Origin of the sequence: Limnohabitans sp. 2KL-17 (assembly GCF_003063415.1) — a bacterium.
GTDB lineage: Bacteria > Pseudomonadota > Gammaproteobacteria > Burkholderiales > Burkholderiaceae_C > Limnohabitans_A.
Map to the genome: position 1 here is coordinate 57,003 of NZ_NESK01000004.1, position 57,671 is coordinate 114,673.

At 56.2% G+C, this 57,671-nt stretch carries 40 protein-coding genes (2 of these 40 cut by a window edge); 18 read left to right on the forward strand and 22 right to left on the reverse strand.

The genetic code is table 11. The annotated features are described in order from the left end of the window. The 3 genes in view from B9Z45_RS02785 to B9Z45_RS02795 are tightly spaced (at most 26 nt apart) and all read left to right on the forward strand, a layout consistent with a single transcriptional unit that may run on beyond the window. Window positions 1–124: the 3' portion of a Crp/Fnr family transcriptional regulator gene (locus B9Z45_RS02785; RefSeq protein ID WP_233252045.1), read on the forward strand. The gene continues 560 nt to the left of window position 1, outside the view; only the last 124 of its 684 coding nucleotides appear in the window; the start codon falls outside the window, past its left edge; the stop codon is at window positions 122–124. Between the two features lie 26 nt (window positions 125–150). Then, window positions 151–1,347: an ABC transporter substrate-binding protein gene (locus tag B9Z45_RS02790; protein ID WP_233252046.1), complete on the forward strand. Its 1,197-nt coding sequence runs from the start codon at window positions 151–153 to the stop codon at window positions 1,345–1,347. Between the two features lies 1 nt (window position 1,348). Next, on the forward strand, window positions 1,349–3,976 hold the full coding sequence (locus B9Z45_RS02795) for a bifunctional diguanylate cyclase/phosphodiesterase (protein WP_108405714.1): 2,628 nt from the start codon (window positions 1,349–1,351) through the stop codon (window positions 3,974–3,976). A gap of 124 nt (window positions 3,977–4,100) precedes the next feature. Here B9Z45_RS02795 and B9Z45_RS02800 read toward each other — a convergent pair whose 3' ends face one another. Together B9Z45_RS02800 and paaZ are read right to left on the reverse strand one after the other, a co-directional pair. Then, window positions 4,101–4,505: a YkgJ family cysteine cluster protein gene (locus tag B9Z45_RS02800; RefSeq protein ID WP_108405715.1), complete on the reverse strand. Its 405-nt coding sequence runs from the start codon at window positions 4,503–4,505 to the stop codon at window positions 4,101–4,103. 26 nt (window positions 4,506–4,531) lie between these two features. Beyond that, the gene (gene paaZ / locus B9Z45_RS02805) at window positions 4,532–6,577 is read right to left on the reverse strand and encodes a phenylacetic acid degradation bifunctional protein PaaZ (RefSeq protein WP_108405716.1); all 2,046 of its coding nucleotides are present in this window, start codon (window positions 6,575–6,577) and stop codon (window positions 4,532–4,534) included. Between the two features lie 177 nt (window positions 6,578–6,754). On the opposite strand from paaZ, the gene B9Z45_RS02810 reads away from it, so the two are divergent. The 4 genes from B9Z45_RS02810 (at window position 6,755) to maiA (ending at window position 10,467) form a co-directional block, all read left to right on the forward strand. Then, complete coding sequence (locus B9Z45_RS02810; RefSeq protein WP_108405717.1) at window positions 6,755–7,966, forward strand: 3-hydroxybenzoate 6-monooxygenase; 1,212 nt, start codon at window positions 6,755–6,757, stop codon at window positions 7,964–7,966. A gap of 18 nt (window positions 7,967–7,984) precedes the next feature. Then, window positions 7,985–9,022 (forward strand): cupin domain-containing protein, encoded by a 1,038-nt coding sequence (locus tag B9Z45_RS02815; RefSeq protein ID WP_108405718.1) that lies wholly within the window; start codon window positions 7,985–7,987, stop codon window positions 9,020–9,022. 20 nt (window positions 9,023–9,042) lie between these two features. Next, window positions 9,043–9,744, forward strand: a complete 702-nt coding sequence (locus B9Z45_RS02820; protein WP_108405719.1) for a fumarylacetoacetate hydrolase family protein — start codon at window positions 9,043–9,045, stop codon at window positions 9,742–9,744. 87 nt (window positions 9,745–9,831) lie between these two features. Next, window positions 9,832–10,467: a maleylacetoacetate isomerase gene (gene maiA, locus B9Z45_RS02825; RefSeq protein ID WP_108405720.1), complete on the forward strand. Its 636-nt coding sequence runs from the start codon at window positions 9,832–9,834 to the stop codon at window positions 10,465–10,467. A 40-nt stretch (window positions 10,468–10,507) separates the two neighbouring features. On the opposite strand, the gene B9Z45_RS02830 is transcribed toward maiA, so the two are convergent. From B9Z45_RS02830 to B9Z45_RS02845, 4 genes are all read right to left on the reverse strand, one after another. Further along, a complete protein-coding gene (locus B9Z45_RS02830; RefSeq protein WP_108405721.1) occupies window positions 10,508–11,512 on the reverse strand; it encodes an aldo/keto reductase in 1,005 nt (334 codons plus the stop codon). A 74-nt stretch (window positions 11,513–11,586) separates the two neighbouring features. Continuing rightward, window positions 11,587–15,177 (reverse strand): DUF748 domain-containing protein, encoded by a 3,591-nt coding sequence (locus B9Z45_RS02835; RefSeq protein WP_108405722.1) that lies wholly within the window; start codon window positions 15,175–15,177, stop codon window positions 11,587–11,589. Between the two features lie 125 nt (window positions 15,178–15,302). After that, window positions 15,303–16,622 carry a helix-turn-helix domain-containing protein gene (locus B9Z45_RS02840; RefSeq protein ID WP_233252047.1) on the reverse strand — a complete coding sequence of 440 codons (1,320 nt, stop codon included), beginning with the start codon at window positions 16,620–16,622 and terminating at the stop codon, window positions 15,303–15,305. 102 nt (window positions 16,623–16,724) lie between these two features. Continuing rightward, window positions 16,725–17,015 carry a hypothetical protein gene (locus B9Z45_RS02845; RefSeq protein ID WP_108405724.1) on the reverse strand — a complete coding sequence of 97 codons (291 nt, stop codon included), beginning with the start codon at window positions 17,013–17,015 and terminating at the stop codon, window positions 16,725–16,727. 446 nt (window positions 17,016–17,461) lie between these two features. Between B9Z45_RS02845 and B9Z45_RS02850 the strand changes: the two genes are divergently transcribed. The 8 genes from B9Z45_RS02850 (at window position 17,462) to B9Z45_RS17570 (ending at window position 38,017) form a co-directional block, all read left to right on the forward strand. Then, the gene (locus B9Z45_RS02850; RefSeq protein ID WP_158270364.1) at window positions 17,462–21,505 is read left to right on the forward strand and encodes a hypothetical protein; all 4,044 of its coding nucleotides are present in this window, start codon (window positions 17,462–17,464) and stop codon (window positions 21,503–21,505) included. A 331-nt stretch (window positions 21,506–21,836) separates the two neighbouring features. Further along, on the forward strand, window positions 21,837–29,261 hold the full coding sequence (locus B9Z45_RS02855; RefSeq protein WP_158270365.1) for a DUF11 domain-containing protein: 7,425 nt from the start codon (window positions 21,837–21,839) through the stop codon (window positions 29,259–29,261). Window positions 29,262–29,496: 235 nt separating this feature from the next. Beyond that, complete coding sequence (locus B9Z45_RS02860) at window positions 29,497–30,897, forward strand: TolC family protein (protein WP_108405727.1); 1,401 nt, start codon at window positions 29,497–29,499, stop codon at window positions 30,895–30,897. A gap of 5 nt (window positions 30,898–30,902) precedes the next feature. After that, window positions 30,903–33,182 carry a type I secretion system permease/ATPase gene (locus tag B9Z45_RS02865; protein ID WP_146180866.1) on the forward strand — a complete coding sequence of 760 codons (2,280 nt, stop codon included), beginning with the start codon at window positions 30,903–30,905 and terminating at the stop codon, window positions 33,180–33,182. A gap of 17 nt (window positions 33,183–33,199) precedes the next feature. Then, window positions 33,200–34,426 carry an HlyD family efflux transporter periplasmic adaptor subunit gene (locus tag B9Z45_RS02870; RefSeq protein WP_108405729.1) on the forward strand — a complete coding sequence of 409 codons (1,227 nt, stop codon included), beginning with the start codon at window positions 33,200–33,202 and terminating at the stop codon, window positions 34,424–34,426. A 20-nt stretch (window positions 34,427–34,446) separates the two neighbouring features. Next, the gene (locus B9Z45_RS02875) at window positions 34,447–35,196 is read left to right on the forward strand and encodes a hypothetical protein (protein WP_108405730.1); all 750 of its coding nucleotides are present in this window, start codon (window positions 34,447–34,449) and stop codon (window positions 35,194–35,196) included. A gap of 231 nt (window positions 35,197–35,427) precedes the next feature. Further along, window positions 35,428–35,970: a hypothetical protein gene (locus B9Z45_RS16860; protein WP_146180867.1), complete on the forward strand. Its 543-nt coding sequence runs from the start codon at window positions 35,428–35,430 to the stop codon at window positions 35,968–35,970. Window positions 35,971–36,058: 88 nt separating this feature from the next. Continuing rightward, a complete protein-coding gene (locus tag B9Z45_RS17570) occupies window positions 36,059–38,017 on the forward strand; it encodes a calcium-binding protein (protein ID WP_158270366.1) in 1,959 nt (652 codons plus the stop codon). A gap of 120 nt (window positions 38,018–38,137) precedes the next feature. Here B9Z45_RS17570 and B9Z45_RS02895 read toward each other — a convergent pair whose 3' ends face one another. The 10 genes from B9Z45_RS02895 to B9Z45_RS02940 form a co-directional block, all read right to left on the reverse strand. After that, window positions 38,138–38,977, reverse strand: a complete 840-nt coding sequence (locus tag B9Z45_RS02895) for a type II secretion system F family protein (protein ID WP_158270367.1) — start codon at window positions 38,975–38,977, stop codon at window positions 38,138–38,140. A gap of 117 nt (window positions 38,978–39,094) precedes the next feature. After that, window positions 39,095–40,069, reverse strand: coding sequence for a type II secretion system F family protein (locus B9Z45_RS02900; protein WP_158270368.1), 975 nt, complete (start codon window positions 40,067–40,069; stop codon window positions 39,095–39,097). After that, complete coding sequence (locus B9Z45_RS02905) at window positions 40,069–41,427, reverse strand: CpaF family protein (RefSeq protein ID WP_370445799.1); 1,359 nt, start codon at window positions 41,425–41,427, stop codon at window positions 40,069–40,071. The genes B9Z45_RS02900 and B9Z45_RS02905 overlap by 1 nt, the downstream gene beginning before the upstream one ends. 35 nt (window positions 41,428–41,462) lie before the next feature. Continuing rightward, entirely contained in the window at window positions 41,463–42,650 is a 1,188-nt protein-coding gene (locus tag B9Z45_RS02910) for an AAA family ATPase (protein WP_158270369.1), read from the reverse strand. Between the two features lie 10 nt (window positions 42,651–42,660). Further along, window positions 42,661–42,969 carry a hypothetical protein gene (locus tag B9Z45_RS02915; protein WP_108405737.1) on the reverse strand — a complete coding sequence of 103 codons (309 nt, stop codon included), beginning with the start codon at window positions 42,967–42,969 and terminating at the stop codon, window positions 42,661–42,663. 16 nt (window positions 42,970–42,985) lie between these two features. Further along, complete coding sequence (locus B9Z45_RS02920; protein WP_108405738.1) at window positions 42,986–44,431, reverse strand: type II and III secretion system protein family protein; 1,446 nt, start codon at window positions 44,429–44,431, stop codon at window positions 42,986–42,988. 29 nt (window positions 44,432–44,460) lie between these two features. After that, window positions 44,461–45,321: a Flp pilus assembly protein CpaB gene (cpaB, locus tag B9Z45_RS02925; protein WP_233252048.1), complete on the reverse strand. Its 861-nt coding sequence runs from the start codon at window positions 45,319–45,321 to the stop codon at window positions 44,461–44,463. Window positions 45,322–45,357: 36 nt separating this feature from the next. Then, the gene (locus B9Z45_RS02930) at window positions 45,358–45,891 is read right to left on the reverse strand and encodes a prepilin peptidase (protein WP_108405739.1); all 534 of its coding nucleotides are present in this window, start codon (window positions 45,889–45,891) and stop codon (window positions 45,358–45,360) included. A 31-nt stretch (window positions 45,892–45,922) separates the two neighbouring features. Beyond that, on the reverse strand, window positions 45,923–46,099 hold the full coding sequence (locus B9Z45_RS02935) for a Flp family type IVb pilin (RefSeq protein WP_108405740.1): 177 nt from the start codon (window positions 46,097–46,099) through the stop codon (window positions 45,923–45,925). A gap of 80 nt (window positions 46,100–46,179) precedes the next feature. Then, a complete protein-coding gene (locus B9Z45_RS02940; protein WP_146180868.1) occupies window positions 46,180–46,419 on the reverse strand; it encodes a hypothetical protein in 240 nt (79 codons plus the stop codon). 526 nt (window positions 46,420–46,945) lie between these two features. Between B9Z45_RS02940 and B9Z45_RS02945 the strand changes: the two genes are divergently transcribed. Further along, the gene (locus B9Z45_RS02945) at window positions 46,946–47,332 is read left to right on the forward strand and encodes a TadE/TadG family type IV pilus assembly protein (protein WP_233252049.1); all 387 of its coding nucleotides are present in this window, start codon (window positions 46,946–46,948) and stop codon (window positions 47,330–47,332) included. A gap of 95 nt (window positions 47,333–47,427) precedes the next feature. After that, complete coding sequence (locus B9Z45_RS02950; RefSeq protein ID WP_158270370.1) at window positions 47,428–48,441, forward strand: TadG family pilus assembly protein; 1,014 nt, start codon at window positions 47,428–47,430, stop codon at window positions 48,439–48,441. Window positions 48,442–48,497: 56 nt separating this feature from the next. Here the strand turns inward: B9Z45_RS02950 and aroQ are convergent, their stop codons facing one another. After that, window positions 48,498–48,938, reverse strand: a complete 441-nt coding sequence (aroQ, locus tag B9Z45_RS02955) for a type II 3-dehydroquinate dehydratase (protein WP_108405743.1) — start codon at window positions 48,936–48,938, stop codon at window positions 48,498–48,500. Window positions 48,939–49,081: 143 nt separating this feature from the next. Beyond that, the gene (locus B9Z45_RS02960) at window positions 49,082–49,957 is read right to left on the reverse strand and encodes a tripartite tricarboxylate transporter substrate binding protein (RefSeq protein ID WP_233252050.1); all 876 of its coding nucleotides are present in this window, start codon (window positions 49,955–49,957) and stop codon (window positions 49,082–49,084) included. Between B9Z45_RS02960 and B9Z45_RS02965 the strand changes: the two genes are divergently transcribed. Then, window positions 49,931–50,899 (forward strand): NAD(P)-dependent oxidoreductase, encoded by a 969-nt coding sequence (locus tag B9Z45_RS02965; protein ID WP_255561980.1) that lies wholly within the window; start codon window positions 49,931–49,933, stop codon window positions 50,897–50,899. The genes B9Z45_RS02960 and B9Z45_RS02965 overlap by 27 nt on opposite strands. 34 nt (window positions 50,900–50,933) lie before the next feature. Here the strand turns inward: B9Z45_RS02965 and B9Z45_RS02970 are convergent, their stop codons facing one another. The 4 genes in view from B9Z45_RS02970 to B9Z45_RS02985 are tightly spaced (at most 8 nt apart) and all read right to left on the reverse strand, a layout consistent with a single transcriptional unit that may run on beyond the window. Then, window positions 50,934–53,711, reverse strand: coding sequence for a DEAD/DEAH box helicase family protein (locus tag B9Z45_RS02970; protein WP_108405746.1), 2,778 nt, complete (start codon window positions 53,709–53,711; stop codon window positions 50,934–50,936). Next, window positions 53,708–54,772, reverse strand: coding sequence for a virulence RhuM family protein (locus B9Z45_RS02975; RefSeq protein WP_108405747.1), 1,065 nt, complete (start codon window positions 54,770–54,772; stop codon window positions 53,708–53,710). Before B9Z45_RS02975 ends, B9Z45_RS02970 begins: the two co-directional genes overlap by 4 nt. Continuing rightward, the gene (locus B9Z45_RS02980) at window positions 54,772–56,499 is read right to left on the reverse strand and encodes a site-specific DNA-methyltransferase (RefSeq protein WP_108405777.1); all 1,728 of its coding nucleotides are present in this window, start codon (window positions 56,497–56,499) and stop codon (window positions 54,772–54,774) included. Before B9Z45_RS02980 ends, B9Z45_RS02975 begins: the two co-directional genes overlap by 1 nt. Before the next feature lie 8 nt (window positions 56,500–56,507). Continuing rightward, window positions 56,508–57,671, reverse strand: partial view of an SIR2 family protein gene (locus tag B9Z45_RS02985; protein ID WP_108405748.1) — the 3' portion only. The gene runs 627 nt beyond the window's last position; the window shows 1,164 of its 1,791 coding nt (coding positions 628–1,791); the start codon falls outside the window, past its right edge — the gene reads right to left on this strand; the stop codon is at window positions 56,508–56,510.

Consider the following 57,671-nt stretch of genomic DNA (forward strand, 5'->3'; position numbering starts at 1 on the left):
CAAATTGAGCCATGAGGGCTTGATCGAAATCTCACGAGGCCAACTGCATGTCCTGGATCGGCCCCAACTGGAAGCCCGAGCCTGCGAGTGCTACAAGGCCATGAACCCAGTGGCCATGCAATGAGATCCATCGTGGGTTTTGTCAACTCCTTGAAACATGCAAATCGTGCCCTGGGCCTGGCGCTGCTCGCCAGCACATGCTCATGCTACACCCACGCAAAAACCCCGGCCAACCTGCTCAACCCGCCGGTATGGATTGGCTTTGACGACGCCTACGGGCTAAAGACCAATACCTCGGCACAGGCCATCGAATGGGGCATCCAGGCGGCCATGGAAGAGATCAATACCGCAGGGGGCGTACTGAATGGCCGCCCCCTGAAACTGATCACCACCGACAACCAGGGCATCTCGGCAAGGGGCAAAGACAACTTTATTCAACTGGCTGGCACCAAGGACCTGGTTGCCGTGCTGACCGGAAAATACAGCCCGATCAGCGTCGCGATACTGCCTGAGGCCCATCGACTGAACGTGCCCCTAATCAGTGTGTGGGGCTCAGCCGACCCCATCACGGACCACGCTTACAAACCCTCCTATTCTTTTCGCGTCTCGCTCAAGGACGATTGGGGGATCGAAGCGATGATGAAGCGCCTGTCGGCCAAATACAGCGTCAGGCAAGCCTGCGCCATCTTGCCCAACAACGCATGGGGGCGATCTGCAGTCAACGTCATTCGAACAAAGTCATCCCAAAACTCGGTCCGTTTTCCGATGATTCGTTGGTACAACTGGGGCGACACCTCGTTCAAGGACCACTACCAGGCCTGCATGGATTCTCGAACCCAAGGGCTGCTTTTTGTGGGCAATGAAAAAGAAGGCGCCATCTTGATCAAGGAAATTGCCGCGCAACCCCACACCCTGCGACTGCCCGTGGTCTCGCACTGGGGTGCTGTGGGGGGCACCTTACACGAGCTGGCCAAAGATGAGTTGCCCAGGGTCAGGGTGGACTTCATTCAGACCTTCACCTTCATCAACAACAAGCGGCCCCGCGCGGTTTATTTGGCCAATTGGATTCAGAAAAAAAATGACCTCAAAAGCCCAAACGACATTCCAAGCCCCATGGGTGCAGCCCATGCCTATGACACCGTGCACCTGATCGCAAGTGCCCTTCAGATCGCACAAACCACCGCACCGCCCAAAATCAGGCATGCACTGGAAAGACTGCCAGCCTTCAATGGCGCTGTCCGGCACTACACCCCAGCATTTTCAGAAAATCGGCACGATGCGCTGGACAAATCACAAGTGCTGTTTGTCAAACTTTCGCCTTCTGGCCAATTAACACCGCAAGATTGAAATGTCTCGGTTGACATCCCTCAAAGCGCAGATTAGCCATGAAGTGTTCAAGCTTTTTGGCACTTACATCACGGGCTTCACGCTGCTGATTATTCTGCTGGCTGTTAATGGCATTAATTTTTATCACCAAGAGGAGTTCAAGCACTGCAAAGCATTGATCGCCGCCCGGCTGTCGTCAGAAATCAGCGCATCCTTCAAGCTGGCCGACGATTTGGCGCATTCCACGGAAGTATGGACCGGTCTGACCGACTCTGACGGCCGTGGCAGGTATCTCCTGCCCGTTTTGGCCAAGGCCAACCAAAATAAGCATTCAAAATTTGACTTGCTGGATTACCGCGGCAGATATTTCATCCACAGTCAAAACACCAGCAGTCTGCTTTTGGATGCTGTTGCTGGCGTCCAGAAATCCATCAAGACCCGTACAACCCAGCTTGAACTGCTGAAGCTTGAAGAGGCTGATTACCTGGCTGTCAGCGTGCCGATCACCGCTGACTTCACGGACATCGCCATCGGCTTCGTGTTGCTCCACCTGGATCTGGGCCAAGTCATGTCCACCCTGGCTTTGCCTGTTGACCTGAAAGTCAATTTCAAGCTCAGCCCCTTTACTGCCAGCCAAGCCGATGCCACTCAACACAGCGAACAATTCCAACTTAAATGGCGCGCTGCAGGCGAGGACTACACCCTCTATGTTGAACTTCAGCAAAGCTATTTGTCGGCTTTTCTGTTTTTCATGACCGGCTTGTTCATCTCCCTGACTTGTGGTGGATTGCTTTTTTTGGGACTGAAACGATGGACGCACAATTTTTCTGAAAGCACCACACTGCGACTGGAAAAACTTGTCCAACTGGCCACGGACACGGTGCAAGGCCGTAGCGGTAAATCCTTCGTTGACTCCACAGGCGATGAAATATCCAAGGTTTCAAGCGCCCTGCAAAGCATGCTGCAAAAACAATTGCTGGCAAACCAGAAGCTGGTGGTTTTCTCAAGGGTTTTTGAGACAGCTGCAGAGGCGATCCTGATCACCAACAAACAAGGCTTGGTCGTTGACGTGAATACCGCATTGACCAGCATGACCGGGTTTACAAAGGAGGAGCTGGTCAACCGCCCTGCCGGTCGCCTTTACATCAAGGATGCGTCAGGCGCCGATTTTTCGAGCATTGCCGAAGCCGTTCGCAGACAAGGCTTTTGGAGAGGTGAGAGTTTTTTTATGACAGAACAAAAAATTCAGTTTCCTGTGCAACTTGCCGTATCGGCTTTGCTCGATGCAGAGGGTAAAACCCAAGGTCACGTTTCGGTATTTTCTGATATCCGGGCCCTTCGAGAAACCGACAAAAAACTGAAGGCACTGCTCAACGAAGACCCCCTCACCCAATTGCCCAACTACAGGGCTTTTCTAGAATACATTCAGAAAAAATCCGACAGCTGCAGTTACGCCGTGATCTTCATTGATCTGGACAACTTCAAAACCATCAACGACACCTTTGGCCATGAACAAGGTGACGAGGTCCTTCGGAAAATCGCGCAGCACCTCCAATCAAGATTGCCTGCCGAGCATTTTTTATGCCGCCGATCGGGCGATGAATTCATTGTCGTCATGGATATCAACAAACCATTGCCTGAATTCAAAAGAAAGTTAAATCGTATTTTTGAACCCACCACTGTTTCGCTGCAACAGCTGGGTACCGTTCACGTCTCAGCATCCTTCAGCGTCGGTGTAGCTTTGTACCCTGAGCATTCAAAAACCATCAATGACCTCCTGGTCTTTGCAGACACAGCGCTGCTGGTCGCTAAAGAGTCTGGACGCAATCAGATCAAGTGGCTCAATGCACAAATGATGACCGCCACAATGCGTAAAACCAAGGTGAACAGTAAATTGCTCACAGCCATACGCGAAGGGAAAATTCATCCCCATTACCAGCCCGAGGTGGATTTATTGACTGGAAAAATCATCGGTTTTGAGGCCCTGGCACGTTGGCGTGACGACGAATTGGGCATTGTCAACCCCGCTGAATTTATTCCCCTGGCCGAGCAATCAGGGGCCATAGACCCCTTGACCGTGAGCATGTTCAACCAGGTGGTCAAAGACAGCCACGTTATTCGCGCCCATTTCCCGGATGCGGTGATTGCTGTGAACTCATCGCCACAGTTGTTGTCGGGCAGTCGTCTTTTTTTGATCCTTGAAACGCTGGCGACACTGTCCGAAAAAGCCCTGGATGGTTTTGTTCTGGAAATCACCGAAACAGATTTCGCCTTGAGCCCTGTGGAGCTTGCCGCTCAACTTGAGGCCATCATGGGCTTGGGCGTTCGCATTGCCATCGATGATTTTGGCAAGTCTTATTCGTCTCTTTCACGCTTGGCCAGCATGCCCATTCAGAAATTAAAAATCGACATGTCGTTCACGGCCGGACTGGCGCACCGTGAAAATGGAAAAATCATCTCAGGCATCCTGGCATTGGCAAAGTCCATGAATCTTGAAGTCACGGCAGAAGGCATAGAAACCCGTTTTCAGCGTGACACCCTGTTGGCTTTGGGATGCGAAAAAGCCCAAGGTTATTTCTATTCGAAGCCTATGAAGCTGAAGGATGTGTTGGCATTGCCAAAACATTTAGGCCAATTTGAAAACAGCTGAAATAGGTCTTTACTGCCCCTGTACATCGGCTGTTTTAAGAGAAAAAAGTCAGCGCAGGCTTTATTCAGCACACCCAACCCGCCAGGCTGCAAGGCTGCAAGGCATCACTTCGGTCAAGTGCAACTCATCTCGACTGGGCTTTGTTGCCGTAGGGGCAATGGCCAGGGCGCGGCCCGACTTGCGGGTGCAGGCGGCAGGTGTTGGGCCGGTTTTCGTAGACCGTGCAGCGGCGGGTTTTGGCGTCCAAAAACTGGCAGTCACCACTGGACCGGCGAGACAGACTGAAGATGCTGTTCTTGAAGTTGAAGTGCTCGATCAGGCCGGCCTTGGACAGACGTTTGGCAATTTGCTTGGGGTCTTCGTGCTCCGCCTCAAAGGCATCGACCAGCCCCAGCCGAACCAGATCCACCAGCTTGACCTCCACCGGCATGGTGCAGCAATTGGCCGCACAGCTGTCGCACAGCCCAGCCCGGTAACGGGTCCAGGTGTCGCAACGGTCAACATCAACAACAGCAATGGGGGATCTCATGGGTGCTGATTATCCCCGGATGCGCATCAGCCCTTTTTGGCCACCAGCGTCAAGATGTCGTAGCTGGCCACCACCTCACCGAGTTGGTTGGTCACCTCCACATCCCAGGCGACCACGCCCTGGCCCACGCCGTTGGCGTCTTTCTTGTTGCGGTCGATCTTGCGCTTGGCCGTCAGGCGGGCCTGAATGGTGTCGCCAATGCCCACGGGTTTCACAAAGCGCAGCGTGTCCAGGCCGTAGTTGGCCAGCACCGGACCGGGCGCAGGTGAGACAAACAAACCCGCTGCGGCCGACAACACAAAGTAGCCATGGGCAATGCGCTTGCCAAAGGGCGACTCTTTGGCCGCGATCTCGTCGAAGTGCATGTAGAAATAGTCACCCGACAAGCCGCCAAAGGCCACGATGTCGGCCTCACCCACCGTGCGGCGGTGCGTCAGCAGGCTTTCGCCGATTTGCAGGTCTTCAAAGTGACGACGGAAGGGGTGAACCTCGGTCTCGATCAGCTGGGCACCGCGCATGTATTCGCCGGTGATGGCGGCGATCATGGTGGGCGAGCCTTGCAAGGCGGTGCGTTGCATCAGGTGCTTGACAGCGCGCATGCCCCCCAGCTCTTCACCACCACCGGCACGACCAGGACCGCCGTGCTTGAGTTGGGGCAGCGGAGAGCCGTGACCCGTCGACTCCACCGCCGATTCACGGTCAAGAATGTGCAGACGCCCGTGCAAGGCGGCAGCGACCGGGATGATGCGCGCAGCGATTTTCGGGTCTTTGGTCACCAGCGTGCCGACCAGACTGCCCAGCCCTCTTGCGGCCAGTTGCAGCGCTTCGTCTATGCCGTCATACGGCATGAGCGTGCTGACGGGGCCAAAGGCTTCCACATCGTGCACGCTGTCGGTTTGCAAAGGCTTTTGGCACAGCAGCAGTGTGGGCTGGAAGAAGGCACCGCCTTCCACGCCCTGCCCCACCGGCTTGAAATCTGCCCCCCCACCAAACACCAGCTCGGCGCTTTGGCGCAGCAAGGCCACGCGCTCGGCCACATCGGCTTGCTGCGCGTGCGAGGCCAGCGCCCCCATCTTTACGCCCTCTACGGACGGATCGCCCACCACCACTTTGGCCAGACGGGCCTTGAGTTTTTCGGCCACAGCGTCCAGGTGCTGGCGCGGCACGATGGCGCGGCGAATCGCCGTGCACTTCTGCCCCGCCTTGACGGTCATCTCGCGCGCGACTTCTTTCACGAACAAATCAAACTCTTCGTCGTCAGGCGTCACGTCCGGGCCGAGGATGGCGCAGTTCAGCGAATCGGCTTCGGCGTTGAAGGGGATGCTGTGTTTGACCACATTGGGGTGCACGCGCAGCATGGCGGCGGTGTCGGCCGAGCCGGTGAAGGTGACCACGTCTTGGCCGTTCAGGCGGTCCAGCAAATCACCCGTGGAGCCGATCACCAGTTGCAAGGCACCGGCAGGCAGGATGCCCGATTGCTCGACCAAGCGCACCATGGCTTCGGTCAGGTAGCTGGTGGACGAAGCCGGCTTGCCGATGCAAGGCATGCCCGCCAAAAAGCTGGGCGCGAACTTTTCGAGCAGACCCCAGATGGGGAAGTTGAAGGCATTGATGTGCACCGCAATGCCGCCTCGCGGCACCAAGATGTGTGTGCCCGCAAAGCCCCCCTTCTTGCCCAGCGGAAATGCCGGGCCTTCGTGGATCAGGTTGCCGCTGGGCAACTCGTTGCTGCCCATGCCCGCATAGGCAAACAAGGTGCCTGCGCCGCCTTCGATGTCGACCCAGCTGTCGGCACGGGTCGCGCCGGTATGGGCCGAGATGGCGTACAGCGCTTCTTTGTGCTCGCCCAGGTACTTGGCCAGGGCTTTGAGGCGTGCGGCACGCTCTTGAAAATCGAGCTTGAGCAAATTGGGCAGGCCCACGCTGCGGGCGTGGTGCACAGCATCGCCAAAGTCGATGGCCTCGGCATGGGTCTGGTAAACGGTCTGGCCGTTGATGGCGCTGCGCAGGGCTTGCGCGCTTTGCTGGCCGATCCACTGGCCACCGATAAAACTTTGCAGGACTTGGGACATGGGAAGACGCTTTCTGTGAGGTTCAAACCCGGTCTACACCAATTAACCAACCGGGCGGTCGGGGAATTTTAGTCGGTTTGCACGCTCTGTGAACCCGACATGGCAAAGGGGTTTGCGAAATTGATAAGCATGCATATAATATCTCAAGATTCGTCACATTCACTTGCTGGAGATGCCATGAGCACTGCACAAAACCCCCTTCCTGTGATCGTTGCCGGCGGCGGCATTGGCGGCCTGGCTGCGGCTTTGGCGCTGGTGCGCCAGGGCTTTCGGGTCACCGTGCTGGAGCAAGCGCCCCAGATCGGCGAGATCGGTGCGGGCATCCAAATTGGACCGAATGGGTTTCATGCGTTTGACGCTTTGGGCGTCGGTGACAAAGCCCGTGGCCGCGCCGTGTACACCGATTTCATGGTCATGCACGACGCCGTCGACGAGTACCAGGTGGGCAAGATCCCCACAGATGAGAAATTCCGCCAACGCTTTGGCAACCCCTACGCCGTGATTCACCGGGCCGATGTGCATTTGTCTTTGCTCGAGGGCGCGCAAGAAACCGGGCAAGTCGAGTTCCACACCAACACCCGCGTCGTGCGCATCGAGCAAGACGAGGCCAGCGTGACCGTGTGGGACCAAAACGGCAAGGCCTTTCAGGGCTGCGCGCTGATTGGCGCCGATGGCGTGAAGTCGGTGGTGCGCGAGCAGTTTGTGGGCGACCCGGCCCGCGTGACAGGCCATGTGGTGTACCGCGCCGTGGTCGACAAAAAAGATTTCCCCGAAGACCTGCAGTGGAACGCAGCCGCCATCTGGGTCGGCCCCAACTGTCACCTGGTGCACTACCCTCTGCGCGGTGGCGAGCAATACAACGTGGTGGTGACCTTCCACAGCCGCGAGCAAGAAGAATGGGGGGTGACCGATGGCAGCAAAGAAGAAGTGCAAAGCTACTTCCAGGGCATCTGCCCCAAAGCCCGCCAGTTGATTGACCTGCCCAAGACCTGGAAGCGCTGGGCAACCGCCGACCGCGAACCGATTGGCCAATGGACTTATGGCCGCGTGAGCTTGCTGGGCGATGCCGCCCACCCCACCACGCAGTACATGGCGCAAGGCGCTTGCATGGCCATGGAAGACGCCGTCACACTGGGCGAAGCCCTGCGAACCCACCAAAACGACTGGCCCAAAGCCCTGGACATGTACCAACGTGCGCGGGTGGCCCGCACCGCCCGCATCGTGTTGTCCAGCCGCGAGATGGGACGCATTTACCACGCCAAAGGGGTTGAGCGCCTGGTGCGCAACGACCTGTGGCGCGGTCGCAGCGCAGAGCGCTTTTATGATGCGATGGAATGGCTGTATGGCTGGAACGTCGGCAACTGCCTCGACGCCGCTCAAAACACCTGATGGCACGGAGACATATTCATGAACGAACTCGGACGACTCGAAGACCTTCCCCAGGACTATGTGCAGGACCTGCGCAAGCTGAACCTGGTGCCGCTGTGGCCCAGCCTGCGCGGCGTGCTGCCGCCCAAGGTGCCCACCCGCCAGACCCAGCCCACGTGCTGGGCCTACAAGGACATCAAGCCGCTTTTGCTCAAGGCGGGCGACTTGACCCCGATTGAAAAAGCCGAGCGCCGCGTGCTGGTGCTGGCCAACCCAGGCCATGGTCTGGAAAAAATGCAGGCCTCTGCAGCCATGTACTTGGGCATGCAGTTGCTCATGCCCGGCGAATGGGCCCCCAGTCACCGCCACACGCCCAACGCAGTGCGCATGGTGGTCGAGGGCGAAGGCGCCTGGACCACGGTGGACGGCGAAAAATGCCCCATGAGCCGGGGTGATTTGATCTTGACCCCCACCGGCTTGTGGCACGAACACGGCCACGATGGCACCGACCCCGTGATCTGGCTCGATGTGCTGGACCTGCCCCTGGTCTATTACATGGAAGCCAGTTACCACATCAACGGCGATCGCCAGACCACGGTGCCCGGCCAAGGCGACAAGCAATACGCCCGTGGCGGCGTGGTGCCCTCGAGGGTGTTTGAGCGCAGCAAAAAAGCCTACCCCATGCTGCGCTACGCCTGGCAAGACACCCAAGCCGCACTGCACGCCTTGGCCTCTGACGGTGCAGCGCCAGAACAAGTGCAGGTCACCTTCATCAACCCCGAAACCGGTAGCGATGCAGAAAACATCCTTGGCTTTTACGCCCTGATGCTGCGCCCCGGTCAGACACTGCGCCTGCCTGCTCGTTCACCCGCTCAGGTGTTTCATGTCATCGAAGGCGCTGTGCAAGCGCAGATCATGGCCAGCACCTTCACCTTGGCCGAAGCCGATACCTGCTGCGCCCCCGGCTATGAGGCCGTGACACTGACCAACCTGAACACCACTGAACCGGCTTTCATCTTCATGGCCGACGAATCGCCACTGCACCGCAAACTGGGTGTGTACGAAAACCGCGGCTGATCTTCCATTTAAATTCACACATGACCACTTACCTCTTCTCCCCGCCCACCATCCAATCGCTTGCCATTCGTGGCCAAACCGAGCGCTTTCCGATTAACCGCATCTTTTGTGTGGGCCGCAACTACCACGCCCACGCGGTCGAAATGGGCAAGCCCGTCGACAAAAGCGTGGAGCAAGCTTTCTACTTCACCAAGTCGCCTCAGACCTTGGTGGAGAGTGGCGCCACAGTCGATTACCCCCCGCGCACCAGCAACTACCATTTCGAGATGGAGTTGGTGCTGGCCATTGGCAAGGCCGGCTTTCGCGTGAGCGAAGCCAACGCGCATGAACTGGTCTACGGTTACGCCTCAGGCTTGGACATGACACGCCGCGACCTGCAGTTGGTGGCGCGCGACAAAGGCCGCCCCTGGGATACGGGCAAAGACATCGAGCAAGGCTCGGTCTGCAGCGACATCGTGCCCATGCCCGGCGTGGTGATCGAAAACGGCGCCATCGCGCTCGAAGTCAATGGCGTCACCAAGCAGTCGTCCGATGTGAACAAGCTGATCTGGAACATCCGCGAAATCATTGCCGATCTGTCCACCTACTACCACCTGCAACCCGGCGACCTGATTTATACCGGCACACCGGAAGGCGTGGGCGCTGTGCTGCCCGGCGACAAGATCACTGGCCGAGTCGAAGGGGTTACCGAGATCGCACTGACCATCGGCGCTGCGGCGTAATTCCAAATCCAATAGGCGAAGAACGGGCTGCCATCACAATGCATGAATTGCCACACTTCGCCCGCCATGACATACCGTAAGAAGTCCATGAAACTCTATAACTTTTTCAGAAGTGGCACCTCACAACGCCTGCGCATCGCGCTCAACCTCAAGGGCATCTCCACAGACTACGTGGCGGTGGACTTAAGGGTCGAAGAACACCAGAAAGAAGCTTTCAAGTCGGTCAATCCGCAAATGCTGGTGCCCGCGCTTGACACCGGTGAGCAGGTGCTGGTCCAGTCACCTGCCATCCTTGAATGGCTGGAAGAAAAATACCCCACACCTGCCTTGTTGCCTGCAGATGTCGATGCACGCGCCCATGTGCGTGCGCTAGCAGCCATCGTGGGTTGCGACATCCACCCGATCAACAACCGCCGAATTCTGGAAACACTGCGAAAACAATTCGGCGCCAATGAAGCGGCCATCAACGCCTGGTGTGGCACTTGGATCAGCGCAGGTTTCGATGCCTACGAAGCCCTGATTGCTACCGACAAGAATCGGGGCACGTTCAGCTTTGGCAACACACCCACCCTGGCGGATGTGTATTTGATTCCGCAAGTGGAAAGCGCCCGCCGCTTCAAGGTGGACATGGGCCGCTGGCCGCTGATCAGCGCGGTCGACCAGGCTTGTGGTGCGCTGGAAGCCTTCCAGAAAGCCGCCCCGCTGGCACAGCCTGACGCCTGAACCAAGGCCTGAGCCAAGTGTGGCTTAGGCAAGGCGCAGGTCAGCCAAACACCTCGGTGTCCACTTCGCTGTTGGCCTGCGCGTTGTAGCGATCACCCGCCACGGTGTTCTGGTTGATGAGCGCTTCAAGGCGCGCCATCTGGCCTACATCCAGCACCACATCCACCGCCGCCAAGTCGTCCAACAGGTGATCTACCGAGGTCGTGCCCGGGATCGGGATGATGTCGTCCCCCTTGTGCAGCAGCCAGGCCAGCGCCAGTTGCGAGGGGCTGCAACCGGCCTCTTGCGCCAGCGCATGGTAGGCCGGCAACAGCTTCAGGTTGGCAGCGTAGTTCTCCGGGGCAAAGCGCGGCATGCTGCGCCGGATGTCTTTGGCGTCAAAGTGAGCGATGTCCAAGGCCGCACCACACAAAAACCCCCGCGCCACCGGACTGAAGGCCACAAAGGCAACACCCAACGCACGGCAAGCCTGCAACACAGCAATTTCGGGGTTGCGTGTCCACAGCGAATACTCGGTCTGCACCGCAGCAATCGGGTGCACCGCATGCGCCTTGCGTAAGGTGCCGGCCGAGACTTCAGACAAGCCAATCGTCTGAATCTTGCCCTGGCGCACCAGATCGCTCAATGCCCCCACGCTGTCTTCGATCGGCACCTTCTTATCCCAGCGGTGCAGGTAATACAAGTCAATCACATCGGTCTGCAGGCGACGCAAGGCGTCTTCGCAGGTTTTGCGAATTGTCTCTGGCCGGCCATCGATCACGCGCACCAGCTTGCCATCCCCCGGGTCCACGCCCTGCATGCCGCATTTGCTGGCCAGGGTGAACTTCTGCCGATGCGGTTTCATGACTTTGCCCAGCAAGCTTTCGTTGGCCCCAAAACCATACAAAGCTGCCGTATCAAACAAGGTGACGCCCTGATCAAGGGCGGTGAGCAGCACGCGTTCGGCCTGTTCTGCAGACACTGGCGCGCCATAGGCGTGGCTGAGGTTCATGCAGCCCAGCCCGATGGGGCTGACGCTGAAGGAGGCAATATTTCTGTTTTTCATGGGGCATATCTTAGACGCTCCAACCCATGCCGTCACAAGCCCGCCGCATCCGGACATGCAAAGCTGCCAGGGCTTCAGTCGGTGGAAACCACCAAAGTCACTTGCGGCAACAACGGTGATTTTTGCGCGCCATCACGTGCCGCCGAAGCCCCCACAAAAAGCTGTTCTGCCGGCACGCCCAAAGCCAGCAAGATGTCACGAACGTGTTGGGCGCGCGCTTGCGCCAACGCCCGCATGGCCGAGTCATCCACTTGAATGGCGGCCAGCAGCAAGGCCTCCATGTCGCCCTTTGGCAAGTCCTTGAGCCCGCCCAGCACATTGCGTGGTTTGGGGATAGGCGCACGCCGGTAAACCGATGCCAACAGGGCCGGATACTCCTCGGGGCTCACGTCCATCGCCAAGCTTGCATCCTGGCCATCCCGAATCAGGCGTCGGCGTTTTTCTGCCTTGACCGAGTCGCGAAGTTGTGAACGGCGCAAAGCCTCACGTTCCGAATCCGGATCGGCTTGCCCCACAACGGTCAGAAGCAATGCCGGCTTGTCGATCACCAACTTGGCCACCGCCTCGAGTTTCTGGCGCGTCGCCGCGTCCACATCGGCACTGCCGGGTGCAAAAGCCATCTGTTGCAACTGCTCAGCGCCCGAAAAAGCCCCAGCGATCAAACTGAAAGGCGCGATGATGGCCTTGCCAATCAGGCTGAGGGCCATTTTCCAGAGGATCGCGCCCACGCGAAAATCAGGGTCGCTGATGGAGCCGCTGATCGGCAAATTGACGTTGATCACGCCATGGCGGTCGGCCAACAGGGCAACGGCCAGCTTCACGGGTAAATTGGGAGCGTCCACGTTGTCCGAACGTTCGCCAAAGCGCAACTGGTTCAAAACGATTTGATGCGTTGCTTGCAATTGGGCATTCGCATCGATGCGGTAATTCACATCCGCCGAAAGCTTGCCTCGCTCAATGCCATTACCTGCGTATTTTTTGCTGTAGGGTGAAAGCTGTGGCAGCTCCAGATCACGCACTTTGCCACGCACATCCAGGGCCACAGGACGGGATAGCGGATTGATGCGTCCATCGACTTCCAAACTGGCAGAGCCCGCCACACGACCTCGCAAACTCAATGGGGCCAAGGCCACCACATGGGCATCTGCAGGCTGGTTCGACAAAGCACCCAAACTGCCCGCCAACTCGGTCACTTCGGCCGAATAGTTGGGCCGAATGTAATGGTCAGAAAATGACACACGGCCATTGACCAGCCCCGTGGGCCCCAACTCGACCCGAGGGTTTGCCGCATCCGACTTTGCCGCAGTCGCCGGGCTCAACTTGACCAGGTTTTGCAAGTTCAGATGCCCGGAGGGCGAGATGTCCACGCGCGCAAAGAAATCATTCAAGGCGGTTTCTGAAATCTTCAGGTGGTCCAGCGCACCGGCCTTCAAGCCCAGGTCAAGGCCCCTTAAATTCAAGGCTTTGATGTCGAGCAAAGCTTCACCGTCTGACTTGTTGAAGGCGCGAAAATTTTCCACAGACGCATCGCCTTGCAAATTCAAACCCAGCCCAGCAACGGGCAAGGCCAACTCCAGCCCCCCCGCGTAACTCAGGTCGGCCCTTCTCCAATCGAAATTCAACCATTCGGCCCCATAAGGGCTCAACTGGTGAACCGGAAAGCGGGCCAACTGCAAGCGCCCTTTCAATTGCAGCGGCGTCGCTTTTTCCTGACCTGCCCCCGCAGAAGGCAAACGGAAAACGCCCTCAAAACCCAGCCGGCCTGCCTCGCGCCGCTGCGATCCGGCGATCAAATCCAGCTTGACCGGGGTCATCTGCGGCCAAGTGGCCATCGGTTGCCAGGGCCCTGTGCTGAGGTTCACATCGCGAACATCCATTTGCACCCCTCCCGCCATGGCGAGGTCTTCCAGCTTGAACACACCGCCCTTGACTTGCACCTGACCCAGCTCCAGCTGCCAAGGGTCTGGCACCGTTTTTTCTTCAGCATCAGAAGGCTTGGCAAGGACCCGCCAGTCTTCGAACATCCAGCGGCCTTGTAGGTCACGCGACAGCTTCAAATCAGGCCGGTTCAACACCACACGACCCACGCGGGCCTGCCGTTTGAAAACGTCCACCTGGACTTGCTCGATGGCCAGTTCTGCCAGCGCAGCCGCTGGTTGATCAGCAGGCCCCAAAGACGCAGCGGCCAAACGAATTTGCGGCGCCTTGAGCACCAGGCTTGCAGGCTCCCCCTCCCCAGCAGCCCGCCAGTTCAAGCTCAGGTCGGCCGAAGACTGTCCTGACAAGGCCGGACGAAAAAATTCGGCCCAATAAGGCGCAGCGGTTTGAAGCGGAAAATCTTGCCACTTCAAGCGCACTTGGGCACTTTTCAGGTTGGTGCTGCCATCCCACGACAGCTTGGCCCCCTGTACGCTTGCCTTGCCCTGCACCGGCGAAGCTGTGAGGGCAGGCCAACTCAAGTTGCTGCTTTGAAAATCGATGTCGCTGAGCACCAGAACCGCGGGCATACGGGTTGCGGCATCTTGCCATCGCAGCTCACCACCAGCCACTTGAAAGTCCTTTAACTCGTAAAGAGGCACCCGCTTGACGGGGACCTGCGCAGCACTGTCATCAGGTGCAAAAACCCGTTGCAGGCGTGCCCAGTTGATCTCTCCAGCCGCATCGCGCCGAACATGAAGCACGGGCTTGTCCAAACTCAACACATCCAGCTTGAGCACCTCCTCCAGCGGCCGCCATGCATCGATCTTCACAGCCAGTTCACCGAGTTGCACCAGCGGCAGTTGTGCACTGCCATCCACCATTTCATGGAGCTTCAGGCGGGTCAAGACCACGCGGCCAGAGACCGACACTTCGGGTGCGGTTTCTTGCCGGAACGCCAGCCCGATGTCCAAATCCAGCAAACCGTCAACCACACGAACAGGCCACACCTTGGGCCAATAAGGCAAATAAGGTGAGACATCCAGTCCCTTGATCTGAAAGTGGGCTTGCGTGTGTCGGTCTTTGGCAAAGGGCGCCGTCTCGGCATCGGTGTCAAACGCAGCACCATTGAGCGTGAACGCCAGCCTAGGGTGGGTGGTCACATCCCGCTTGCCACCAATGTTGCTCAAAAACGGAATGTCCAGTCGCACATCGGCCAACGTGTGGCTGACCGACTTGGGCTCATCGAGAAACCGAGCACCGCCACCCACAATCTGGATATTGAACAAGGACAAACGGGGAAAGCCCGAGCCTGCAGAGCCTGTAGAGGTTGCTCCACGGAGCCGGTCCAGGACATCGTCGATGTCAAAACGGCCCTGCCCGCGATGTGTCAAAAGAAGATGCGGATCGCGCAGCACAATGGCGTCCGCCACGGGTGCCCAAAAAACAAGGGACTGCAGTGCCGCATTGACTTCGATTTCGCCGACCTTCAACTGCGGCTCAAGCACGGCGTCTGTATCACCGGCTTGGCCAATTCGCAGACCGCGCACCACCAAAGCCATCGACCAGGGCCTGAAAGCCACTTCATCCAGCTTGACCACGCGCCCCAGCAACTGCGTGCCTTGCTTTTCAATTTGCCAATGCGCCAAGCTTGGAACAGCTGCCCAAGCAAGCACCCACAACAACAACACACCGAGCCCGACAAACAATGCCCAGCGCTGCCAGCGCCGGAAGTGGCCCAAATTCATGATCAACTCTTGGTAAAGAACAACACGCCTTATTTTCACCCCTCAGAAGGCTTCATTTGTAACGGCGACCAGCACTGAAACCATTCGACACAAGAAAAGACGGCATAAGGCGTGCGGCGCCTCACTCAAGAGGACTTGAATGCGCCCGATCGAAGCTCATCACCAGCGGAATGTGAAGTTTGAAGGCGTTGACCCGAGAACCCAAGCGGCATGCTCTGAAAGTCGACCCTTTCAAGCGCGGCGTCTTGCGCGAAATGACGCCAATCCTCGATCAAACTTGAATTGGCCGAAATCAAACGGCCATCCTGGTCCTTGAACCACAGCATGAAGGGTTGCCTGGCCAACAACTCCTGCAACTGGCGTTCATGCGCCAACTCTTGGGCTGCCAATTTTTTCTCTTCTGTGACATCGATCATCACCAACCGGCACTCCTCCCCCATTTCATCCAACGTGGCATCAATTCGCACCACCATTTCAGACCGGTGATCGGTGGCACAAAGCGTCACCTCGCAATAGCGGCGGCACTTGCCACTCAAAACTTCCTGGTGAAAACCCAAAAAAAGCGACTGATCTGCAGGTTTGATGAACTCTGCGAATGGACTCAGGCTGCGTTGAGAACGCTGTATGTCCAGCATGATGGCGCCCGCCAGGTTGGTTTGAACCACCTGTCCTTGTCTGTCCAGGCTCACAAAACCCACGGGCGCAAAGTCGTAGGCATCCTGGTATTTGTGCAAAAGATCCTGCTCTTGCCCAACTGGCTGCAGGCTGGCCTCAGCCGATTCAAAACTGGCCTCTGGGGTTCGCCCTGCACGCTCGTACAAACGTTGCGTCTCGGAAGACACCAAAGAAAAACATTCACACACACAGTCGGTCAAGCCATCGCGGTCAAGAATATTGATCTTGCCTCGGCCACTGGCCACCAAACCCGCCGATTGCAATTTACCCAAAGCCTGTGTGATCGACTCACGGCGAACACCCAACATGTTGGCAATCGTTTCATGGGTGACTTTCAATTGGTCAGAGTCCAAGGCATCCCTGTTGAACAACAGCCAGTAACTCAGGCGCTCACTGACCGAATGGTGCCCAATGCACACAATGCTTTGAGACATTTGCGTGAGCAATATCTGGACATAACACAACACCAATTGTTGAAACTCATGGCAACGCGACACTTCCATCAGAAAAGCATCGGCTGGCATTCTGAAGGCTTGCCCGGCACATTGAACCACCACCCGGTGGTTCATGGAGCCACTGCCCAAAACAAGGGAAACCCCCACCATGCCGTCCCGGCCGGTCATGGCCAACTCAGAACTGTCACCGTCCGCTGTGTGGGATACCAGTGACGTGGTGCAGGTGGTTGGGAAATAAACAAACTCCAATGATTCACCCGCCTCATAAATCACCTGTCCAGCAGTCAATTCAACCGGCTTGAGATGCTCCGACATCCGAGCATAGTGAATCAAGGGAACACTCGCCAAAATTTTATTTTGACGGGCACTTTCAACCATGGGGTAAGACATAGCGTTTCTTTCTTGCGCCTGGGCGCGTCAGTTCACACAAACCAAGGCCGACAAAGGCACTTTGTGATGCGTGTTTTGCAAGGAAATGTCGGTATGAAATTCACCCGTCGTTTCTTTTGATACGGCCATCGCCAAATCTGAACTGCATTCAGCGGTCGGGAATATGCCGTACAACAAGGCATTCATTTCCTCCGGACTCAAAAGTGGCGTGGTTAAAGGCTTTTGCAACAAGGCGGTTGGTAAAGTCATGGTCAATCCAGTCATTAACTTGATGAAAGATGGCGCTGCATGAAAAGGTTGCCATCTGCTGGACTCCATGGTGTGGGATTCAAACCTGCTTTACCACTGATCAAAAGATTTGATTGCATAAACATACCGACATATATCTTTAGATAAAAAGCCCAATTAACTCGTGGACTACTTGAAAAAGTTAATCAGATAACGGTAGCGAATTCATAAAAACAAGTAATACGGCATCTTGGCCGTTGCAAAGAAAAGAAGCCAGAACTGATTCTGCGGATGCTTGCTGAAAATCAAGACGACACAGGGCATCTTTCTGCGGAGATATTCACTTGGCAATGCAGGCGCATACCAACAGAGATACAACAAGCGTGCATTCAAAACACACCCAAAGCAGGATGGTTACCCGCCAGGGCGACGAGGAACATGCTTGTACTGCTCGTCAGAAGCGCGCAGTTCCCAGATCGGGATACAGATCAGGATTTGTCGGCCAGAAAGTGGCTCGACACAACAAGGAGTTCAACATGTCTAAACCAAACACTTTCGGGAAAAAACCCTTTTCGCTGCGCGCTGACCGTGACGATGCCGATGCATCCGATGCGCCGCTGTACGGCCATGTCACCGCTTTGAATGCCATGGAAAATGCCGCCGAATACACCATGAAAGCAGCAAGCAGCCCGGCATTCATGCCCACCACGGATTCGGAAAGCAGCATGAAAACGGCCAGCTTTTCAACAACACCCGTTGAAATATCGCCCCTGGCCGCCATTGTCCCCAGCGCCATCACCTACCCCAGCACCAGCATCAGCAAGGTCTACCAGCACTGGGCCGATGGTGATGCCGCACGGGGCACCACGGCCGAATGGAACAACAACATCTTGTCCGATGGCAAATCGGATTACTTTGAAGGCGAGGTGGTGCCTCACGTCTATTTCTACAAAGCCAGCAACAACACCCCCCTGACGAACGGGCAAACCTACTCGTTCAACGTCACCTACAACTACTACCAGAGCAACACCAATGCGGGCGGTTTTGTTTACATGACAACTCCCAACGCTGACCGCAGCCCGAGCAGCTTTGCAGGCGGCACTGCGCAAGCTGACAGCACCTTCACCAACGGTGGCGGCATGCAGGGGTCGTTTTACACCGTCAACGCCAACATCACAGCCGTCAGCAACGTGACCTATACCGGCAGTTTAAGCAGCTCCAAAGATGGGGTCGTCACCGTCACTTTTGTCTACACGGGCCCCACCACCACATCGGGCGGTGCCGAAATCCAATATGGCCTGCTGATTGCCGCTCCTGGCGATGTGCCCAACCAAGGCAAAGGCTTGACCGATGGCGCCAACGCCTGGACAGGTGGCTCCCTGCAAACCACGGTGGACATTGGCGGCAGTGGCGCCACATCCATTCAGCTGGCCCCTTCGGCCATCATCGTGGGCGAGATCAGTGGCACGAAATTCAGTGACATGGACGGCAACGGCGTCCGCGATGCCAATGGTGCCGATGACATCTTGGGAAATGCCGACGATGAAGTCGGCTTGGCCAACTGGAAGATATTTCTGGACCAAGACAACGATGGCCAGTGGGACACCACTGAACAATTTGTGTTGACCGATGCCCTGGGCAAATACACGCTTTCAGTGACGCCAGATTCAGACCGATCTGACCCTGACAACGACCCCTACATCGTTCGCGAAGTTCAGCAGACCGGCTGGGTACAGACCACCACCAACCCCGCGCCCATCTTGATCACGGCACTCGACCCCACAGAAGTGAATGTCAATTTTGGCAACATGCTGCAACAACCCTCACTCAACATCGTCAAGGATGCATCTGTCGATGGGGGATTTGCCGATGCAGCAGGCGATGTCATCAGCTACAACATTTCAGTGCAAAACACCGGCAACCAGACCCTGACCGGCGTCACCGTGATTGACCCCTTCATCAGCAACTTGGTGTTGACCCCCAGTGCAGCAACTGCTGACAATGAACTCGACGTGGGCGAGACCTGGTTTTACACCGCCAGTCACACGGTCACCCAAGCCGAGATCGATGCGGGCACCAACATCGTCAACACGGCCACCGCCGACTCCAACCAGACCGGCCCTGATACCGATGACGCGTCCATCCCGGTGGATCAAAACCCTGCACTCAACATCGTCAAGGAAGCCACTGTCGCTGGAGGAGCGGCCGATGCAGTCGGCGACATCATCTACTACGACATTTCAGTGCAAAACACCGGCAACCAGACCCTCACCGGTATCACCGTTACTGACCCCTTCATTGGCACCGTGGTGTTGACCGACAGTGCAGCAACTGCTGACGGTGAGCTGGATGTGGGTGAAACCTGGTACTACACCGGCAGCCACACCGTCACGCTGGCCGAGATGGACTTGGGAGCGGACATCGTCAACACAGCTACAGCCGACTCCAACCAGACGGAACCCGACACCGACGATGCCTTTGTGCCAGTGACCCAATCACCCGGCATTGCCATTGACAAGGCCATCATTGGTGTCAACGGCGGCAACGGCAACGGCACGCTGGATGCGGTCAACGACATCATTCGATACGCCATCATTGTGAGTAACACCGGCAACATCACTCTGAACGATGTGACGGTGACCGACCCCTTCACCAATTTAACCGTCACAGGTGGGACCTTGGCACCGGGCGCCAGCGAAACTTACCTGACCAGTTACACACTCACACAAAATGACCTGGACACCAATGGCGGAGGTGACGGATTCATTGAGAACACCGCCACAGCAGACAGCCGGGAAACCGGCTCCGTCAGCGATACCGAATCTCTGAAAATTTTCAGTATCAAGGCTTTGTACATTAACAAAAAACTGACCAGCGTCACCGACGGCAACGACAACCAGGTGGCCGATGCGGCCGATGATGTCCTCAACTACCTGGTGACCGTGACCAATCTTGGTGCAATCACCCTCACCAACGTCAGCGTGGTGGACGAAAGCACGGGGCTCAACGAATCAGGCCTGACCTTGTTGCCAGGTGAAAGCAAAACCTATGAAACTTTTTACACCTTGAAGCAATCCGATCTGGACGACAACGGCAAAGGTGATGGTTACATCGACAACGTGGCCACAGCCGACTCGGACCAGACCGAAGCCATCAGCGACAACGAAGCAACACCATTGCTGCGCACCGTAGGTTTGGGAGTGGAAAAGAACATCACAGACATTGCGGGTGGCAAGCTTTTTGTCGATGCCGCTGGCCAGGTCATCACCTACGACATCAGGGTCTACAACGCGGGCAGCGTGACCCTGACTGGCGTGACGGTGACCGATGAGCTGACCAACATGAACGTGACCATTCCCACACTGGCCCCAGGCGAGTTCCAGAACTACGTCACCACTTACACCGTCACACAAGCTGATTTGAACAACAATGGGGGAGGCAATGGTGCCATCGAAAACATCACGGTGGCCGACTCGGTCGAGACTCCCGCTGTCAGCGACGACGAAACCGCGCCTTTGCTGGCCAGACCCTTGTTGTTTGTGAACAAGTCTTTCCTGAATGTGACCGAGGGCAACGGGAACAACCTGGTGGATGCCGTTGGCGACAAGCTCAACTACCTGATCTTGGTGGCCAACCCCGGCAACGTGACCCTGACCGATGTGTCGGTGTTGGAACCCCTGACCAACTTGAACCTAAGCGGTTTGACCTTGGCACCTAATGGCGTCCTGACCTACCAGACTTCATACGTTTTGACACAAGCCGATCTGGACAACAACGGCGGGGGGGATGGCTACATCGACAACATCGTTTTGGTTGACAGTGCCCAGACACCTCAGGCCAGTGACGTGGAGTCTGCCCCGATCTTACGCAGCATCGCCTTGGCCTTTGACAAGGAGTTTGTCAATGTGACGGGGGGTAACAGCAATACTTTTGCCGACCACGCCGGGGATGAACTGAACTTCAGCTTTACCGTCACCAACCAAGGCACAGTGACCTTGACCAATGTGGTGGTGACAGACCCCCTCACCGGCCTGAACACGACGCTGGCTTCGCTGGACCCTGGAAAAACGGCTGTTCTAGAGTCCACTTACATCCTGCAGCAGTCTGATCTGGACACCAACGGTGGTGGTGACGGTCGGGTCGAAAACACCGCAACGGCAGACTCGGACCAAACCATTGCCGTGACGGACATTGAAGGCGTGACTGTGATCTATGACGCGCAGATCGATCTGACGAAATACGTCTCGGTGGATGGTGGATCTACTTGGCAAGATGCCAACTTGCCGACGGGCCCCAGCCTGTCGTCTGCGTTAGGCATCAACCCACAGTACAAATACACCGCCTTGAACGATGGCACCGTGACCTTGCAAGACCTCACGTTGACCGACGGGGCCTATGACCTGAACGGTGGTGCGGCTGGATTGGCCTTGGATTGGGGCGACCTAGCGCCAGGACTGACAGCCGAGTTCATCTTTGAAGCGCCTTTCATGCTGGGGCAAAACTCGGGCGATGCCATTGTCACAGCCACTGCATTGGCACCTGTGGTGGACATCGACAACGCCTACTACCTGGGCGTCTGAGTCCATACACGCCGCCCCCCTCAACAAGGTCTGAGAAAAGGCCATAGGGGTGAGCGCTGAGACCGGGTCAGTCTGTCTTGATTGACCCAGTTATTTTCATGCCATGGCTTGAAAAGATCCTGCAGATCAACGCCGGTGAGCAAGGTCGGAATACCTGATCTGTATCTACCGGAATATCTACAGAGGCCACTGAAAACAGACCTTCCGTTGGATGCGCGGATTGGTTTTAAAAAGCACTATGGCTGTACTGCAAACCAGAAGTTTGCAGCTCCCTCAATGGGAAAAAATCAATGAAAAACGGCCACGAATTGGCCGCCATTTGGAGATCAGCATGGCCAAAAAATCAAGCTCTGGAAAAAAATCTTTTTCCCAAGACGATAACTATTCCGATGTTTCAACGCTTTACGGTCAAGTCAACGCATTGGCCCCGTCAGAACCCAGCACCGCCGCAAAACCCAGGGGCTTCAGCAGGCAGACTGAATCCGATGATTCAGAGCGCTGCGAATCCTATTTTTCCAGCGCTGCCAACCCATCGGCACGGCAACAGGGCACTTATGCCGAATCGGCCAGCATCAAAGCGCCTTCTGCCGCCTCAAGCGTAAACAAGGTTTACCAGCATTGGGCCGATGGCGATGCCGACAGAGGCACACAAGCCGAATGGAACAACAACATCTTGTCCGATGCCAAATCCAATTATTTTGAGGGCGAAGTTGTCCCTCACGTTTTTTATTACAAAGCAGGCAACAGCACGCCTTTGGTCAATGGCCAAAGCTACGCCTTCAACCTGACCTACAACTATTACCAGGCCAACACCAACGCCGGCGGTTTCTTGTTCATGACCACACCGGACCTGGACCGTTCGCCCACGGCCTTCAACGGCACAGTCGCTTTGGCAGACAGCGACGGATTTTCCAATAGCGGTGGCATGCAAGGCAATTTCAAGACGGTCAACGCCAACATCACGGCGGTCAGCGATGTGACCTACACCACCCAGGGCATTGGCACCAAAGATGGGCATGTCACCATCACATTCACTTACACCGGCCCAACCACCAAGAATGGTGGTGCTGAAATCCATTACGGACTGATGATTGCCTCCCCAGGGGATGTGCCTGATCAAGGCCGCGGCATGACCCATGGTGCCTCGGACTGGACGGGCGGCTCACTGCAAACGACGGTGGATGTCAATGGCAAAGGTGCGATGTCCATTCAGCTCATGGCTTCCGCCATCATCGAAGGCGAAATCAGCGGCATGAAATTCAATGACCTGGATGGCAACGGTGTGCGGGATGCCGATGGGGCCGACAACCTTATTGGCACTGCCGACGATGAGGCGGGTCTGGCCGGTTGGCGAATCTTCCTTGACCAAGACAAGGACGGTCTGTTGGACGCCGGAGAGCGCTCGACCCTCACCGACAACATGGGGTATTACAGCTTTTCGGTCATCCCCGATGCAGACCCAAGCGATTCAGACAACGATGCTTACCGGGTGCGCGAAGTCCAGCAAACAGGCTGGGTACAGACGACCGCCAATCCCAAGGACATTGTGATCACCGCCTGTCATCCACAAGTCTGCCATGTGGATTTTGGCAACCAACAATTGATGCCGGCCCTCAACATCGTCAAGGATGCCTCTGTCCCGGGTGGCACGGCCAATGTGGTGGGCGAAATCATCACTTACACCATCACCGTTCAGAACACCGGCAACCAGATCCTCACGGGCGTGACGGTCACCGATCCGAAAATCAGTGATTTGATGCTGGTCATGGATCCCGCTTCAAGCGATGGCGAACTGGGCGTGGGTGAAACCTGGACATGGATGGGCACCCATGTGGTGACGCAAGCCGACATTGATGCCGGCGGCGACATCGTCAACCTGGCCACCGCCGATTCTGACCAGACTGGGCCGGACACCGACGGTGCTTCGATCCCGGTCGAGCAAGCGCCCTCCCTCAACATCACCAAGGACGCCACCGTTCCTGGTGGCACTGCCAACGCCGCAGGCGAAGTGATCGGCTACACCATCGCTGTGCAAAACACCGGCAACCAAACCCTCACCGGTGTCACAGTTTCTGACCCCTTCATCAGCGACCTGACCTTGGTAGTCAGTGAGGCCACAGCGGACGGAGAGCTCGATGTGGGTGAGACCTGGAGCTACACCGCGACCCATGTTGTGCTGCAAAGCGAGATCGATACGGGCGGTGAGATTGTCAACCTGGCCACCGCTGATTCGGACCAGACTGGGCCCGACACCGACGGAGCGAGCATCCCTGTGGAGCAAACCCCTGGCATGAACATCACCAAGGACGCCACCGTTCCTGGTGGCACCGCCAACGCCGCAGGCGAAGTGATCGGCTACACCATCGCGGTGCAAAACACTGGCAACCAAACCCTGACCGGTGTCATCGTTTCTGACCCCTTCATCAGCGACCTGACCTTGGTCGACAGTGAGGCCACGGCGGACGGTGAGCTCGATGTGGGCGAGACCTGGAGCTACACCGCGACCCACGTGGTGCTGCAAAGCGAGATCGATGCGGGCGGTGACATCGTCAACCTGGCCACCGCCGATTCCGACCAAACTGGCCCGGACACTGACGGGGCTTCTATCCCGGTCGAGCAGACCCCCGGCCTCAACATCACCAAAGACGCCATCGTTCCTGGTGGCACCGCCAACGCTGCTGGCGAAGTGATCGGCTACACCATCTCCGTGCAAAACACCGGTAACCAAACGCTCACTGGTGTTACGGTCTCTGACCCTTTCATCAGCGACCTGACCTTGGTAGTCAGTGAGGCCACAGCGGACGGTGAATTGGATGTGGGTGAAACCTGGAGCTACACGGCGACCCACGTTGTGCTGCAAAGCGAGATCGATGCCGGCAGCGACATCGTCAACCTGGCCACGGCTGACTCAGACCAGACTGGGCCCGACACCGACGGAGCGAGCATCCCGGTGGAGCAAACCCCTGGCCTCAACATCACCAAAGACGCCACCGTTCCTGGCGGCACCGCCAACGCCGCAGGCGAAGTGGTCAGCTACACCATCGCGGTGCAGAACACCGGCAACCAGACCTTGACGGGTGTGACGGTCACTGACCCCTTCATCAGCGATCTGACTTTGGTCGACAGTGAGGCCACGGCCGATGGTGAACTCGATGTCGGCGAAACCTGGAGCTACACCGCGACCCACGTTGTGCTGCAAAGCGAGATCGATGCCGGCGGCGAGATCGTCAACTTAGCCACCGCTGATTCGGACCAGACTGGGCCGGACACCGACGGTGCTTCGATCCCGGTCGAGCAAGCGCCCTCCCTCAACATCACCAAGGACGCCACCGTTCCTGGTGGCACCGCCAACGCCGCTGGCGAAGTGGTCAGCTACACCATTGCCGTGCAAAACACCGGTAACCAGACCCTGACAGGTGTCATCGTTTCTGACCCTTTCATCAGCGATCTGACTTTGGTGAACAGCGCCGCCACGGCCGACGGTGAGTTGGATGTGGGCGAGACCTGGAGCTACACCGCGACCCACGTGGTGCTGCAAAGCGAGATCGATGCGGGCGGTGACATCGTCAACCTGGCCACCGCCGATTCCGACCAAACTGGCCCGGACACTGACGGGGCTTCTATCCCGGTCGAGCAGACCCCCGGCCTCAACATCACCAAAGACGCCACCGTTCCTGGCGGCACCGCCAACGCCGCAGGCGAAGTGGTCAGCTACACCATCGCGGTGCAGAACACCGGCAACCAGACCATGACGGGTGTGACGGTCACTGACCCCTTCATCAGCGATCTGACTTTGGTCGACAGTGAGGCCACGGCCGACGGTGAATTGGATGTGGGTGAGACTTGGAGTTACACCGCGACCCACGTTGTGTTGCAAAGCGAGATCGATGCCGGCGGCGAGATCGTCAACCTGGCCACCGCCGACTCCGACCAGACCGGGCCCGACACCGACGGTGCTTCTATCCCCGTCGAGCAAACGCCTGGCCTCAACATCACCAAAGATGCAATCGTTCCTGGTGGCACCGCCAACGCCGCTGGCGAAGTGATCGGCTACACCATCGCGGTGCAGAACACCGGCAACCAGACCTTGACGGGTGTGACGGTCACTGACCCCTTCATCAGCGATCTGACCTTGGTCGACAGTGAGGCCACGGCGGACGGTGAATTGGATGTGGGTGAGACCTGGAGCTACACGGCGACCCACGTGGTGCTGCAAAGCGAGATCGATGCCGGCGGCGACATCGTCAACTTAGCCACCGCTGATTCGGACCAGACTGGGCCGGACACCGACGGTGCTTCGATCCCGGTCGAGCAAGCGCCCTCCCTCAACATCACCAAAGACGCCACCGTTCCTGGCGGCACCGCCAACGCCGCAGGCGAAGTGGTCAGCTACACCATCGCGGTGCAGAACACCGGCAACCAGACCTTGACGGGTGTGACGGTCACTGACCCCTTCATCAGCGATCTGACCTTGGTCGACAGTGAGGCCACGGCCGATGGTGAACTCGATGTCGGCGAGACCTGGAGCTACACCGCGACCCACGTTGTGTTGCAAAGCGAGATCGATGCCGGCGGCGACATCGTCAACCTGGCCACCGCTGATTCAGACCAGACCGGTCCCGACACCGACGGGGCTTCCATTCCCGTTTCACAAGCGCCTTCACTCAACATCACCAAAGACGCAGCGGTAGCCGGCGGCACTGCCAACGCCGCAGGCGAAGTGATCGGCTACACCATCGCGGTGCAGAACACCGGTAACCAAACCCTCACCGGCGTCACCGTTGCTGACCCTTTCATCAGTGACCTGACCCTGGTCGACAGTGCAGCCACTGCCGACGGCGAGTTGGATGTGGGCGAGACTTGGAGCTATACCGCTACCCACGTTGTGTTGCAAAGCGAGATCGATGCCGGCGGCGACATCGTCAACTTAGCCACCGCTGATTCGGACCAGACTGGGCCGGACACCGACGGTGCTTCGATCCCGGTCGAGCAAGCGCCCTCCCTCAACATCACCAAGGACGCCACCGTTCCTGGTGGCACCGCCAACGCCGCTGGTGAAGTGGTCAGCTACACCATTGCCGTGCAGAACACCGGCAACCAGACCCTCACCGGCGTGACGGTCAGCGACCCGTTCATCAGTGATTTGACCTTGGTCGACAGTGCGGCCACTGCCGACGGTGAACTCGATGTGGGCGAGACCTGGGGCTACACGGCTACCCACACAGTCAGCCAAGCCGAGATCGATGCGGGCAGCGACATCGTCAACCTGGCCACTGCTGATTCGGACCAGACTGGGCCCGACACCGATGGTGCCTCCATCCCCGTTTCGCAAGCGCCTTCACTCAACATCACCAAAGACGCAACCGTTCCTGGTGGCAGCGCCAACGCCGCAGGCGAAGTGGTCAGCTACACCATCGCGGTGCAAAACACTGGTAACCAGACCTTGACGGGTGTCATCGTTTCTGACCCCTTCATCAGTGACCTGACCTTGGTAGTCAGTGAGGCTACGGCCGACGGTGAGCTCGATGTGGGCGAAACCTGGAACTACACCGGTAGCCACACAGTCACACTGGCAGAGATGGATTCGGGCGCTGACATCGTCAACACGGCCACCGCCGACTCCAACCAGACGGACCCTGACACCGACGATGCGTCTGTGCCTGTGAGCCAGTCACCTGCGATTGCCATTGACAAGGCCATCATTGGGGTCAACGGTGGCAACGGCAACGGCACGCTGGACGCGGTCAACGACATCATTCGATACGCCATCATCGTGAGCAACACCGGCAACATCACACTGACCGATGTGACGGTGACCGACCCCTTCACCAATTTAACCATCACAGGCGAGACCTTGGCACCGGGCGCCAACGCCACCTACCTGACCAGCTACACGCTCACTCAAAATGACCTGGACAGCAATGGCGGGGGCGATGGTTTCATTGAAAACACCGCCACAGCAGACAGCCTTGAAACCAGCACTGTCAGTGACACCGAAGCCCTGGAAATCATTGGCCTGAAGGCTTTGAACATCAACAAGAGTTTGAACAACATCACCGAAGGCAACGGCAACCAGGTGGCGGATGCGGCCAATGACGTCCTCAATTACCTGGTCACCGTGTCCAACCTGGGAACGCTCACCCTCACCAATGTCAGTGTGGTGGACGAAAGCACGGGGCTCAACGAATCAGGCCTGACATTGTTACCAGGTGAAAGCAAAACCTACGAAACCTCTTACACCTTGAAGCAATCGGATTTGGACGACAACGGCAAAGGCGATGGCTACATCGACAACGTGGCCACGGCCGACTCTGATCAGACACCTGCGATCAGCGACAACGAAGCGACCCCGTTGCTGCGCACCGTGGGTTTGGGGGTGGACAAGAACGCCACAGACATCGCTGGCGGAAGGTTATTTGTCGATGCCGCTGGCCAGGTCATCACCTACGACATCAGGGTCTACAACGCCGGCAGCGTGACCCTGACCGGTGTGACGGTGACCGATGAGCTGACCAACATGAACGTGACCATTCCCACACTGGCCCCAGGCGAGTTCCAGAACTACATCACCACTTACACCGTCACGCAAGATGATTTGAACAACAACGCGGGTGGCAATGGCATCATCGAAAACATCACGGTGGCAGACTCCGTCGAGACCACCCCGGTCAGCGACGGGGAAGCCGTGCCTTTGCTGGCCAGGCCCTTGTTGTTCCTCAACAAGTCTTTCCTGAATGTGACCGAGGGCAACGACAACAACCTGGCAGACGCCGTGGGCGATCAACTCAACTACCTGATTGTTCTGGCCAACCCGGGCAACGTGACCCTGACCGATGTGTCGGTGTTCGAACCTCTCACCAACCTGACCTTGACTGGTTTGACCTTGGCTCCCAATGCAACACAGACTTACCAGACCTCGTATGTTTTAACGCAAGCCGATCTGGACAACAACGGCGATGGGGATGGCTACATCGACAACATCGCCATTGCCGACAGCACCCAGACACCTCAGATCAGTGATGTGGAGTCTGTGCCGATCTTGCGCAGCATCGCGCTGGCCTTTGACAAGGAGTTTGTCAACGTGACGGGCGGCAACGGCAATGCCCTCGCCGACTTCGCTGGCGACGCCTTGAACTTCAGCTTCACCGTCACCAACCAGGGCACTGTGACTTTGACCAACGTGGTGGTGACAGACGCGGTGACGGGACTGAACCAGACGCTGGCTTCGCTTGCCCCTGGCGGTCAGGCCGTGTTCAATTCAAGCTACACCTTGCTGCAGTCAGACCTGGACAGCAACGGTGGTGGCGACGGTCGGGTCGAGAACACCGCCACGGCAGACACGGACCAAACCCTTGCCGTGACGGACATTGAAGGCGTGGCCGTGATCTACGAAGCGAAGATCGATCTGACGAAATACGTCTCGGTGGATGATGGGCTGACCTGGGAAGATGCCAACTTGCCGACGGGCCCCAGCCTATCGTCTGCGGCAGGCATCAACCCACTGTACAAGTACACCGCCTTGAACGATGGCACCGTGACCTTGAATGACCTCACGCTGAGCGATGGCGACTACGACCTGAACGGTGGCGCTGATGGAAAGGACTGGGATTGGGGCGATTTGGCGCCAGGACTGACAGCCGAGTTCATCTTTGAAGCGCCTTTCATGCTGGGGCAAAACTCGGGCGACGCCCTTGTCACAGCCACTGCACTCACACCTGTCGTGGACATCGACAACGCCTACTACTTGGGCGTTTGAGCACCAGCCATGCGGAGCGTCCATCACTGATGACACGCTGAGCGGCTGAATAACCCACGGGTAAGCCTTGCGGCTTACCCGTTTTTTCTTGGGCTACTGCTTCGCTGGTAATGCCGCTATCGGTTTCAAAGGATGTCCATGAACAGAACACCTGCCTAAGCTTGGTCGCATGGCTTGTGCTGCTTTTAAGGCCCCTGCTCTTCTTGCCTTTTAACCCCAGACTTACAGGAGATGTATGCACCTTTTGAGAACACGCACATGGTGCCTGGCTGCGGCCATGTTGCCGACTTGGTGCTTTTCACAAAGCTTGCAAGAAGCTGTTTTGAAGTCACTGACCCAGTACCCGAGCATCGCTGCGAGTCAGTCCAGGACCCAAGCCGCCCAATCGGACATCATGCGGGCCAAGGGTGCGCATTGGCCGCAATTATCGTGGTCAGCGACTTACAACGATTACCGAAGCAATGCCGTGTCTGACCGCTGGGTGCAGTCACCGCTGTTGAGCCTGAATCTCTGGTCTGGCGGCCGCATTCAGTCGGATGTCGAGCGCGCCGAGGCATTGGCGCGAGCCAGCCAAAAGCAAGAAGGCATCACACGCGACGATGTCGCACTGCTCAGCAGCGAGGCCTACCTGCAATGGGCACACCACAAGCACATGGTGGCCCTGGCTCAGGAAAATTTGAGCACCCATGAAAAAATTCTGCGCGATTTCCTCACCATTACCCAAGTTGATCCAGGCCGTCGCATCGACTTGAACCAGGCCCAGGTGCGTTATGACAACGCCCAACTCAGCTTGCTCAAAACCCAGACCGACACGGCAGAGGCCGCAGAGCGTGTGGCGCGCATGTTGATGGCGCCCGTGCCATCCGAGCCCAGTGGTCTCGAATGGCTGCCCCCCATTCAGTATGCGTCCCTTGACCAGGCCCAAATGAAACTGGACGATCAGCACCCCGTCATTGCCAGGCTATTGGCACAACGTGAAGCCGCACAGGCCAGCGTGCGCTTTGCGCAGGCCCAAAACGCCCCGAGCGTCAACCTCACCCATGCCAAATCCACCACACCCGGTCTGGCAGATGGCAAATTCGTGACGCAACTGCAATTGAACCTGCCGCTGTTCGATGGCGGCACCGCTCGCGGCGCTGTGGGCGTGGCCACGGCCAATTTGCAAGCACTGGAATCCGACCTGAAAGAAACTCGCCTGATCCTGAATGAACAACTTGCCACAGTGTGGGCAAGCTGGGTGTCCTACAAAAGCCGGGCCGAAATCGGGCAACAACAAACCCGTACCGCCCAAGACCTGGCCCAGGGCTATGGGCAACAGTTTCGGGTGGGGCGACGCTCCTTGCTGGATTTGCTGAACATCCAAAGCGATCTCTACACCTACCAAAGCAACACGGCCACCGCCTTGCTTGAATCGCGCCTGTCTCAGCTGCGCATCCTGGCCAACCTCGGACAGCTGGCCAACACCTGGTCGCTGGTGCCTACCGGCCGTGCGCTGCCGGGTTCAGTGCAAATTGCCCCCCCCACACCCACCCCATTGGCCAGCCTCATTCAAACCCTGAGCAGCCCGGATGCATTGACCATGGTCCACGTGGTGGACCCGAGCCAAGCCTTTGCCCTTCCCTTACCCCAAGAGTGAACACCATGGACCCCATTGCCTTTCAGCCAACTGATGCCCAAAAAACGACCGATTGGCCAATGCCGGAGACATCCACACCCGACCTGCAAGCGCGTGACCCCCTGCTGGTCTGTCTGGCCCTGACTGCCAAAAAAATCGACCGCGAGGTCCATCTGTCGGCACTGCGCGCCGGTTTTGCCGTGGACGAAGAAGGCCGCATACCCAAAAGTGCCTACCCTGACCTGGCGCAACTGCACGGCATGGTCGCGGTCTGGTCACGCACCCCCCTGAACCAGTTGCCCAGTTATGTCCTGCCCGTCATCGTGCCACTGGTCGATGGCCGTGCCGTCGTGCTGATGTCTGTGGCGGGACAAACGGCCAAAGTGCTGATGGCCGATTCGGGTATGGCGGAAATCACCATGTCCTTGGACGAACTCCAACAATTGAGCTATGGCGAAATTTTGGTGGTGAAACCCGCCGCCCAAAAATCGGCCCATCAATTGGTTCCCTTCAAAGGCGAAGCGCTGGCATGGTTCTGGAACACGGTGTGGCGCTACAAAGGTTTTTACATCGAATCCATGATGGCGGCCGTGGTGGCCAATGTGCTCACGCTGGCGGCGGTTTTCTTTGCCATGAACGTGTATGACCGCGTGGTGCCCACCCAGGCCTACACCTCGTTGTGGACCCTGGCCATTGGCACGACGGTGGCCATTCTTCTGGAATTTGGTACGCGATGGCTCAAGGCCCGCTTGGTGGACCTTGCTGGACGCAAGGCCGACCTGAGTTTGAATGCCACCTTGCTGCGCGAAATCATGGCCATCCGGCTGGAGCACCGGCCACAATCGATCGGCATCTTTGCCAGCTCGATGCGCGACTTTGAATCGCTGCGCGATTTCATGTCATCGGCCTCCATGGTGATGGTGGTGGACATGCCCTTCATCCTGATGTTCCTGGTGCTGATCGCATTCATTGGCGGTCCGATTGCCTGGATCCCTGCGGCCGCGGTGCCCATTTTGGTCATCGTCGGTTTATGGGCGCAAAGGCCTCTGATGCGGGCCATGCGCGAGAACATGAAAGAAAGCGGCGACAAGCAAAGCGTGCTGGTCGAATCACTTTTGAACCTGGAAATGCTCAAAGCCCATAACGCAGAAAGTTATCTGCAAAGACGATGGGAAAACGCCAATTTGGCCACCACCGATTCGTATAAAAAAATACGCTCACTCACCAACCTGATGCTCGGTCTGACCGCCACGGCCCAGCAACTGGTGACGGTCGGCATGGTGGTTTATGGCGTTTATCTGATTGGTGACAACACCCTCACACTGGGTGGCCTGATCGCTTCGGTCATTTTGGCGGGTCGTGCCATTTCGCCATTGGGCAGCGTGATGGCGCTGGCCGCACGGTACCAGCAAGCGCGCAGTTCACTGGACACACTGGACGCCCTGATGAAACGCCCACGCGACCGCGATGGCTCACGCCGTTACGTGGTGCCCGAAAAAATTGCCGGCAGCTTGCGCGCCGATGATCTGGAGTTTTCTTACCCCAGCGAGCAACCGATCCCGGTCATCCGCAAGCTGTCCATGAATCTGGCAGCCGGACAACACCTGGCATTGCTCGGCCGCATTGGCAGCGGCAAAAGCACCTTGTTGCGTTTGCTGGCAGGTTTGTACACGCCACTGGGAGGCAGAGTGTCCATTGATGGGGTGGACCTGCAACAGATCGAGCCTGCCGAATTGCGCAGTCGCCTGGGTTATGTGGGGCAAGAGGCACAGCTTTTCTTGGGCACCTTGCGCGACAACCTGGTGCTGTCAGACAGTTGGATCAGCGATGCGAGGGTGATCGACGTGCTGCAAAAACTCGACCTGTACAGCGTGGTGGCCGGCCATCCCAAAGGACTGGACATGCCCCTGACCGAGGCTGGCGGTGGCCTGTCAGGGGGGCAACGCCAATTGCTGGCCATTGCCAGGATGATGCTGCGTGACCCTGCGCTGGTATACCTGGACGAACCCACCTCGATGATGGACCAAACCACCGAGGCCAAAGTTATCGAGGTGCTGGGCGCCTGGCTCAAAGGCCGCACCTTGGTGTTGTCAACACACCGACTGCAATTGCTGGTGTGGGTGGACCGCATCGCCTTGATGGACCATGGGCAAATCGTGCTCGAAGGCCCACGGGAAGACATGCTCAAAAAACTCTCTACAGGCGCCCCTCAAAAATCCGGCCCAAGCAAAGTGGCCAAGACACCGGTCAAACCTCAGGCCGCTGACGCATTGCCCAACCCGCCTGTGGCCCCTGCCGCTGTTTGACGTTTTCAGGAATCCCCATGTCAATTTTCAAGAAAAAGCCCAAGCACCTGGTCATCCCCGCTGGTTCAAGCATTGAAGACGACGAACGTCGAACCAGCCGAAATTTAGTCAGAGTCATGGGCATGGTGGTAGTGGCAGCACTGCTGTGGGCCGCTACCTTCAGTCTGGACGAAGTGACCCGGGGTATGGGCAAAGTCATTCCATCGAGCCGCGAGCAAGTCATTCAGAGCCTGGATTCGGGCGTGTTGTCCGAATTGCTGGTGCGGGAAGGCGATGCCGTGGTGAAAGACCAAGTGCTGCTGCGCATCGACGATGCACGCGCGGGCCCCGTTTATCGCGAGGCTCGTGAAAAATGGATCGCCTTGTCGGCACAGGCGGCAAGGCTGCAGGCAGAAGCCTACGGCACGCCCCTGCAGTTTCCGGCCCATGTGCAAAAAGCGCCTTCGGTCATGCGGCGCGAAACCCAGGCTTACCACGCGCGCAAACGCGCACTGGACGAACAAATGACGCCCATGCGTGAATCTCAGGCGCAACTGGCCAAAGAGCTGGCCTTGACCACCCCCCTGGTGGAGCAAGGCGTGATGTCTGAGGTGGAGTTGCTGCGCCTGAAGCGCCAATACGCCGACATGCAATCGCACATGGCCGAACGGCAAAACAGATACCTGACCGATGCCAGCAACGAATGGGTCAAGGTCGAGTCGGAGTTGTCTCAAACACGCGAAAACACCTTGGCCCGCGAAGATGCGCTCAAGAAAACTGTGATCCGGGCGCCCATGGACGGGATTGTGAAACACGTACAACAAACAACACTGGGCGCTGTCATTCAAAGCGGGCAAAGCATTCTGGAAATCGTGCCTGTCAAAGACGACATGCTGGTGGAGGCCTATGTCAAGCCATCTGAAGTGGCTTTTTTGCGGGTGAACCAGGCCGCCGTGGTGAAACTGACGGCCTTTGACTTCAACAAGTACGGCGGCCTGGAGGCGGTGCTGGACCACATCAGCCCAGACACCCTGCGCGATGAAAACAAACCCCGTAAGCCTGGCAGCGCTCCTGTTGATCTGGAAGAAGGCTACTACCGAATTTTGGTGCGCATCATTGACAAACGCATTGACCGCCATGGCATGCGCATGAACGCCACACCAGGCATGACCGCCACCGTTGAGATCAAGACAGGGGAAAAAACCGTGCTGGAATATCTGCTGAGACCCTTGCAATCGATGACACAAGCCCTGCGTGAGCGTTGAAGCAAACTCTGGAGACAATCATGAGTGGCATCGTTGGGATCGTGGCAACACACAACACCGTGCCCGGCTTGCTGCAAAGCCTGCAGCAAATGGAAGAACCTGGCCACAACAGCTGTGGGCTCGTGGTGCATGGCCTGCAGGGCCAAACCAACAGCCCTGCGCGGCTGCACCGACACCGCCGGGTACAGCGCGCATCAGCATGGATGGCGCAGATGGCCCAATCGGGCAAGCCTGAATTGAACGGACTGCAAGGCTTGATCGGCATGGGCCACTCCGGGCAGACACCCTCCATGGCGTCACAGGCCTTGCCCCATGTATTGCCCTGTATGAGCCACGGCCCAAATGCCCATTTGAACAGTCCCGCTCGGGTCGCGGTGGTGTTGCATGGCCCGCTGCAGGGCTCAGATGCGCTGCGCGAGGCCTTGCTTGAACGGGATTACGGATTCAAAAGTAACAGTGTTGCCGAAATGCTGGCGCATCTGATCGACGCAACTTACCAAAGTGACCCGGCACAAGCCGTTTACAGGGTCTTGGAGTTGCTGCAAGGGCCATTGGCCATGGGGGTGATGTTCAACGCTCATCCCAAAAAAATGTTTGTGGCTCAGCGTGGCAAGCCACTTTATTGGGGATCAGGGCCAGCTCACACGGCATGGGCCAGCACCCCTGCTGCACTTCCCAAAAATACAAGCGACCTGAACCCATTGTGCGCAGGGCAGGTGCTTGAAATTTTGTCCTCAGAATCTGGCATTTCACACCAGCTTCACGCCTAAATATTTAGCAATAAATACACCCTTGAATACAGCTGGTTTTACACAGCCAGGTGTAGTCGAATTGACCAAAAGATCAATTCAAAAAAACCCCCTTGTCTTTCAAAATGAATTTGCTTCGCGGTGCTCAGGCATTGACCGAAGTTGAAGCTGTCGACGAATTTTTGATCTGAAAATTCTTCAGATCGCGACTAACGACAGCCAATTCATGACTGAAATATCTAAGGAAATACGATGAAAAAAACACATGCAAAGCATCTTGGTGTGCTGCTGCTCTTGTTTTCATGCGCAAGCATTCATGCCGCTGGTGGCGCAAGCGGGGGTGGCAGTGGCGGCTCTGGTGGAGGCTCGGGTGGAGGCTCGGGTGGCGCTTCGGGGCCTGGTTCTGGCGGACCTTCAGGCACAGCCTACGGCGCAGGGCCAGCATCGTCTAAAGGGACCGCAACAGCCACACAGACGCGAGACCAAATGCGCACACAAGAGCAAACACTCGCACAAACACAAACACAAATGCGCAGCCAAGAACAAATCCTCAACCAAACAAGAAGCCAATTGCAATTGCAAGATCAGTTGCTGAGTCGAACCAGGGCACAAATACAAAATCACGCCCAAGACACACCGGCAGTTCAGCAACAACTGAGAACGCAGGAGCAACAACAAATGCGCACGATGGATCAGTTGCGCGAACAAGAACAGCTCCAGACAAAAATGCGAGATCAGTTGCTGTTGCAAGACCAGACACAACAACAATTGCGTGACCAACTCAGAACACGGTGACCCAATTTCGCCATTTTCTATGGCGATCGAGGTGGTCAAGCACTCGGTTGGCCATCATTTTGAAACTTGAAACAGAAAAGGGAAAATCATGAAAAATTCTAAATATTCGTCCAACTCGAAGAACACAGAGCCTTTCGATTCACTTGAACCAGTCGGTCTAGTGTCCGTTGCTGCCCATAGCGCTAGAGGTGGCAGTGGCAGTGGCAGTGGTAGTGGTAGCGGCGGTTCTGGCGGTGGAGGCGGTAGCGGCGTGGGTGGCGGTGGCAGCGGTGGAGGTGGATCTGGCGGTGGATCTGGCGAAGGCGGAGGCAGCGGATCCGGTGGTGGGAAACCTGATGGCGCAGGCAGCAAAAAAGGGGATCTCTACGGCGACCAATACGTGCTGCTGCGGGATGTGGACCCTACCAATGGCGACGGAAATGGCGAACCATTGCTGGATGCCAATGGCCAGCCCATTCTTGTAGGAACAAATGGCGTTCCCATTTATTTTGTAGCCAACACCGATGGTGACTACGAGATTCCACCCGACCAACTGCAATTTGCACAAACCGTCGAACTGGAACGTGCCAACGTGGCACGTGCCCCTGACAAAGTGATGCTGAAATCGCTGAATGTGGCGCTTGAAAAAATAGAGACTGCAACAGTTGTCTCTGTCGACCCGGCTGGTCGCATCGTCTGCGATGATGTGACCATCGACTCACCGCTCGAAAATCTGGCGCTTTATCAATACCTGATGACCGCTGGTGACGATTCCTCCTGGCCCGCAGTGACTGCACATTGGCCGGATGAATTGAAGGCGCTTTTAGGGGGGAATAGCAGCGCGCCTGACTGGGACCCTTCAAGTCTTCTGGGCGCCGCCTTCTCCAAAGAATCGCCCATTAGTCTGGACGCCGTTCTTTACCAAAACAGCGTGCTCGGGGTCAATACGGTGTTGCAGGTCGAAGGTGATTTGCAAGTGACCTACTTTGACTTCACCAATGGCAACCAGGAAAGCTACAACTACGACCGTGAAGCACGCTTTGAAGGCACTTGGTTGCAGTGGTACGAAGACACCAATGGCGATCCGAACAACCTGGAATTGGTCCAAAAGAGCCTGCTGGAAGCAGTCTTCGAAAACACTGCATGGACCGATAGCTATCTGGCCCTGAGCGTTGATGGCAAAACCTTTGAAAGCAGGAGTGCCACCACATCGGGTGTGAACGATTTTGCGCAAGCTGCTGATGACGCACGCGCAGTGATTAATTTCATGCACGAAACAGGTGCTGTCCAAATCGCTGAACCTGTTATGCCCCTTGCTGAACCGGCCATGGCACTGAGCGCAGACGAGTTGAGTATGGTCAGCGCCCTGTCTGAAGACAGCGAAGGTCATGAAGAAGGCGATGACGGCGAGCATGGAGATGGCAGCTCAGTGATCACAGGCACCCAGTTTGATGACCTCATTGAAACCGGTGGTGGACGGCAAACCATCACCACCGGTAATGGCCAGGACGAAGTCTGGGCTGGCGGCGGACCCGACACGGTAGACACCGGCAATGGCAAAGACCTGTTGATGGGTGAAGGAGGGCCTGATGTATTGATGGGCGGCAATGGCAAAGACGTTTTGATCGGTGGCGCAGGACCAGACACCCTCTCCGGTGGCCATGGTGCCGATGTGTTCGTCTACACGGCGAACGGTGACGCCCCTGCACGCGGAGGCTCAGATGGCGGGGGGGGGCATGAGGATGAGGGGGGCCATGATGACGCGACGGTCATGAGCGATGGTCACGCGGACGATGGCGGAGACTCTGGCCATGAAGGGGGCCGCATGGAGACCATCACCGACTTCGAAGTCGCTGTTGACCGCATTGATTTCAGCGCCTTCGGCTCGGTTTTGGAATTTTCAGAAGGACCACAAGCCAATGCCATTTGGGCAGAGCAACAGATGGCGGACACTTTGGTTTTTGTGGATACCAACGGCAATGTATCAGGCGGCAACCCGGCTGAAATTTCCATCCTGCTGATGGGCGTCAACGCCACCAGCCTTGATATGGAAAATTTTATAGTTTGATGGCGCAGTGAGTGCATCAGGCGGGTCAAGTAATGACTCGCCTGATTGCACCTGAAGGTGCCATTTTGAATGGCAAAAGTACCCTGTTGCCATTTACCAGTGCAACACTGCTTTGGGGGCTCAAGAATTGACCAATGGGAAGAAATGCTCAGTGATGCTGATCACCACAGGCCCTAACAAGACCGTCATCAGCGCAGGAAATACACAAAAAATCAAAGGGATCAGCAATTTGACGGGGAGTTTGGCAGCCGCCTCTTCAGCGATCAATCGCCGCTTGGTTCTGAGCGCATCCGAATGGACTTCCAGCGATTCGGCAATGCTGCTGCCAAATCGATCGGCCTGAATCAGCATCGACACCAGTCCTTCAATATCAGGCAAGCCCATGCGTTGGGACAAGTGCCGCAATGCATCAGCTCGCGAAGACCCCGCCCGCAACTCAAGCCCCGTCAAGGCAAACTCATCTGAGAGCTGGGGATAAGACAATCGCATCTCGCGCCCCACCCTTTCCAGTGCGGCATCCAGGCCCAAACCGGCCTGCACACACAAGCGCATCAAATCGAGCGCATCCGGCACCGCATGAAACAAAATCTTGTGCTGTTTACTCACCAAAACATGCAATACGACGTTGGGTATGTAATAACCCACGGCAGCCGCGGCCATCATGCTGGTCCAAAAAAAGAGATCGTCTTTTTGAACCGAAAAAACCCACATCAGCAGCCACAAAATGCCGGGCAACAAAAATGTCAGCAATGTTTTAAAACCCAAATACACAGAACTCACCATGCTGGATCGAAGACCGGCATTCAGAAATTTGATCTGTAAATCCGATGGCTCCATGGCATCCTCCGAATTTGGAGAGCCCGCCCAAGGCCCCAACCACAACAGCAAGTCGGTCATTTTTCGTTGCAAACGGTTGAGCCATGCATTGGCTTGAGGTTGGGCATGATGGATCAAATTCATGCGCCGCTTATCCAGATCACTGGGAACCCATTGGGCCAATGCCATATAGATCAAAGAAGCAACAAGCAAGAAAAGAGAGATCAAAAAAATGATATTCAAAGTAGACATGTGACTCTTTCAGACCTTGATGCGAACAAGACGGGACATCCACAAAACACCCACAAGCATCAAGCCAAGGGAAACACCCAACATCACCAGACCCATCTGTGCTTTCCAAAGGGCTGAAATGAACTTTGGATTGATGTGATACAAAAGAAATGCCAACAAAAAAGGCATGAGCGACAAAATCCAGGCCGAAATTCGGCCCTCAGCAGACAGGACACGCACCACGCCCGCAATTTTTTGGCGCTCTCGGATCAGTGTGGCCGTTTTTTTCAAAACCTCTGCCAGGTTTCCGCCTGTTTCACTCTGAATCAATACGGCCACTACAAAATATCGAATTTCCTTGCTGTCCACACGTGCCGCCAAATTCGACATGGCGGTCTGCATGCTCATGCCCAAATTGATTTCGTCGAACACCTTGCGCAACTCAATGGAAATGGGCGGCCTGGACTCTGCAGCCGTAATTTGAAGCGCACTGGTGAAGGCATGCCCTGATTGCTGCGCCCGCACCATCAGATCCAGTGCGTCCGGCAATTGTTTTTCAATGCCCTCGATTCTCTTGGTCCGTTGATGCTTTAAGTAATAAATTGAACTCGCCAGTAAAAGCGCCATCAACAGCAGTGTCAGGCTTGCTGGCAAACCCAGGATGTAACCCAGCAAACCACCCGTCACGACCAGCAAAAGCATGACAAAAATGACTTGAGAAATATCCAAAGACAGATCGGTTTGTCGGAGGAATTTGTCGAAAGTCTGGCTGCCAGGCAGCCATCTCAAGAGCTTGTCTAGAAAATTGAAGCGGCTGAACGACCTTGTTTGAACGATTGGCGTGGGCAAATGCCGTTGCTCAATTTTGAGCATCTGATGGATGCGCTGATCGAGCAATCTTTGACGTGGATGCCAATACTCACCCCAGGCTTCGTACAAGCCGATCAGCATCAAAAAACTGGCCAGACCACATGCCCCCAAAACGAACCAATAAAGAATATCCATCATGCACTCCGGAAACGTATGGGATCAAAAAGATCATCACGCAAGGCAATGCCACGGGTCTTGAGACGTTGTACAAATTTGGGACGAATCCCTGTGGCCACAAATCGCCCTTGCACCTGACCGTCGGGTGCAATGCCTGTTTGGTCAAACTTGAAGATCTCTTGCATGGTGATCACATCACCTTCAATGCCCGTGATTTCCTGAAGACTGGTCAACTTGCGTCGGCCATCAGACAACCTTGAGACCTGAATGATCACCGACAAGGCCGCACTGATTTGCTGGCGCATGGAGCGTGCATCGACATTCAAGCCCGCCATACCCAGCATGTGCTCCAGACGCGTCATGGCATCTCGTGGTGTGTTGGCATGGATGGTGGTCATCGAGCCATCGTGGCCTGTGTTCATGGCCTGCAGCATGTCCAGCACCTCGGCACCCCGAACCTCGCCCAAAATGATCCGGTCAGGCCGCATTCGCAAACTGTTGCGCAGCAAAGCGCGCTGGCTGATTTCGCCCTTGCCCTCAATGTTTTGTGGACGCGTTTCCATGCGAACCACATGGGGTTGCTGCAGTTGCAACTCAGCCGCATCTTCAATGGTGACGATGCGTTCATCATGGGGAATACTGGCCGATATCACGTTGAGCAAGGTGGTTTTACCGCTGCCCGTTCCGCCCGATACCAGCAAATTTATTTTGGCCTTGACCAAGCCATTGATGAGTTCAGCCATCTCGGCGTTGAGCGTCTGAAATCCGAGCAAGTCCACCATGGTGTAGGGCACCACTGAAAAACGGCGGATGGACAACAAGGGCCCGTCAATCGCCAGCGGTGGAATCACCGCATTGACACGCGAGCCGTCGGGCAGCCGGGCATCCACCATAGGATTCATCTCGTCCACGCGGCGACCTATGCGCGAAACAATGCGGTCAATCACCCGCATCAAATGGGGCTCACTGTCAAATTCGATGTTGGTGGCCTCAATTTTTCCCATGCGTTCTACATAAACCTTGTAAGGGCCATTCACCAAAATATCTGAAACACCAGGGTCTGCAAGCAATGGCTCAATGGGCCCCAAACCCAGCATTTCGTCTTGAATGCCCTGAACAATCTGGCGACGATCGGACTCATTGATCACCATGCTGCTTTCATCCAGCAATCGCTCTGTCAAATTCTTCAGTTCCAAGCGCAGGGCTTCGGGAGAAATGGTCTCCATGCGGCGCAAATCGACTTGTGACAATATTTCTCGGTGTATCTGCGACTTGATTTTCTCGAGCCTCACGGCAGTCACCCGCGTGGCGGCCAATGCGGGCCCCAACAATATGGGCGTGGGTGTTTGAGATTCAAACTGCTGGCGAATGTCAATTTTCAAAGCGGTCTCCTCTTTGTCTTGGGCCAAAGTCATGCGGCTTTACCGATCAAACGATCAATCCAGCCTCGGGGTTTGGGCAATGGCGCGTGCAACAACACCGATGTCATTTCACGCAAGGCTTTCAGGACACCATTTTGTGGATGCAAAAGTTCAAGGGGCTTTCCTAAATTAAATGCCTCTGTCACCGCTTGAACCTGATTGGGGATGGTGCGGTGAACTTTCAGCCCGACAGCTTGTTCAATGGTGGGGACGTCCAGCAGTTCATCGGACTGGTATTTATTGACCACCAGACGAAGTTTTTCGTCGCCATAGCCAAGCGATCGGAAGAGTTTGACGATGCGTTTGGCATTGCGCGCCACGGGCAAGCTGCCTTCAATGACCAAATAGACGACATCTGCCATGTCAAGCGCTTTGAGCGTGACCGCGTCAATGGTGCTGTCAAGATCCAGCACAACAAATTCGTGCATCCGGTTGGCCAAGGTCAGCACCTGCTCCAGTTGGTTGGCCGTGATGGCCAAGGCAACGCCTGGTTCATCCGGTGCGGCCAGCAAGTTCAAGCGCGGACTGATGCTCTGCATGCAACTGGACAACAACTGCGCATCCAGGCGATCGATCTGTTGCGTTAAATCGCTGATGTTGTTTTTGTTCTCGTCATGGCTCAAGTAATAAGAAGCATCGCCATACTGCAAATCAAGGTCGATGAACGCACAACGGCGGTTGAATTGGTCTGCCATCAAATAAGCCATATTGGTGGCCAAAAATGTGGCGCCGCAGCCCCCTTTGCAAGAAATAAACGCCAGTATTTGTCCGTGTCCAACATAGGCATCGCCCTGGCCTTGTGTTTTTTGACAGTGCGTCATCACACGGCGCAATGCTGCTATGAGCTCATCCTGGCTGGGCGGTGAAGCCACCACCTCTCGCACGCCAGATCGCATGGCAAGAACGAGATCTTCTTTGCTATCCGCCTCACTGATCAAAATCACACTGACTTGAGGATTCGACCAGGTCATTGACTCAAGAACCTTGAGATCTTCCGTCAATTGCGACTGGCTACTGCACACCAGCAAAATGCCTGGCTCGAGGTTTTTAACCAAAGGCAACAGGGATTTTCTGGGCTCTCTCACCAGCGACGACTTCACGGTCAGGCTCAGCGACTGCACCGTGGAGCGTAAAAGTTCGACCATGGCGGCATCGGATGCCAATAAATAGGTGTTCATGTCAGTCCTTTCATCGGCCAGTGCCGCCGGCCGAACCACCCACACCAATGTTGAACACATTGACAGGCGGTGGTGGCATTTCATAAGTGCTTTGATAGCGGTCAACGGTTGACTTCATGATCACGCCGTCTGCGCCTGCTTTGGCAGTCTGTTGCTTGCCTGCATCCTGGTTCAAGGTTTGTGCACTCACGGCTTTTCGGACTGCGCTGCCAAAATTGGGTGCAGTCACATAGGCTTCATTTGCGCAACCCGTGATGCTCAGGCTCAAGAAAATCACCCATCCGCTTGGGCAGTACAGTTTGAAATAATTTATGGTCATGGCTGGTTTCCTGAAATCATGGTTTGGGGGTCACTTCGGGCGCAGTCTCTGCTTGCGGTGCTGCAGACCCTTCATCCGTTGGGCTGGGCTTTTCCAACAGGCCTTCTATCAAAAACTCAGAGCGCGTGGGCGGCTTGAAATTGTCCGTGGGCAATGCCAAAGCCATGTCGGCTGTTTTGGACAACCTGGGGGTCACCACAAAAAGCAGTTCTGATTTTTCGGTTTGAAATGAATTGCTTCTGAACAATGCACCCAACACAGGCAGCTCACCCAACAAGGGCAATGCCCTGATTGCTTCGGTCACGTTGCTTTTGATCAATCCGCCAATGGCAAAACTTTCGCCATCGCGCAACTGGACCGTGGTTGATGCACGCCTGGTGGTGATGGAGGGCAACACACTCACCTGCCCGTTCAGCGCCTTCACCGTTGCCCCCAATTGCGAGATCTCTGATACTTCAGGCGTGACTTTTAAATTGATCAAGCCCTCTTCAAGAACAGTCGGCGTAAATGTCAGGCCAACGCCAAATTCTTTTTCTTCCAGCACGATGTTGCCAGTGTTACCTGAGGGCACTGGAATGAAAATTTTCCCTCCAGCCAGGAATGACCCTTGCTGCCCACTCATGGCCGTGATGGTGGGTTCGGCCAGTATTTTGACCAAGCCCTTTTTCATTTCTGCCGTCAAGGTGATGGTGGTCAGGCCATTGGCACGGGCAGCAGTGACGGCCGTTGCGCCGCCGGACAAAAACTGTGAGAGCAAAGACACAGAAGTACTGCCCGCCGTGCGGGTGAGGTTAATGTCGACACCGAGCTCATCGAGCAGGGTGCGGGAAACTTCTGCCACCTTGACTTCAAGCATGACCTGTTGCGAGCCCTCCACGCGGAGCATGTTGATGACCTTTTTGCCGCCTGTGTAGGCCTCGGCCAAACTCACAATGCGCTGCAGCTTGGTGGCATCGGGCACACGCCCACGCAAGACCACGGTGTCTGCCATCACATCCACCATCAAAGGCTCTGTGGTGGGCACCCATTTTGCGAGTCGGTTTTGCAGCGCCCCGGTATCCAAGCCCACCGCGACATCGCGCAATGTGGTTTTGCCATTGGCGGACCAGACGATCAAATTGGTGATGCCAGTTTTCTTGCCAAGCACATAAACCTCTTTGGCATTGATCAAGGTGACATCGGCCACATCGGGGTTGCCAATCGATATGCGCAGTGCCGGCTCAGCCAGCCTTAACAGTGTGGATTTTCCTGTGTTCAGATCGACTCCGGGCAGCAACTCCACAGGGCCTTGCACAACGACCTCTTTTGCAACATTGGCCTTGGCCGTGGCCGTGGCGAGGGCCTGGGGTGATTTTTTGGGTAAGGGCGAATTGGTCTCGGCGGCATGCACAGGCAGATGCAGCGAAAAAGTCAACACGATGGCCAAGCCATGTGCGAACACAGTAGGGTTTGTTAATTTCATGGTGGTGGGGTCTCTCTTGAAATCTCGGTTCATTCAGCCGACTCTTGGGACTTGCTCATCCCGCGAATCACTTCCAGTTTTTCGGTCACTTTCGGTGGTGTGACCGGGTTGGCCCGCTTGACTGGACGGGCGGCTGCGGTCTGGACGGGTTCAGTCTTGCCGGCACGGGAACTGGCATCGGCTGCCTGCTTGCCCAACTGGCTGGTGCGCTCCAGCAAATCGGCTTTGCGAGAACCTATCGTCTCGACACTGGCGGCATCGATCTGGCTGCGCAACACCAAAGACAGTGCGCCCACGCTTCGGGCCAGGTCAATGATTTCCGCCTCTTGGGGCGTGACCTCCAGGGTCACAGCGCTCACCACCCGAGGCTTGTTCTCAGTGCTGGCGACATCTTGTGCAACGGCCAGAACCTGAATCCTCTCCAACACGATTTTGGAGACCGGGTTGTTGTCTTTGTCAGGTATGTTGGCCATGACATCCACGAAATTGCCTGGCAAGGCGAAGCCGGCAACACCGACAATTTCATTGACCTTTACAGTCACCGCGCGCTTACCGTCTTTCAACACAGAGGACAAGCCCCCTTGCTGGCCCAATGCGGCCAACTTGGTCTCAAGAATGGGCTCGCCCTTCAAAACCGGCATATTGATGACACGGTCATAGGCTTGGTTGGTTGAGTTCAAGGGTGATTTGATGGGGGCAGAGACGGGCCAACTCACGGTCTCGAGCATGGAAGGCTGCAATCGGGTTCCGATTTGCAGATCACGCGTTGCCACCACCACTTTGATGGTGCTTTTTTCGTCTTTTTTTTGCAACCACACAGCCGCAACAGAAACTGACACCAGGGCCACAGCGGCAGCCACCGCCATCATCAAGACAGGGCGTTTGTTCATCATTTTTTTCCTATTTCTATACGTGTATTGCTGCGGTCAGCGGGTCACCACAAAATGCGCTGCTGTGCCCAATCCGATGGCCAAGGCGTAGGGAACCCGTTCATGCGAGACTTGGCTGATCAGGGGTTGCCCAATTTGAGGCCATTGCCCTGTTTTGATGTTTTGCATCAAACCGGTATGGATGTTCCTCATGACCGATTGCAGCCTGGAGGTGCGGATCGCCCAAGCCATGGCCACCAGGCCACCTGTGATCAAGATGGCCACGCAGACTTGGGCCATCTCGGGCCACCCGACGAACATGCCCACGGCTGCGACCAACTTGACGTCACCCGCACCCACCATCTTGAACAGGTACATGGAAAAGAACACCAGAAAACCAGCCATGCCACCCAACAAGGCCGAGTCAAGCCCTATGCCTCGTGGCGTCAGCGACAAAACCAATGCCGTGAGGGTCCCCCAAAGCACCAAGGTGTTGGGGATCCTGCGCCTGAGCAGGTCATGCCAGACGGCCAGCACCAGCAAAGTTGCAAGGGCCAACAGGCTGACAAGCTCCATGGACTGGGCAAACATGACTGGTTTCTGGGTTCTACAGCTTTATGTATTAAGGGATGGCAGCCTCAAGCCGGCCTGCAATGTCGTTGAAAACGGCAGACAATTGCGTGCCAAGTGCCGTCGCCCCTACCGCAATGCCCAAAGCCACCAAAGCGGCCAGCAGGCCATATTCAATGGCAGTGGCACCCGATTCGTCGTTGATAAAGTTTTGCAGATGTTTTTTCATGATTCATAACTCCAGATAAATGTTGATGAACTTCAAGCCGCATTCACGAGACCGCGATTCCGATTTCGAAATTTCAGACCTCATCCCTGCAGACTTTGCAACGGCAGTGGATTTTTAAATTCACCGCCATGGATTGACTTTAAAAATGAGGCGGGCTTTCGTCTGTTAGAAAACTCACAAGCTTTGAACGATTGAGCAATTTCTTTGCATGAAAGAAGGCTTGCTTGCTGCTCAGACAGCGGTTGAAAGTCTTGTGGCGATGCGGCCAAAAACAGTCCCAACTCGGCGCCCAAAGCGGTGGTGCCGACGGTGATGCCCAACGCCACCCATGCCACCCATGCAACCAGCGGGCCCTACTCTAGGGTTGTGGCGCCAGACCCATCACGCGTGAAATTTTTCAATGGATCGATGAGGTGCTTCATGGTGGATATTCCTTTTTGAAAAGGTGGATTCAAGTTCGAAGCACAGGGGTTTGCGTGCAGACCCTACAGCGCGCAGACTGCCCGCCCTCACAGCACAGCGGGTGACACCCAGGGTGTTTGACCTGATTTAAAGAGCCGTACGGCCCATATCTGTTCGATGCATCACACGGGTGTACTTTCGTACCGGATCCATCCCCCGCTATTTTTTGGTTTGTGTGAGATTTCAAACTGTTGGGTGTGGGGCCTTGAAATATGGTGTGTCATCAGTCAAGCCATTCCAGTCACGCCATTCATTTGTTGGCCTGTCATTCGTCATTGCTCAAAGCGAAAGATTCGAACCATGGATCACGTCAATTACCCCCTTGAGGCCTGTGCAGGCGCCCCCATGGGTTGGCTTAGAAAAAGAGCCACCAGACACCGCCAAATGGGCGCAGCGACGGTCGAATTCGGGCTGCTTTTGCCCCTGCTGATATTGATCTTGTCTGGCATTCTTGAATTTGGTTTGGCCCTTTATGACAAAGCGGTGATCACCAATGCCAGTCGTGAAGGCGCTCGAGCGGGCATCGTGTTGAAGATTCCAGCGGTCACCCCTAATGAAATTCGCACACGGGTGTTGAACTACGCAGGTAATTCGCTGGTGGGCTTGGGTGCGGCCAGCCAGGTGACTGTCGATTTCCCTGCCCAAACCGACCCCGACCACCTGGCTGTTCGCGTGTCTTACACCTTCAGGGGCTTGGGTTTGGGCAATTTACTCAGTGCCATGGGCTCACCCCTGGTCTTGACTTCAACCACTGTCATGGTGAGAGAATGATGAAAAAAAAACCCCTATCCCCACCGTTTTTTTCGTTGCTTCGCAAACCAGCATCGTTGACACCGAGCCCTCCAAGGCGGCAGCAACAAGGTGTGATGGCGATCCTTGTGGCCTTGATGCTCCCGGTTTTTCTGGGGGTGGCGGCGCTTGTGATTGACGTGTCCTATTTGCAAATTGTCCGCAATGAAATGCAAAACGACGCCGACGCGGCAGCCCTGGCTGGGGCCAAACACCTGCGCAGCAGCACCTCCAGCACGCCACAATGGGCCACTGCAGAGGAACGATCCACTCAGGCCATTGCCCTGAACGCTGCCGATGGACGCAGGCTATCTGTGGGCACCGTGCAATCGGGTTACTGGAATCCCACACTGGCCAATGCCGCTTTGCAGCTGCTGCCCATGACCCCGACCGCCAACGATGTGCCGGCAGTTCAGGTCACGTTGACCAAGGGGCAAGGACAAAATGATGGCGAAGTTCCAACATTTTTCGCCCGATTGTGGAACAATTTTTCTACGCCGGTTTCGGTGACTTCGGTGGCTGGAGTCACCAGCCCTGGCACCATCGAGCCTGGCGGTTTGTTTCCGTTGGTGACCAACCAGTGTATTTACAGCACCTACTGGAACAGCCAAGCAAAACCACCAGCCCCCACCATCAACCCAGCGACAGGTGCGCCCTATTTGCTGGTGCTGCAAGCCTTCGACGACAAACCTTCCGACCCTTGCAAAACCTTCCAGTGGTCTTCTTTGCTGACCGATAAAAATGATGTGAACACCTTCAGGGATCTGGTAGAAGACCGAAACCCTGTTGCTGTGAGCATTAGCGACAAAGTCTGGATTGAGCCGGGCTCTAAAACAACCTTGTTTGACACGGTCAGTGACTGTAGTGCAGCCAAAGACAAATCTTGTGAATACGTGACTTTGCCCATGGTGCACAGCATTGCAGCACATGCGGACATCCCCGTTACAAGCTTTGCCTGCGCACGCATTCTCAGTGCATCCAAAAAAGCCAAGACCATCACAATCCAGTTGAGCGCGCAATGCCCACAGCCCCCGTCGGGCGGCATCGGTCCAGATTTTGGTGTGATTTCTCCGCCCAGTCTGTTTCGATAAGACCGCAAGATGGGCTGAGGTTTTCGGTGGCTGCTGCGGGCCAGCGGTGTGTCACATCAAACAGCTTTTACCGCCGAGACCCCCGCGCGCAAAGCCAGCAAATAGCTGTCGGCGCCAAAGCCGCAGATTTGGCCTTTGACAATTTCTGCAAAAACCGACTTGTGGCGGAACTCTTCGCGGGCATGGATGTTGGACATGTGCAACTCAACAATCGGACACGTCAACACGGCCAGCGCGTCACGGATGGCGTAGCTGTAGTGCGTCCAGGCGCCGGCATTGATCAGCACGGCATCGACCTTGTCAGCGTAAGCCTGGTGGATGCGCTCACACATGTCGCCTTCGTGGTTGGTCTGGTAACACTCGACCTCAGCGCCCAGCGCCTGGCCCAGCGTGTGCAGGCTGGCATTGATTTCATCGAGAGTGATGGTGCCGTATTGAAGGGGGTCGCGTTTGCCGAACATGTTGTGGTTCACGCCATGCAACATCAAGACTTTCATGAAAACTCCCTGTCAAAATACAAAACTTGGGAAATAAAAACCATGGCGCCAACCTCTGTTTGACGTTCAACCCGTCCATGCGGATTGAATAAATATGCGCCACTGTTTTCGCTTTTGAGCCAAGTATAGGCGGCAATACCCGCTCAACCCCCACCCTCAGGCTTGATCTGCGCCCGGGCGATCACTTGCTTCCAGCGGGCCTGCTCTGTTTTGATGAACGCATCGAACTCGGCACCCGAATTACCCACTGCGACGGCCGATTCTTGAGCCAATTTTTCTTTCACCAAGGCACTGCGCGCGGCCTTGATGGCCTCAACTTCAAGCTTAGCCGTGTTGGCTTTGGGCCACTTGGCAGGTGCCATCAGGCCATACCATTGGGTCATCTCAAAACCCTTGAAGCCCTGCTCTGCCACGGTGGGGACATCGGGCAACTGGGGCAAGCGCTGCGAAGTGCCTGTCGCAATGCAACGCAACCGGCCCGCCTTGATGAAGGCCATCAGGGCAGGCGCGCCCACCGAAGCTGCCTGTAGGCGACCCGCCATCAGGTCGGTCAGCATGGGGCCCGTCCCCCGGTACGGCACATGCACCACAAATGTCTCGCTGGCCATCTTGAGGTACTCAAAGGCCAAATGACCAGCACTGCCATTGCCTGCTGAGCCGTAATTGAGTTGGCCGGGTTTTGATTTAGCGTAGGCCACAAACTCTTTGAGGTTCTTCACCGGTAAGTCGGGGTGCACAACGTACAAGCTGGGCACCTTGGCCACCAGGGTGATCGGTGCAAAGTCGCGGTTGGCGTCGTAGGGCAGCTTGGCGAAGATGTAGGGGTTGACAGCGAGTGTGCCGATGTGACCCAGGATCAGGGTGTGCTCGTCCGTGCTGTTGGCCACTTCCTGCATGGCGATATTGCCTGCGGCGCCGGGCTTGTTGTCGGCAAAAACACTTTGCCCGATGGTTTTGGCCAGTTCACCTGACAAGTCACCGTATGCGAGCAACTGGCACAACTCTTCAGGCGGGTTCACCGGGTTGGCTCGCAGTGGTTATATTTGGCAGAGCGACATTTCCATTTTTTGAAAGTACCCATGAAAACAATCGGCATGATCGGCATCGGCATGATGGGCCACGGCATCGCGCGCAATTTGCTCAAGCACGGGCAAAGCCTCACGGTCCTGGAGCACCCCGGCAACCAACCCCTGACCGAGCTGCTGGCAGCCGGTGCGCGCACCTGCCAAACCGCGCAAGCATTGGCGCAGCAATCCGAGGTGATCATTTTGTGCGTCACCGGCACGCCGCAAGTCGAGGCCGTGCTCATGGGGGAGGATGGGGTTTTGCAGGGCATGCGCCCTGGCACCATCGTCATCGATTGCTCCACGGCCGTGCCTGCATCGACCGAGAAAGTGGCCGCGATGGTGATCGCCCGGGGGGGCCAGTTTTTGGACTCTCCCATGACCCGCACCCCCAAAGAGGCCGCCGAAGGTCGCCTGAATTTACTGGTGGGTGGCGATGCGGCCTTGTTTGAAGCTTGCAAACCGATCCTGGCTTGCTTTGCAGAAAACATCGTGCACACCGGCCCCATCGGCTCAGGTCACCGCATGAAGCTGTTGCACAACTATGTGTCGCTGGGCACCGTGACTTTGCTGGCCGAAGCGGCGGCCTGCGCGCAGTTGTCGGGCGTGAACGCGCAAACCTTTGTGGATGTGCTGGCCATGGGCGGCGGCTGGGGCGCGGCGCTCGAGCGCCTCAAGCCCACACTGGCTACCGGCGACACCTCGGGCCTGCGCTTTTCTATGAGCAATGCCCTGAAAGACCTGAGCTATTACAACCAGATGGCCATCGACACCAATGCCGACCACACCGTGGCGCAGGCGGTGAAAAACACCTTGGAGGCCGCTTGCCAAGAAGGCGACCCGAACGCCTTGGTGCCCGAGCTGATCGGGTTGTTGGTCAAGCGGCGGGGGGCTTGAGCCCACTGAAAATGCGACGCTGAAGCCTCACCCATTAAGCCTGCTGATACTGCCAATAGTCGACCAAGCGCTTGGACTCGCTAACCCCATCGTGAGGCACCAGCAAATATTTCCAAGGCTTGCCGCCCACAGAGGCCGCGTAGTCTGATGCGTGCTTGCACCACTGCACGGCCGCATCGGCTTTGGCCAACACTTCGCCAGATTTCAGCTCGTCTTTGGCCTTGGTTTCGGCCATCAAAATAAAGCCATCGGTCTCGACCACAAAGTCTGGAATGTATTCAGGCTGCTCCGTGCCCAGCTTGTAGAAAATCTGAAACTGGCCCTTGGCAGGCTTGAACCACTTGCTTGCATCGCGTTCCAAAATCACTGCAAAGCGGCGCTCGGTGTCCGAGTCAAACTTTTGCAGCGGGTACAAACACTTGGCGAAACCGCCGAACAGCATTTGCCGAATCTTACTCACTTCTGTCAGCGTTTCGCGAATCAGCTGCACGGGCTGGCCCGATACCGCCGTGTAGTTGCAGGGCCGCAGCTCGGTAAAGCCCCGACTGACCTTCACTTCGTAACTGCTGGCCTTCTCCCAAAAGTGCGCCATCATTTGCGCGTGAATGGCTTTGCCAATCGTCTGCCGGTGACCATCCAGCACATTCACGATGTCGGCTTCTTCAGTCAGATACGTCTTCAGGTGAGCCACCATCTGCCCGGCCAAGTCGTACAGCAATTCAGCCTGAGTGAAGTAATCGATGTCGTCAAACTCCACCAACTCACGGACGATGTAATCCTCAAGCCGTGACTCGTTCAGGCGCACTTGGGAAGCCAAATGGCTTTGCTCATTGGTCTGCAAGCTCTGGATCACGATTTCCCGCTCACTCGGTTGCAAGTACAAACCGCTCACATCCAACTTGAACGGGTGAAACCCCGTGGTCACATCACCCGAGGGCACCACCGCAATGCGGGGAATGTCGATGGTCTGCTGTACCAGCACCTCGGTGGTTTTTGCCACCACCGCCGCCACATCCAGCAAATGGGCCTGAGGGTCGGCATCGCCCAACAGATCGCCAGTTTTGGGCAGCAGCCGGGCCTGCACCTCGGCCACAATTTGCGCCTGAACAGCAGGCGTCAGCAAAGCGCCGCTGGTGGGCACCGTCTCGCGCTTGACCTCGTACTGTGCAATCACTTCCAAAGCAATGACGGCTGCATTGCGCTCGGCATCGGTGGTGAACAAGGGCTTGGCAACAGGCTGCACCGGGTCTTGAATCGGGCTTTGACTGGACCCTGTTGTGGATGCGGCCGGTTGCCCAGGCGTCACTGGTGCAGCAGATGCCAGACCCAAAGCCACCATCACCCCCGACTGCACCTGCACACTCACCTTGCGCTCTTCTTTGTCCGTCGGCTCCAAAATAATGGTTTTCAGCTTGAGCGGCGAGTCCCCTTTGTTGGCCTCGTCCACGATCTCTTGAAACTTGTCATGCGCCACGATGGTCAGGCGGTCCACCACCTCCACGCCCGTGCGTTTGCCGTAGGGCAAGCGCAATCCTCGGCCAATGGACTGCTCCACCAGCGTGCGGGCATTGGCCGCCCGCAGCGGCACGATGGTGTAGAGGTTGGTCACATCCCAGCCCTCTTTGAGCATATTGACGTGAATCACAATTTCTGTCGGCTCGTCCACGCTCTCCACCGCCAGCAGGCGAGCAATCATTTCTTCTTCCTCGGCCCCGGTGCGGCTGGAGTCCACCTGAATCACCTTGCCGGTGTAGCGGCCTTCAAAGAAAGCGGGCGATTCGATCAGGTCTTTCAGCTGCGCGGCATGCGTGGTGTCGCGGGCAATCACCAGCATGAAGGGCTTCACCCGTTTCACGCCGTTGTCCAGCGCATAGGTTTGCAGCTCGACCTTGGTGTTTTCGTGCAGACGCACACCGTCTTCGAGCTTGATTTTTTCAATCTCTTCGGCGCTGTGCGCCTTGGCGTCAAAGTTGCGCTGGGTAGCCACGGCAGGCTCTTTCACAAAGCCGTCCTCCATGGCTTGGGCCAGCGAATATTGCATCACCACGTTTTTGAAAGGCACAGGGCCTTTGGTGGACTCCACAAACGGCGTGGCCGTCACCTCCAGGCCCATCAAAGGCCGCAAATCGTTGATAGAGCGCACGCCCGCGCTGGCGCGGTAACGATGCGACTCGTCCATCAGCATCACCAAGTCTGGCAAATTGGCCAGGTGGTTGAAATAGCTGTCACCCAACACCTCTTTCATGCGTTTGATGCGCGGCTCTTTGCCGCCGCGCACTTCAGAATTGATTTTGGAAATGTTGAAGATGTTGATGCGCACATCGTGCGCAAAGCCAGAAGGTGCATCGGCCACCGCCGCACCCGACTGGTCGTAGTTGTCGCCCGTGATGATCAGCGGGGGCTGCTGCGCAAACTCGGCAATGCCCTTGAACACATACTTGGGCGTGTTGGGTGTGAAATCGGCAATCAGTTTGTTGTAAATCGTCAGGTTGGGGGCCAACACAAAGAAGTTGTTGATGCCGTGCGCCAAATGCAAATAGGCAATGAATGCGCCCATCAGCCGCGTCTTGCCCACACCCGTGGCCATGGCAAAACACAGCGAGGGGAACTCACGCTCAAAGTCTTCCAGCGTAGTGAACTGTCCCTTCAGGCTGTTCAAAATCGCGCTCACATCACGCGGCTGGCCATCCACCCCATGCGCCAGCAATTCGGGGGCGGCATTCAAGGCCGCGATCAGCTTGGCCACCGACTCAGCCTGTGGGGGTCGTAATGACAATCGACCTGCCACATGGTGTTGCACTCGGGCGTTCATGCTGTCCCCTTTTGATTGTTCTTGTTGTCTTCAAGTTGCCTGAGCATCCGGTCAAAGTCACTCTCAAACAGCCGGTCCTGCACGATGCGGTATTTTTCGAATTCGGTTTCGGCATGGAGCTTGGCCTGCTCGTGTGAGATTTTTCCTGCTCCCAGCAAAATCTCGTTGCCATTGAACTCCAAAAAACCATCCAGCCGCTTCGCCCAGTCCTGCATGGACATGGGAATCTTGCGCATGGTTTGTAATTCAGCAAAGTCCAAATATATAGACACAATGCGCTGCAAGTAGTCCATTTCTTCGGCGCTCAAGTAGTTCTTCGCCACCGACACATCGGACTTAATGATCTTGCCGCTTGGCGCTGCTTCCCACGCGCTCAAACCCATGTTCGGCTTGTCTGCATCGGCACGTTTCACAATGATTTCAGCGGCCGTGTGACGGTGTACCGCCCAATGCAGCTTGTTCTGCACCAGCGCGAAGAACTCCCGCGTTGTGGGCGCACTGCTGTCATAGTCAAAGGCAGTGGCGTACAGGTCAGTCACCTTCTGGTAGAACTTTCGCTCAGACAGGCGAATCTCACGGATGTATTCCAGTTGTCGGTCGAAATACTCATCGGTAAACAGATGGCCTTTCTTCAGGCGATCCACATCCATCGTCCAGCCCTGAATGGTGTAGTCCTTGACAATCTGCCCCGACCACTTGCGGAACTGCACCGCTCGTGGGTTGTTCACCTTGAAGCCCACCGCGATGATGGCCTGCAGGTTGTAGTGCTTGGTGTCGCGCGACACCTGCCGCTCGCCTTCGGTCTGAACTATCCGGAAATTCCGGACAGTTGCCACGTCTTGCGCCAATTCACCGTCCGCAAAGACTTTTTGCAGGTGTTCATTGATGGTGCGTACATCCACGTCGTAGAGCGCCGCGATCATCTTTTGTGTGAGCCAAATATTCTCGTTTTCGTAGCGCATTTCAACGCTGGTTTCGGACGATCCGGTTGCCGCAACAAAAGTGAGGTACTCCGCCGCCGAAGAGCGAACCAGGGAAACTTCCTGTTTTTTCTGCGCCATCAGAACTCCTCCCCGGCATCGCCAAACAAGCCCGGTTGCGGTGCGGCTTGTTTTTTGACCCGAGTGGCCTTTGCCGCAGGGGCTACAACTGGCTCTTCTTGGGCCATGGGCAAATTGGCCACGTTCAGGCTGTAGTCGTCATGGCCCCATTCGCAGCGGCTGAGCACCATCTTGGGAATTTTCTTGAGCGTCAGGTTGGGCCAACGGTCAGCAGCTTTGGCCGCCGTCACGCCGTGATACGCGGCGCAACACACCAACAGGCTTTGCTCTTCACCCACCTCGTCGGCCAAGGCCTGCAGCTGGTCGGCAGACAGGTTTTGCGTGGTCACAACAATGAAGTCGCGCTCGCTCGAATGGCCGTGCTGCCACCAACGCGTTTCAGAGGGCGCATAGGTAAACGCCTCCAGCTTGCACAAAGCCTCGGACAACTGTGCAGGGTTGTACTCGGGGTTGATGACGGGGTTGCCCCAACGGTCGTTCACGATCAGGCTGGGGGCCAGGCTGTAGTAACGGAAACCTCCGCCGCCCTTCCAGCCTGTGGCCTCGGTCACGCCACCGGGGTCTTGCCCGTCAATGACTTTTTTCAGGCGCGGAATGATGTGCGTGTGGCAATGATCACCCAGCTCTACCATGATCCAGCGGCGGCCCATTTTGTGGGCGACTGCGCCGGTGGTGCCGGAACCGGCGAAGGAGTCTAGGACGAGGTCGCCGGGATTGGTTGCAAGCTCAAGAACTCTCTTCAATAGTCTCTCAGGTTTAGGCGTTGAAAAAAGTGTTGCCAGCTCTGGCAACAAGTTTGCATTTTCAGCCTTCGCTTCTTGGTTATGTCCAACATCCTCAGACAACCACAACGTGCCAGGAACTACCCCTTCTTTATTTTCCTGTATGAATCTTTTTAAACGTGGTTGATTACGCCCATCCTTACCCCACCATATGAGACCTTGTTTCTCAAATAACTGAATTGACTCAATCGAGTAAGCCCAGGCACGTCCTTTGGGTGGAAGTATTTCCTCTCCATGAGGACTGATAATCGGAAATAGACCCGAGCTTTTGCCTGTCATGGCATATTGTTTTCCCCTTTGACCTGACGTAAGGCTAACGTGTAGCGGACTTGATGCCCAAGCTCCACGAGGATCATCGTCTACGTTAGAGTAGTCACTCGCATTCCTATCACTCCTCGGAGCTCGCCCCATAGTGAATTTGGTTATTTCCTTTGCATAGACTAAAACAAGATCTGTAGCAGATGAAAAAGCAGTGGCATTGTTATGGATGCTTGTTGTTTTCTGCCAAGTTACGGTTCCTAAAAAATTTAATCGACCGAAGATCTCATCACAGATAACCTTTAAATAATGCCCCTCAGCATCATCTATCGTTATCCAAATTGAACCTTCTTCAGAAATAAGTGCTCGTAGTAACTCTAGACGATCACGAATCAAACCTAACCAAATCGAATGCTCCACCCCATCGTCGTAATGCGTGAACGCACTGCCCGTGTTGTAAGGCGGGTCAATGAACACACACTTGACCTTGCCCGCAAACTCCTGCTCCAGCGCCTTGAGCGCCAACAAGTTGTCCCCAAAGATCAGCCGGTTGTCGAAAATATCCGCATCCGAAAACCGCTGCTTTGCGTGATACGACCGTGCCGGGTCTTCCAGCAAGATGCGCGGCTCCAACTGCGGCCGCTTCTCCTTGCCTATCCAGGTCAGTTCCAGTTTCTGTTTGCTCACAGTGTTCCTTAGCGTTTCCATTTCACCCACTGACAATAGCGGCTGAAATTTTCAAAAAACAATTCAAGTTTGCGTTCACTGCCTTGCGAGAAACCCGCATCCAAAAGTAATTTCCTCGTGGAAGCTGACTGCAACTCTTGTACCAATGGTCGCTGGACATCAAAATCAAATGCAACACGCCCAACAGGCATGAATGCAAGCAGCTCTCCATTGGCTTTACTCGCAATCGACCCCTCTAGCAGGTCGGCATCATTGGATTCAAAGTAAGCCAAAGAAGCAATCATTTCAAAACGCCCCATCAACAATGGAAATTGGATACCAATGCCGTCAAAACTCTTGCGCCATTCAGTCATGAGCTGCAGCAAATGGGTGCTCAGGGGCATTTTTTTATTGTCGAGACCTTCAAGTTGCTTCCAATTACGATCCTCACCACCATTCCAAACATCCAGAAATAGTTCCGAAACCAAGGTGCGTGCGTCAAGGCCTCGGCTCGGCAATTCAGTTCGCAAGAAAGAATGCAAATCATGCCACCGCTCGGCGCGGGTCAAGCCAAGGCCATACGCAGTAAAAATAAGCACGGCAGGGTAATGTCGCAATGCCAGCAGGTGAGTTATGCCACTTCCGTATTTATTGGCGTGTTGATCAAGGCTCCGCACCAGCCCAATGACCATCGGCAAATCTCGCCCATCTGCCCAGCGTCCCATGACAGACACCATACGCGCCAGGGGTTCCACCGCTGCCTCGTAACCTGCGATCAGTTTTCGAAATTGACCTTGCTTCAAATCATCAAAACCCGTGTAGCCAACGCCATCCAGTTGGTTCATCAGTCGATTCGACTCGTCGGCAAAAAGATCATCCAGCTGAATCCGGTACTCCGGCTTGGACAAATAACGCTTGGTGCTGCTGATCAGCAAGTCCATGCTGAGTGGGTTTTGGCGCTGGCTTTGGGTCAAAGTCTCTACGCGTTGCTGCAGGCCCTTGAAAAAATCATCCGCACCATTAATGGCCACTTGCTTGGCCGCTCTATGCCGAATCAGCGCTTGCGCACCCTCCCCGGCTTCACCTCGCAAGGCCCAATAGACGGGATATCGTCTGTTGGGTGCTCGTAAGAATGCAGATCTGAGCGCATGGTCCCACTCACCGGACCAACCACAAACGATCAACCCGTGTTC

Excerpts from the sequence above, each read along its gene's own strand:
- B9Z45_RS02935 (WP_108405740.1), bottom strand. The coding sequence starts at position 46,099 with ATGAAAAAACATCTGCAAAACTTTATCAACGACGAATCGGGTGCCACT.
- B9Z45_RS02800 (WP_108405715.1), bottom strand. The coding sequence starts at position 4,505 with ATGAGATCCCCCATTGCTGTTGTTGATGTTGACCGTTGCGACACCTGG.
- B9Z45_RS02860 (WP_108405727.1), top strand. The coding sequence starts at position 29,497 with ATGCACCTTTTGAGAACACGCACATGGTGCCTGGCTGCGGCCATGTTG.
- B9Z45_RS02830 (WP_108405721.1), bottom strand. The coding sequence starts at position 11,512 with ATGAAAAACAGAAATATTGCCTCCTTCAGCGTCAGCCCCATCGGGCTG.
- paaZ (WP_108405716.1), bottom strand. The coding sequence starts at position 6,577 with ATGTCCCAAGTCCTGCAAAGTTTTATCGGTGGCCAGTGGATCGGCCAG.
- maiA (WP_108405720.1), top strand. The coding sequence starts at position 9,832 with ATGAAACTCTATAACTTTTTCAGAAGTGGCACCTCACAACGCCTGCGC.
- B9Z45_RS02920 (WP_108405738.1), bottom strand. The coding sequence starts at position 44,431 with ATGAAATTAACAAACCCTACTGTGTTCGCACATGGCTTGGCCATCGTG.
- B9Z45_RS02840 (WP_233252047.1), bottom strand. The coding sequence starts at position 16,622 with ATGTCGGAGCATCTCAAGCCGGTTGAATTGACTGCTGGACAGGTGATT.
- B9Z45_RS02810 (WP_108405717.1), top strand. The coding sequence starts at position 6,755 with ATGAGCACTGCACAAAACCCCCTTCCTGTGATCGTTGCCGGCGGCGGC.
- B9Z45_RS16860 (WP_146180867.1), top strand. The coding sequence starts at position 35,428 with ATGAAAAAAACACATGCAAAGCATCTTGGTGTGCTGCTGCTCTTGTTT.
- B9Z45_RS02870 (WP_108405729.1), top strand. The coding sequence starts at position 33,200 with ATGTCAATTTTCAAGAAAAAGCCCAAGCACCTGGTCATCCCCGCTGGT.
- cpaB (WP_233252048.1), bottom strand. The coding sequence starts at position 45,321 with ATGAACAAACGCCCTGTCTTGATGATGGCGGTGGCTGCCGCTGTGGCC.
- B9Z45_RS02945 (WP_233252049.1), top strand. The coding sequence starts at position 46,946 with ATGGGCGCAGCGACGGTCGAATTCGGGCTGCTTTTGCCCCTGCTGATA.
- B9Z45_RS02895 (WP_158270367.1), bottom strand. The coding sequence starts at position 38,977 with ATGAATTTGATCCATCATGCCCAACCTCAAGCCAATGCATGGCTCAAC.
- B9Z45_RS02915 (WP_108405737.1), bottom strand. The coding sequence starts at position 42,969 with ATGACCATAAATTATTTCAAACTGTACTGCCCAAGCGGATGGGTGATT.
- B9Z45_RS02855 (WP_158270365.1), top strand. The coding sequence starts at position 21,837 with ATGGCCAAAAAATCAAGCTCTGGAAAAAAATCTTTTTCCCAAGACGAT.
- B9Z45_RS02970 (WP_108405746.1), bottom strand. The coding sequence starts at position 53,711 with ATGAACGCCCGAGTGCAACACCATGTGGCAGGTCGATTGTCATTACGA.
- B9Z45_RS02865 (WP_146180866.1), top strand. The coding sequence starts at position 30,903 with ATGGACCCCATTGCCTTTCAGCCAACTGATGCCCAAAAAACGACCGAT.
- B9Z45_RS02815 (WP_108405718.1), top strand. The coding sequence starts at position 7,985 with ATGAACGAACTCGGACGACTCGAAGACCTTCCCCAGGACTATGTGCAG.
- B9Z45_RS02930 (WP_108405739.1), bottom strand. The coding sequence starts at position 45,891 with ATGTTTGCCCAGTCCATGGAGCTTGTCAGCCTGTTGGCCCTTGCAACT.
- B9Z45_RS02950 (WP_158270370.1), top strand. The coding sequence starts at position 47,428 with ATGGCGATCCTTGTGGCCTTGATGCTCCCGGTTTTTCTGGGGGTGGCG.
- B9Z45_RS02835 (WP_108405722.1), bottom strand. The coding sequence starts at position 15,177 with ATGAATTTGGGCCACTTCCGGCGCTGGCAGCGCTGGGCATTGTTTGTC.
- B9Z45_RS02795 (WP_108405714.1), top strand. The coding sequence starts at position 1,349 with ATGTCTCGGTTGACATCCCTCAAAGCGCAGATTAGCCATGAAGTGTTC.
- B9Z45_RS02850 (WP_158270364.1), top strand. The coding sequence starts at position 17,462 with ATGTCTAAACCAAACACTTTCGGGAAAAAACCCTTTTCGCTGCGCGCT.
- B9Z45_RS02875 (WP_108405730.1), top strand. The coding sequence starts at position 34,447 with ATGAGTGGCATCGTTGGGATCGTGGCAACACACAACACCGTGCCCGGC.
- B9Z45_RS02820 (WP_108405719.1), top strand. The coding sequence starts at position 9,043 with ATGACCACTTACCTCTTCTCCCCGCCCACCATCCAATCGCTTGCCATT.
- B9Z45_RS02845 (WP_108405724.1), bottom strand. The coding sequence starts at position 17,015 with ATGGAGTCCAGCAGATGGCAACCTTTTCATGCAGCGCCATCTTTCATC.
- aroQ (WP_108405743.1), bottom strand. The coding sequence starts at position 48,938 with ATGAAAGTCTTGATGTTGCATGGCGTGAACCACAACATGTTCGGCAAA.
- B9Z45_RS17570 (WP_158270366.1), top strand. The coding sequence starts at position 36,059 with ATGAAAAATTCTAAATATTCGTCCAACTCGAAGAACACAGAGCCTTTC.
- B9Z45_RS02975 (WP_108405747.1), bottom strand. The coding sequence starts at position 54,772 with ATGGCGCAGAAAAAACAGGAAGTTTCCCTGGTTCGCTCTTCGGCGGCG.
- B9Z45_RS02900 (WP_158270368.1), bottom strand. The coding sequence starts at position 40,069 with ATGGATATTCTTTATTGGTTCGTTTTGGGGGCATGTGGTCTGGCCAGT.
- B9Z45_RS02910 (WP_158270369.1), bottom strand. The coding sequence starts at position 42,650 with ATGAACACCTATTTATTGGCATCCGATGCCGCCATGGTCGAACTTTTA.